Source organism: Janthinobacterium sp. GW458P (assembly GCF_002127585.1).
In the GTDB taxonomy this organism is placed as follows: domain Bacteria; phylum Pseudomonadota; class Gammaproteobacteria; order Burkholderiales; family Burkholderiaceae_D; genus Janthinobacterium.
In genome coordinates, this window is the sequence record NZ_NEGZ01000015.1 from 1 (window position 1) to 56,436 (window position 56,436).

The 56,436-nt window shown below is 63.5% G+C and carries 53 protein-coding genes; 27 read left to right on the forward strand and 26 right to left on the reverse strand.

Going from position 1 to position 56,436, the window contains the following annotated elements:
* A partial coding sequence (locus tag CBW50_RS11200; RefSeq protein WP_139842477.1) for an MCP four helix bundle domain-containing protein occupies positions 1 to 823 on the reverse strand: 823 nt, incomplete at its 3' end.
* A 302-nt stretch (positions 824 to 1,125) separates the two neighbouring features.
* Positions 1,126 to 1,617 carry a chemotaxis protein CheW gene (locus CBW50_RS11205; RefSeq protein WP_086145623.1) on the reverse strand — a complete coding sequence of 164 codons (492 nt, stop codon included), beginning with the start codon at positions 1,615 to 1,617 and terminating at the stop codon, positions 1,126 to 1,128.
* A gap of 353 nt (positions 1,618 to 1,970) precedes the next feature.
* On the opposite strand from CBW50_RS11205, the gene CBW50_RS11210 reads away from it, so the two are divergent.
* From CBW50_RS11210 to CBW50_RS11225, 4 genes are all read left to right on the forward strand, one after another.
* A complete protein-coding gene (locus CBW50_RS11210; RefSeq protein ID WP_086145624.1) occupies positions 1,971 to 2,621 on the forward strand; it encodes an HD domain-containing protein in 651 nt (216 codons plus the stop codon).
* Between the two features lie 156 nt (positions 2,622 to 2,777).
* Positions 2,778 to 4,067, forward strand: a complete 1,290-nt coding sequence (locus tag CBW50_RS11215) for a TCR/Tet family MFS transporter (protein ID WP_086145625.1) — start codon at positions 2,778 to 2,780, stop codon at positions 4,065 to 4,067.
* Between the two features lie 99 nt (positions 4,068 to 4,166).
* The gene (locus CBW50_RS11220; protein ID WP_086145626.1) at positions 4,167 to 4,988 is read left to right on the forward strand and encodes an ABC transporter substrate-binding protein; all 822 of its coding nucleotides are present in this window, start codon (positions 4,167 to 4,169) and stop codon (positions 4,986 to 4,988) included.
* A gap of 7 nt (positions 4,989 to 4,995) precedes the next feature.
* A complete protein-coding gene (locus CBW50_RS11225; protein ID WP_086145627.1) occupies positions 4,996 to 5,853 on the forward strand; it encodes a DMT family transporter in 858 nt (285 codons plus the stop codon).
* Here CBW50_RS11225 and CBW50_RS11230 read toward each other — a convergent pair.
* Positions 5,850 to 7,820, reverse strand: a complete 1,971-nt coding sequence (locus tag CBW50_RS11230) for a CocE/NonD family hydrolase (RefSeq protein ID WP_086145628.1) — start codon at positions 7,818 to 7,820, stop codon at positions 5,850 to 5,852. The two genes, CBW50_RS11225 and CBW50_RS11230, sit on opposite strands and share 4 nt — an antisense overlap.
* A gap of 316 nt (positions 7,821 to 8,136) precedes the next feature.
* On the opposite strand from CBW50_RS11230, the gene trpS reads away from it, so the two are divergent.
* From trpS to CBW50_RS11250, 4 genes are all read left to right on the forward strand, one after another.
* Complete coding sequence (gene trpS / locus CBW50_RS11235; RefSeq protein WP_226935574.1) at positions 8,137 to 9,213, forward strand: tryptophan--tRNA ligase; 1,077 nt, start codon at positions 8,137 to 8,139, stop codon at positions 9,211 to 9,213.
* Positions 9,214 to 9,334: 121 nt separating this feature from the next.
* A complete protein-coding gene (locus CBW50_RS11240; RefSeq protein WP_086145629.1) occupies positions 9,335 to 10,924 on the forward strand; it encodes a pyridoxal-dependent decarboxylase in 1,590 nt (529 codons plus the stop codon).
* 35 nt (positions 10,925 to 10,959) lie between these two features.
* On the forward strand, positions 10,960 to 12,201 hold the full coding sequence (locus CBW50_RS11245) for a voltage-gated chloride channel family protein (protein ID WP_086145630.1): 1,242 nt from the start codon (positions 10,960 to 10,962) through the stop codon (positions 12,199 to 12,201).
* A complete protein-coding gene (locus CBW50_RS11250; RefSeq protein WP_086145631.1) occupies positions 12,198 to 12,929 on the forward strand; it encodes a bifunctional 2-polyprenyl-6-hydroxyphenol methylase/3-demethylubiquinol 3-O-methyltransferase UbiG in 732 nt (243 codons plus the stop codon). The genes CBW50_RS11245 and CBW50_RS11250 overlap by 4 nt, the downstream gene beginning before the upstream one ends.
* On the opposite strand, the gene CBW50_RS11255 is transcribed toward CBW50_RS11250, so the two are convergent.
* From CBW50_RS11255 to CBW50_RS11280, 6 genes are all read right to left on the reverse strand, one after another.
* The gene (locus CBW50_RS11255) at positions 12,926 to 13,876 is read right to left on the reverse strand and encodes a cupin-like domain-containing protein (RefSeq protein ID WP_086145632.1); all 951 of its coding nucleotides are present in this window, start codon (positions 13,874 to 13,876) and stop codon (positions 12,926 to 12,928) included. The genes CBW50_RS11250 and CBW50_RS11255 overlap by 4 nt on opposite strands.
* A gap of 53 nt (positions 13,877 to 13,929) precedes the next feature.
* Positions 13,930 to 14,559, reverse strand: coding sequence for a chemotaxis protein CheB (locus CBW50_RS11260; protein WP_086145633.1), 630 nt, complete (start codon positions 14,557 to 14,559; stop codon positions 13,930 to 13,932).
* A 233-nt stretch (positions 14,560 to 14,792) separates the two neighbouring features.
* Positions 14,793 to 15,536, reverse strand: a complete 744-nt coding sequence (locus tag CBW50_RS11265) for a DNA-binding protein (protein ID WP_086145634.1) — start codon at positions 15,534 to 15,536, stop codon at positions 14,793 to 14,795.
* 140 nt (positions 15,537 to 15,676) lie between these two features.
* Entirely contained in the window at positions 15,677 to 16,294 is a 618-nt protein-coding gene (locus tag CBW50_RS11270) for an LON peptidase substrate-binding domain-containing protein (RefSeq protein WP_086145706.1), read from the reverse strand.
* A 66-nt stretch (positions 16,295 to 16,360) separates the two neighbouring features.
* Positions 16,361 to 17,599 (reverse strand): DEAD/DEAH box helicase, encoded by a 1,239-nt coding sequence (locus CBW50_RS11275; RefSeq protein WP_086145635.1) that lies wholly within the window; start codon positions 17,597 to 17,599, stop codon positions 16,361 to 16,363.
* 117 nt (positions 17,600 to 17,716) lie between these two features.
* The gene (locus tag CBW50_RS11280) at positions 17,717 to 19,936 is read right to left on the reverse strand and encodes a TonB-dependent siderophore receptor (protein WP_226935572.1); all 2,220 of its coding nucleotides are present in this window, start codon (positions 19,934 to 19,936) and stop codon (positions 17,717 to 17,719) included.
* 240 nt (positions 19,937 to 20,176) lie between these two features.
* On the opposite strand from CBW50_RS11280, the gene asd reads away from it, so the two are divergent.
* Entirely contained in the window at positions 20,177 to 21,025 is an 849-nt protein-coding gene (asd, locus tag CBW50_RS11285; RefSeq protein ID WP_086145636.1) for an archaetidylserine decarboxylase, read from the forward strand.
* A gap of 17 nt (positions 21,026 to 21,042) precedes the next feature.
* Here the strand turns inward: asd and CBW50_RS11290 are convergent, their stop codons facing one another.
* Positions 21,043 to 21,948 (reverse strand): LysR family transcriptional regulator, encoded by a 906-nt coding sequence (locus CBW50_RS11290; RefSeq protein ID WP_086145637.1) that lies wholly within the window; start codon positions 21,946 to 21,948, stop codon positions 21,043 to 21,045.
* A 125-nt stretch (positions 21,949 to 22,073) separates the two neighbouring features.
* On the opposite strand from CBW50_RS11290, the gene CBW50_RS11295 reads away from it, so the two are divergent.
* From CBW50_RS11295 to CBW50_RS11305, 3 genes are all read left to right on the forward strand, one after another.
* The gene (locus CBW50_RS11295; protein ID WP_086145638.1) at positions 22,074 to 22,673 is read left to right on the forward strand and encodes an FMN-dependent NADH-azoreductase; all 600 of its coding nucleotides are present in this window, start codon (positions 22,074 to 22,076) and stop codon (positions 22,671 to 22,673) included.
* Positions 22,674 to 22,741: 68 nt separating this feature from the next.
* Entirely contained in the window at positions 22,742 to 23,617 is an 876-nt protein-coding gene (locus tag CBW50_RS11300; protein ID WP_086145639.1) for a pirin family protein, read from the forward strand.
* 119 nt (positions 23,618 to 23,736) lie between these two features.
* Positions 23,737 to 24,687 carry a cation diffusion facilitator family transporter gene (locus CBW50_RS11305; RefSeq protein WP_086145640.1) on the forward strand — a complete coding sequence of 317 codons (951 nt, stop codon included), beginning with the start codon at positions 23,737 to 23,739 and terminating at the stop codon, positions 24,685 to 24,687.
* A 143-nt stretch (positions 24,688 to 24,830) separates the two neighbouring features.
* Here CBW50_RS11305 and CBW50_RS11310 read toward each other — a convergent pair whose 3' ends face one another.
* From CBW50_RS11310 to CBW50_RS11320, 3 genes are read right to left on the reverse strand one after another with little or no spacing between them, the layout of a single operon-like run.
* Complete coding sequence (locus CBW50_RS11310; RefSeq protein ID WP_086145641.1) at positions 24,831 to 27,080, reverse strand: bifunctional (p)ppGpp synthetase/guanosine-3',5'-bis(diphosphate) 3'-pyrophosphohydrolase; 2,250 nt, start codon at positions 27,078 to 27,080, stop codon at positions 24,831 to 24,833.
* Positions 27,081 to 27,120: 40 nt separating this feature from the next.
* Entirely contained in the window at positions 27,121 to 27,471 is a 351-nt protein-coding gene (locus CBW50_RS11315) for a RidA family protein (protein WP_086145642.1), read from the reverse strand.
* A 54-nt stretch (positions 27,472 to 27,525) separates the two neighbouring features.
* The gene (locus CBW50_RS11320) at positions 27,526 to 28,407 is read right to left on the reverse strand and encodes an alpha/beta hydrolase (protein WP_086145643.1); all 882 of its coding nucleotides are present in this window, start codon (positions 28,405 to 28,407) and stop codon (positions 27,526 to 27,528) included.
* A gap of 376 nt (positions 28,408 to 28,783) precedes the next feature.
* Between CBW50_RS11320 and CBW50_RS11325 the strand changes: the two genes are divergently transcribed.
* Positions 28,784 to 30,085 (forward strand): dicarboxylate/amino acid:cation symporter, encoded by a 1,302-nt coding sequence (locus CBW50_RS11325; protein ID WP_086145644.1) that lies wholly within the window; start codon positions 28,784 to 28,786, stop codon positions 30,083 to 30,085.
* 248 nt (positions 30,086 to 30,333) lie between these two features.
* The gene (locus tag CBW50_RS11330; RefSeq protein ID WP_086145645.1) at positions 30,334 to 30,744 is read left to right on the forward strand and encodes a DoxX family protein; all 411 of its coding nucleotides are present in this window, start codon (positions 30,334 to 30,336) and stop codon (positions 30,742 to 30,744) included.
* A gap of 51 nt (positions 30,745 to 30,795) precedes the next feature.
* Here CBW50_RS11330 and CBW50_RS11335 read toward each other — a convergent pair whose 3' ends face one another.
* Positions 30,796 to 31,446 carry a CoA transferase subunit B gene (locus tag CBW50_RS11335; protein WP_086145708.1) on the reverse strand — a complete coding sequence of 217 codons (651 nt, stop codon included), beginning with the start codon at positions 31,444 to 31,446 and terminating at the stop codon, positions 30,796 to 30,798.
* Between the two features lie 157 nt (positions 31,447 to 31,603).
* Positions 31,604 to 32,302, reverse strand: a complete 699-nt coding sequence (locus tag CBW50_RS11340; protein WP_086145646.1) for a CoA transferase subunit A — start codon at positions 32,300 to 32,302, stop codon at positions 31,604 to 31,606.
* 147 nt (positions 32,303 to 32,449) lie between these two features.
* Between CBW50_RS11340 and CBW50_RS11345 the strand changes: the two genes are divergently transcribed.
* Entirely contained in the window at positions 32,450 to 33,016 is a 567-nt protein-coding gene (locus CBW50_RS11345) for a LuxR C-terminal-related transcriptional regulator (protein WP_086145647.1), read from the forward strand.
* Positions 33,017 to 33,025: 9 nt separating this feature from the next.
* Here CBW50_RS11345 and CBW50_RS11350 read toward each other — a convergent pair whose 3' ends face one another.
* The 3 genes from CBW50_RS11350 to CBW50_RS11360 form a co-directional block, all read right to left on the reverse strand.
* Complete coding sequence (locus CBW50_RS11350; protein WP_226935568.1) at positions 33,026 to 33,802, reverse strand: phytanoyl-CoA dioxygenase family protein; 777 nt, start codon at positions 33,800 to 33,802, stop codon at positions 33,026 to 33,028.
* 47 nt (positions 33,803 to 33,849) lie between these two features.
* Entirely contained in the window at positions 33,850 to 34,362 is a 513-nt protein-coding gene (locus CBW50_RS11355) for a methyltransferase domain-containing protein (RefSeq protein WP_253251928.1), read from the reverse strand.
* Positions 34,363 to 34,531: 169 nt separating this feature from the next.
* Complete coding sequence (locus CBW50_RS11360) at positions 34,532 to 35,308, reverse strand: SDR family oxidoreductase (protein ID WP_070221564.1); 777 nt, start codon at positions 35,306 to 35,308, stop codon at positions 34,532 to 34,534.
* A 251-nt stretch (positions 35,309 to 35,559) separates the two neighbouring features.
* Between CBW50_RS11360 and CBW50_RS11365 the strand changes: the two genes are divergently transcribed.
* The 10 genes from CBW50_RS11365 to CBW50_RS11410 all read left to right on the forward strand — a co-directional run bounded on the left by CBW50_RS11365 (position 35,560) and on the right by CBW50_RS11410 (position 47,586).
* Positions 35,560 to 37,236 carry an electron transfer flavoprotein-ubiquinone oxidoreductase gene (locus CBW50_RS11365; RefSeq protein ID WP_172404736.1) on the forward strand — a complete coding sequence of 559 codons (1,677 nt, stop codon included), beginning with the start codon at positions 35,560 to 35,562 and terminating at the stop codon, positions 37,234 to 37,236.
* A gap of 209 nt (positions 37,237 to 37,445) precedes the next feature.
* Positions 37,446 to 40,658: a tetratricopeptide repeat protein gene (locus CBW50_RS11370; RefSeq protein WP_086145650.1), complete on the forward strand. Its 3,213-nt coding sequence runs from the start codon at positions 37,446 to 37,448 to the stop codon at positions 40,656 to 40,658.
* Entirely contained in the window at positions 40,655 to 41,770 is a 1,116-nt protein-coding gene (locus CBW50_RS11375; protein ID WP_086145651.1) for a DegT/DnrJ/EryC1/StrS aminotransferase family protein, read from the forward strand. Before CBW50_RS11370 ends, CBW50_RS11375 begins: the two co-directional genes overlap by 4 nt.
* 43 nt (positions 41,771 to 41,813) lie before the next feature.
* Positions 41,814 to 42,830 (forward strand): 3-oxoacyl-ACP synthase III family protein, encoded by a 1,017-nt coding sequence (locus CBW50_RS11380; protein WP_086145652.1) that lies wholly within the window; start codon positions 41,814 to 41,816, stop codon positions 42,828 to 42,830.
* 44 nt (positions 42,831 to 42,874) lie between these two features.
* Complete coding sequence (locus CBW50_RS11385) at positions 42,875 to 43,093, forward strand: acyl carrier protein (protein WP_086145653.1); 219 nt, start codon at positions 42,875 to 42,877, stop codon at positions 43,091 to 43,093.
* A 2-nt stretch (positions 43,094 to 43,095) separates the two neighbouring features.
* Positions 43,096 to 44,151, forward strand: a complete 1,056-nt coding sequence (locus CBW50_RS11390; RefSeq protein WP_086145654.1) for a ketoacyl-ACP synthase III — start codon at positions 43,096 to 43,098, stop codon at positions 44,149 to 44,151.
* Between the two features lie 3 nt (positions 44,152 to 44,154).
* The gene (locus CBW50_RS11395; protein ID WP_086145655.1) at positions 44,155 to 44,913 is read left to right on the forward strand and encodes an SDR family NAD(P)-dependent oxidoreductase; all 759 of its coding nucleotides are present in this window, start codon (positions 44,155 to 44,157) and stop codon (positions 44,911 to 44,913) included.
* A gap of 8 nt (positions 44,914 to 44,921) precedes the next feature.
* Positions 44,922 to 45,554, forward strand: a complete 633-nt coding sequence (locus CBW50_RS11400; protein WP_086145656.1) for a NeuD/PglB/VioB family sugar acetyltransferase — start codon at positions 44,922 to 44,924, stop codon at positions 45,552 to 45,554.
* Positions 45,551 to 46,570: an aromatic ring-hydroxylating dioxygenase subunit alpha gene (locus CBW50_RS11405; RefSeq protein WP_086145657.1), complete on the forward strand. Its 1,020-nt coding sequence runs from the start codon at positions 45,551 to 45,553 to the stop codon at positions 46,568 to 46,570. Before CBW50_RS11400 ends, CBW50_RS11405 begins: the two co-directional genes overlap by 4 nt.
* A 164-nt stretch (positions 46,571 to 46,734) precedes the next feature.
* Positions 46,735 to 47,586, forward strand: a complete 852-nt coding sequence (locus CBW50_RS11410) for a flagellin (protein ID WP_086145658.1) — start codon at positions 46,735 to 46,737, stop codon at positions 47,584 to 47,586.
* Positions 47,587 to 47,589: 3 nt separating this feature from the next.
* Here the strand turns inward: CBW50_RS11410 and CBW50_RS30195 are convergent, their stop codons facing one another.
* Positions 47,590 to 47,715 carry a hypothetical protein gene (locus CBW50_RS30195; protein ID WP_301178808.1) on the reverse strand — a complete coding sequence of 42 codons (126 nt, stop codon included), beginning with the start codon at positions 47,713 to 47,715 and terminating at the stop codon, positions 47,590 to 47,592.
* Positions 47,716 to 47,773: 58 nt separating this feature from the next.
* Between CBW50_RS30195 and CBW50_RS11415 the strand changes: the two genes are divergently transcribed.
* On the forward strand, positions 47,774 to 48,628 hold the full coding sequence (locus tag CBW50_RS11415) for a flagellin (protein WP_086145659.1): 855 nt from the start codon (positions 47,774 to 47,776) through the stop codon (positions 48,626 to 48,628).
* A gap of 56 nt (positions 48,629 to 48,684) precedes the next feature.
* Positions 48,685 to 49,794, forward strand: a complete 1,110-nt coding sequence (locus CBW50_RS11420) for a hypothetical protein (RefSeq protein ID WP_139842478.1) — start codon at positions 48,685 to 48,687, stop codon at positions 49,792 to 49,794.
* A 55-nt stretch (positions 49,795 to 49,849) separates the two neighbouring features.
* Here the strand turns inward: CBW50_RS11420 and CBW50_RS11425 are convergent, their stop codons facing one another.
* The 7 genes from CBW50_RS11425 to CBW50_RS11455 are packed head-to-tail and all read right to left on the reverse strand — an operon-like array spanning position 49,850 to position 56,190.
* Positions 49,850 to 51,937, reverse strand: coding sequence for a flagellar biosynthesis protein FlhA (locus CBW50_RS11425; protein WP_086145661.1), 2,088 nt, complete (start codon positions 51,935 to 51,937; stop codon positions 49,850 to 49,852).
* Complete coding sequence (flhB, locus tag CBW50_RS11430; protein WP_086145662.1) at positions 51,934 to 53,073, reverse strand: flagellar type III secretion system protein FlhB; 1,140 nt, start codon at positions 53,071 to 53,073, stop codon at positions 51,934 to 51,936. The genes CBW50_RS11425 and flhB overlap by 4 nt, the downstream gene beginning before the upstream one ends.
* Positions 53,074 to 53,093: 20 nt before the next feature.
* Positions 53,094 to 53,891 carry a flagellar biosynthetic protein FliR gene (locus tag CBW50_RS11435; RefSeq protein WP_086145663.1) on the reverse strand — a complete coding sequence of 266 codons (798 nt, stop codon included), beginning with the start codon at positions 53,889 to 53,891 and terminating at the stop codon, positions 53,094 to 53,096.
* Positions 53,892 to 53,904: 13 nt separating this feature from the next.
* Complete coding sequence (locus tag CBW50_RS11440) at positions 53,905 to 54,177, reverse strand: flagellar biosynthetic protein FliQ (protein WP_034757874.1); 273 nt, start codon at positions 54,175 to 54,177, stop codon at positions 53,905 to 53,907.
* 3 nt (positions 54,178 to 54,180) lie between these two features.
* Complete coding sequence (gene fliP, locus CBW50_RS11445; RefSeq protein WP_086145664.1) at positions 54,181 to 54,951, reverse strand: flagellar type III secretion system pore protein FliP; 771 nt, start codon at positions 54,949 to 54,951, stop codon at positions 54,181 to 54,183.
* Positions 54,948 to 55,313 (reverse strand): FliM/FliN family flagellar motor switch protein, encoded by a 366-nt coding sequence (locus CBW50_RS11450; RefSeq protein WP_086145665.1) that lies wholly within the window; start codon positions 55,311 to 55,313, stop codon positions 54,948 to 54,950. The genes fliP and CBW50_RS11450 overlap by 4 nt, the downstream gene beginning before the upstream one ends.
* Before the next feature lies 1 nt (position 55,314).
* Positions 55,315 to 56,190, reverse strand: a complete 876-nt coding sequence (locus CBW50_RS11455; RefSeq protein ID WP_172404737.1) for a FliM/FliN family flagellar motor switch protein — start codon at positions 56,188 to 56,190, stop codon at positions 55,315 to 55,317.
* Between the last annotated feature and the right edge of the window lie 246 nt (positions 56,191 to 56,436).

Sequence of the window (56,436 nt, forward strand, 5' to 3'; positions counted from 1 at the left end):
CGATGCTGTCCGTGCCGCTGCGCACTTCGCCCACGATGTTGAGCAGGCTCGCGTTCATGTCCTTCAGGGCCAGCAGAAGTTGCCCGGTTTCATCCTTGGCGCTGGCGTCGATCTGCGCCGTCAGGTCGCCGTCGGCCACCTTGCGGGCGATCTCCACGGCCGTGCGCAGGGGGCGCACGATGCCCATGGTCAAGACCCAGGCGCAGACGACGCCAAAAGCCAGCGCCAGCGCGGCCAGCACCAGCATCAGGTTGCGGCTGGTATTGGCGACGGCGTCGATCTCGCGCGCGGTGGCGTCGATGCTGGCGCGCTGGTGTTCCAGCAAGTCCAGCACCATCTTCTGGTATTTGGCGGCGGCCGGCACGAAAGTCTTTTCAAACACCTCGTTGGCGGCATCGACCTGCGCTTCCCCCTTCAGCTTGTAGACCTGGTCGCGCGAACCGATGTACAGCTTGCGCTGTTCCAGCAGGCCGGCGAACATGGCTTTTTCCTCGGGCGTATCGATCAGCGCCTCGATCTTCTTTTGCAGCTCGGCCGAGCTGGCCGACGACACTTTCGATTCTTCAGCGAAGTAGCCGCTGAGCGAGGTATCGCTGCTGCGGGCGATGGCGATGGTGCGGCGCACGGCGCTGTCGATGCGGCCGTACCAGTCGGAAATATAACGTTCCTTGGCCAAGGGCTGCTCCATCATGGTGCGCGTGGCCGTGGCCACGTCGTGCAGGCGCCAGACACTGATGCCCGTGATAACCATGGAAAACAACAAGATCACGGCAAAACCGAGTCCAAGGCGGACCCCGATGCTGACGTTTCGTAATAAATTCATGTGACTATCCTAAAAAGCCCCGATGCCAGCTTGATAACAGGCTGGCGATCTCGCTCATGGGCGCGTGCTGGCTGGCCGCTGTAGCGAATTGGCGTGACAAGTGAAACTGGCGCACGGTTCGCGTGAACCGTGCGCCAGGAAATGCGCTAGCGTGCGCCTTGCTGAAAAAGCAAGCAATGCTTGGGGTCAATTGTTTCCAAAAAAAACCTATCTGCACCAGGGCGGCATGAAAGGTTCAGGGCAAGGCGCGTTGCCGAAGACAGTACGGCAATGCAACACCGCCCTGGACTTTTCCTGGCGGCCTAGGCTGCCAGTTTTTCGATCAGGCCCATGTCGGCGCTGGACATCAGCTGGTCGATATCGACCAGGATCAGCATGCGCTCGTCGATGGTGCCCAGGCCGATCACGTATTCCGTATCGATCGAGCGGCCCATGTCCGGCGCCGGCTTGATCTGTTCGGGCATCAAGGTGGTGACGTCGGAGACGCGGTCGACGACCATGCCGACGACGCGGTTGCCGATATTGAGGATGATGACGACGGTGAACTGGTCATAGCTGGGCGTGCCCAGGTTGAACTTGATGCGCATGTCAACGATCGGCACGATGATGCCGCGCAAGTTGACCACGCCCTTGACGAACTCGGGGGCGTTGGCGATGCGCGTCGGCGTTTCATAGCTGCGGATTTCGCTGACCTTCTGGATATCAATGCCGTACTCTTCCTGGCCCAGGGTAAAAGCCAGGTATTCGGCGGCCTTGGCGACGGCCGTGCCAGTTTCGCTGGAAATGGTGCTCATGATCTTCCTTTATCTAATTGAATCGCCCGGGGGCGCAGGCCACGGCACGCCGTACGCATGCCACTGACGTGAGAAGAGCCATCCAAACGAATGGCTCCTGCTAGTGTGTTTTTGCAAATACTTTCTTGTAATTAGCTTACGCTTCTAATTTCCGTGCGGCAATGTTACCCCATGTAAATTTTACGTGCACTAAAAAAGAGCATTCGAGGCCAGCCGGCGTTACCAGGAAGGAAATTACGTGGCAAAAACGTCACGTCCGCGCGGCATCCGCGGGACCGCCGCCACAGGCGTCCGCGCCACCGGGGCCGGCGTTTTATGCGACACTGCGCGCTTTGCCTTTTAGAAGTCTGAACATGGATTCCTTGCTTTCCCAATGGCAACCACGCCTGCTGGCGCTGGCCAGGGCCGGCCTGGGCGACGACAGCGCCCACGACATCAACCATTTGCAGCGCGTCTGGCGCAACGCCGCCGTCCTGCTGCGGGAGCATGCACAGGCCGATGCGCTCGTCGTGCTGGCCGCCTGCTATCTGCACGACCTGGTCAACTTGCCGAAAAACCATCCCGAACGCCACCTGGCATCGCGCCAGGCGGCCGTGCTGGCCTGCCGCCAGCTGGCCGAGCTGGATTTCCCCGCCGATAAACTCGAAGCCGTCGCCCACGCCATCGAGACGCACAGCTTTTCCGCCAACCTGGCGCCGGCCACCATCGAAGCGCGGATCGTGCAGGATGCCGACCGCATCGACGCGCTGGGCGCCGTGGGACTGGCGCGCCTGTTCTACACGGCGGCGCGCATGGACAGCGCGCTGGCGCATGGCACGGACCCGCTGGCCCGGCATCGCCCGCTCGACGACAAGGCCTACGCGCTCGACCATATCGTCACCAAGCTCGACAAGCTGCCCGGCAAGATGCAGACGGCGGCGGGCCGCGCCCTGGCCGAACAGCGGCTGGCCGTGCTGACGGATTTTCGCGCCGCCTTTGCCGACGAATGGGGAATTGCTCTCTAGCATGGGTGGCGATAGCCAGCGCCGCACATGCTGTCTATAATATAAGACTCAACTATCGCGCCGCGCGTCAGCAGCATCCTGCCACGCAGCGGCGCAACGCCAACAACAGAACCCTGCCGGCCGCATGGCTGCGCGGGGTGCGCGCCGAAAGCATGCATGTCCGATAAAACCAGCCCCGACAGCCATTCCACATCCCCGCCCGCCGCGCCTGAGCGCGCCGGCAATCTCAACTTCATCCTCGTCTGCGTCTTCATCGACATGCTGGGCATCGGCCTGGTGGTGCCCGTGCTGCCCATCCTGATCGGCGACTTTGTCAGCGGCAAGGATGCGCAGGCATTCTGGTACGGCATCATGGCAGCCGTCTTCGGCTTGCTGCAATTCATCTTCATGCCCATGCTGGGCGCCATCAGCGACCGCGTGGGACGCCGCCCGGTGCTGCTGTACTCGATGGCCGGCATGGGCATCAATTTCCTCGCCACGGGATGGGCGCCCAACCTGGCCTGCCTGTTCATCGGCCGCATCATCGGCGGCGTCTCGTCGGCCAGCATGTCCGTGGCCTCGGCCTACGCCTCCGACATTTCCACGCCGGACAACCGCGCCAAGAGCTTCGGCAAGATCGGCGCCGCCTTCGGCCTGGGCTTCATCTGCGGCCCCATGCTGGGCGGCCTGCTGGGCGAGATCAATCTGCACCTGCCGTTCTACGTGGCGGCAGGCCTGTCGGCGGCCAATTTCATCTACGGCTATTTTATGGTGCCCGAATCGCTGCTGCGGGGACCCGGTCCCCGCCCGCCATTTACTTTCGCCCGCATCAACCCGTTCGCGGCCCTGCTGAAACTGGCGCGCCGCGTGGAAATCCGCGGCCTGGTGGTGGCCTTCGGCCTGATGACGTTTGCGCAAATGATGCTCAACACCACCTGGGTGCTGTACACGCACTTCCGCTTCGACTGGACGCCGCGCCAGAACGGCATCGCCCTGTTCTGCGTGGGCCTGTGCGCGGCCGTCGTGCAGGCGGGCCTGCTGGGCATACTCATCAAGCGATTTGGCGAAGTGCGCTTGTCCTTGCTGGGCATGGCCTCGGGCGCCCTCACCTATCTGCTGTACGGCCTGGCCACGCAGGGCTGGATGATGTATGCCCTGATTCTGTGCAACCTGCTGGCCTTTGCCGCCGGCCCCGCCCTGCAAGGCATCATCTCGAAGGCGTCCGGCGCCGGCGAACAGGGTGAACTGATGGGTTCCCTGCAATCGATCAGCAGCCTGGGCATCATCATCATGCCTTTGCTGGGCAGCATGATCCTGGGCGAAGTGAGCCACTTGCCGGCGCAGGACTGGCGCATCGGCAGCACCTTCTATCTGTGCGCCATCATGCAGACTCTGGGCATCGTCGTGGCCTGGCGCTACTTCCAGGCGCAGCGCCTGGCCAGACTTGCGGTTTCCACCACAAAGTAGTCGGCAGGATAATATTGCATTCGAGAAATAAATAGGCGAGAATGGGAAATCAGCCGCGCGTCACCGACGTCCGGCATTCGATGGCAAGCAAGGATGGGTATGACTGACTTTTATTCCAGCGCCTGGCGCCGAACCGTGGCCCTGCTGGCGCTGACGCTGCCGTCGCTGGCGGGCGCACAATGCTCGCGCGACATCCAGGTGCCCGTCTCGGCCATCGGCGCCAGCGTGGTCGTCAATGGCGCCACGGTCAGCGGCATCTACCCCGACTTGCTGCGCAGCATGGGTGCCAAGCTCGGCTGCAACTTCATTTTCACGCCCGTGCCCCGCGCGCGCCTGGAAGCCATGTTCGAGGCGGGCAAGGCCGATATGCTGATCCCCGCCAACAGCACGCCGCGGCGCGACCAGCATGGCCTGTTCATTCCGCTGGTAGGCAACCGTCCCCTGCTGATCTCGCTGCAGGGCGCGCGCGCGCCCGTCAACACCATGCAGGATCTGATCGAGCGGCGCGAATTGCGCGTGGCGCTCGTGCGCGGCTACGACTATGGCACGCCGTACCAGGCGCTGGCCAAGGAGCTGAGCAGCCAGGGCCGCCTGTTCTACGAGGTCGACGCCCTTTCCGTGGCGCGCCTGATGCAAAGCGGCTTCATCGACGCCACCATCATGAGCCCCACCATCCTGTCGGGCGTGGCGCAGAACGATGCGCGCGTGTACGGCCTGGCCGACCGGCTGCGCCTGGAAGCCTTGCCGGAATTGCCATGGGGCATGAGCGGCGTCTACCTGTCGCGCAAGTCGCTGACGGCGGAAGACCAGGCGGCCCTGCGCGAACTGCTGGAAAAAGCGGCCCGCTCAGGCGCCCTGATGGATGGCTTCCAGCGCCATCACCGGCAGGAACTGCTGTCGCTGAGCATACGTCCCCGCTAAGGCCGGCATGTCCGGTCTCGTCGTCGCCGTCGTCCTGTTTGCCGCCCTGCTGCACGCCAGCTGGAACGTCATCGTCAAGTCGGGCAAGGATACCTTCCTCACGACGGTGCTCGTCTCCGTGGGCGCGGCGCTGATCTCGCTGGCAATCTTGCCTTTCGTCAATACTCCCGCTCCTGCCAGCTGGCCCTGGCTGGCCGCCTCGGCCGTGGCTCAGCTCGCCTATTATTCGCTGCTGGCGGCCGCCTACAAGGCCGGCGACATGAGCCATGCCTACCCGCTGATGCGCGGCAGCGCGCCCCTGCTGGTGGCGCTGGCCAGCTGGCCGCTGATCGGCGAGCGGCTCGCGCCCTTGCAGATGGGCGCGATCGCCTGCATCAGCGCGGGCATCCTTGGCCTGTATGTTGCCGCGCGCGCGCCCGCCACCCCTGGCATCGCGAAAAACACGGGGCGCGCCACCGCCTTTGCGCTGGGCAACGCCGGCGTCATCGCCAGCTATACCCTGATCGACGGCATCGGCGTGCGCCTGTCGGGCGCGCCGGCCGCCTACACGATGTGGATTTTTGTGCTGAACGGCGCCGGACTGCTGCTGTGGACAATGCTGCGCCGCCGCGCCGGCCTGCTGGCGTATGCGCACACGCAATGGCGCCTGGCCGCCTTGGGCGGCTTCGGCACCCTGGCCTCGTACGGCCTGGCCCTGTGGGCCATGACGCAGGCGCCCGTGGCCGCCATCGCGGCCCTGCGCGAAACATCGATTCTGTTCGCCATCGCCATTGCGGCCCTGTTCCTGCGCGAAAAAATCAGCCCCCGCCGCTATGTGGCCATCGCCCTGATCGCGGCGGGCGCCATTCTCATGCGCATGGGCTAGCGGGCGTCCAGCGGCGCGATCGGCAATTCGATGGCGCTGGCCGCCCCTGCCGCGTGGTACACGCGCTGCGTCGCCTTTCTATAATGGCCCGGGTCGGCCAGGAAGATGTTCGGCACGTAGTTTTGCGGGTTGCGGTCGTACAGGGGGAACCAGCTCGACTGCACTTGCACGGCAATGCGGTGGCCGGGCAGGAAGACGTGATTCGCGTTCGGCAAGGCGAAGCGGTAGCGCTCCACTTTGCCCGCCGGTATCGGCGTCGGGTGCTCGAAGCTGTCGCGGTAGCGCCCGCGGAAGATATCCATCGCCACGCCCAGCTGGTAGCCGCCCATGGCCGGCTGCGACGGCACTTCGTCCGGATACACGTCGATCAGTTTCACCACCCAGTCCGCATCCGTGCCGCTGGTGGCGGCGAACAGGTTGACCATCGGTGCGCCGGCAATGCGCACAGCTTCCTTCAACGGCGCGGACATGTAGCTGAGCACGTCCGTGCGGTCCGCATAGCCGCGCTGGTCGCTGACCAGCCATGGCTTCCACACGTCGGCGTCAATGAGGCGCACGGGACGGGGCACGAACGGCACGGGCTTGGCCGGATCGGCCACGTATTCGTCGAAAGCGCCTTCCGCCGCATCCGCAGGGCCCGATGGCGCCGCAAAGCCCAGCTGGTTGCCCTCCTGCAGGTAGATCGGCGTCAGTTTCGTGTCGCAGGTCTCGCAGGCCAGCGGCCACTGCTGCAGGCGCTGCCACTGGTTGGTGCCGCTCTGGTAGGACACGACGGGCGCCGTGTTCGCTTCCGGCGCGCCATCCTTCAGGTATTGATTGAGGAATGGCTGCATGACTTTTTCGCGGAACTGGCGCGCCGTGTCGCCGTCAAACTTCAGGGCGCCCAGGCTGGAACCGTCATAGTTGACGCCGCTGTGACGCCATGGCCCCACGGCCAGGTAATTGAGGTTGTTGCGCTTGTCGCGCCCTTCCATCGCCGTATAGGTGGCGTAGGCGCCATAGATGTCTTCCTGGTCCCATTGCCCCACCACGTGCATGGTGGGCACGATCAGCGGGCGCTTCGCCAGGATTTTATCGAGCGCCTGTTCCTGCCAGTAACTGTCGTAGGCCGGGTGCTCGAACAGCTTTTTCGTGTACGTCAGCTTGTCGATGCCGAATTTCTTCGCATAGGCGCCTGCCGAGCCGATGCGCAGATACGCGTCGTACTCGTCGTAGACGCCCAGCACGGGAGACTCGCCGCTGCCGCGCGCGCTCGTCTGCCACGCCAGGTAGGACAAGCTGGGCATGCGGAAGGCGCCGTTGTGGAACCAGTCATCGCCGCGCCAGCCATCGACCATGGCGCTCATGGGGATGGCCACCTTCAGCGCCGGATGCGGGTCGACCAGGGCCATCAGCACCGTGTGGCCTTCGTACGACGAACCGAGCATGCCCACCTTGCCATTGCTTTCTGGAATATTTTTCGACAGCCAGTCGATGGTGTCCCACGCATCGGTCACATTATCGACCTTGGTATGGTTCAGCGGACCGCGCACGGGGCGCGTCATCACGTAGTCGCCTTCGGAACCATGCTTGCCGCGCACGTCCTGGAAGACACGGATGTAGCCGTTTTCCACCAGGGTATCGTCGCCCTGCGGCAAGGTGGCCAGCATGCTGGCGCTGGTGGCGCGCTGGGCGCGGCGGGCCGCGTTGTACGGCGTGCGCGTGAGCATGATCGGCGCTCCTTTCGCGCCCTTCGGCACGACGATCACCGTGTACAGCTTGACGCCGTCGCGCATGGGGATCATCACCACGCGCTTGACGTAATCGTTCAGGTCCGGCATCACCAGCTTGGCGCCGATATCGGGCGTCATCGGCGGCGTTTGCGGCTTTTGCGACGTTTTCAGGGTTTGCGCCAGCAAGGGGGCGCTGAACAAGGTACTGACAAGCAGGGCCAGGCCGGTGAGCCGGACGGGGGACGACACGCGCATACTGTTCTCCAATGATACATGCCACGCAAAAGTGGCCGAACGGCAATAGTACCCGGAAAGCAAGTTTTGCATAAGGCAAGCCTCTGACGCGGCGCAGCAGATAAATCCGGCCGCAACTTGACAGAACGCGCCTGAACTGCAACCATAACGCCATGAAATTTATCCCGTCACAACACGCCTGCTTGAATTGGTGGTCCCGCTCACTTTCGCGCGGCCACTCTATAGTGATGTGAATTTGATCCACGCCGCCTCGATCGGTGGCGTAACAGGCTCAGCCTGGATCATCCCCGATGCAGGCGGCTCAAAAGGAAACTTGATGAGCTTGCCTAACACCCCCGATACCCCCGACACCGACAACGCCCCGGCAGCACCGCTGTCCGCCGCCGCCATCGCTTCGCAATCCGTGATCCTGACGGGTGACCGCCCGACCGGCCCCCTGCACCTGGGCCACTATGTGGGCAGCCTGCGCGACCGCGTCCGCTACCAGAACAGCTACAAGCAATTCATCATGCTGGCCGACGCGCAGGCGCTGACGGACAATATGGACGACATCGACAAGGTGCACCGCAACGTCGTCGAGGTGGCGCTCGACTACCTGGCCGTCGGCATCGACCCAACGAAAACCACGGTGTTCATCCAGTCGCAGATTCCGGAACTGGCCGAGCTGACCTTTTACTACCTGAACATCGTCACCGTGGCGCGCCTCGAGCGCAATCCCACCGTCAAGGAAGAAATCCGCCTGCGCGGCTTCGAGCGCGACATTCCGGCCGGCTTTTTGACCTACCCCGCAAGCCAGGCGGCCGACATCACCGCCTTCAAGGCGGGCGTGGTGCCCGTGGGCGAAGACCAGATCCCGATGATCGAGCAGACGAATGAAATCGTGCGCCGCTTCAACCGCATGTACAACCGCGAAGTATTGATGGAATGCAAGGCGCTGGTGCCCGATATCGGCCGCCTGCCCGGCATCGACGGCAAGGCGAAGATGAGCAAGTCGCTGGGCAACACCATCAACCTGGGCGCTACCCCGGCCGAAATCACGGCCGCCGTGAAAAAAGTCTATACGGACCCGCTGCACCTGCGCGTGGAAGACCCGGGCCACCTGGAAGGCAATATCGCGTTTACCTACCTGGACGCGTTCGATCCGGAAAAAGCGGCGCTGGCCGAAATGAAAGCCCATTACGTGCGCGGCGGCCTGGGCGACAGCATCGTCAAGAAGCGCCTGGACGTGGTCTTGCAGGAAATGCTGGCGCCGATCCGCGCCCGCCGCGAAGAGTTCGCCAAGGACAAGGGGCAAGTCATCCAGATGCTCAAGGAAGGCACCTTCAAGGCGCGCGAAGTGGCGGCCCGCACGGCCGACGAAGTCAAGTCCGCACTGGGCCTGAATTACTTCTAATCACCATTTACAAATAGCAAACTGATGCGCCTTGGCGGAGTCGGGTAAAATCCCGTCTTCGCCAGGGCGCAATGCATTTGGCACCGTGGCATCAGCAATCAGTAGAGAAGACAAACGCGCAATGACCGATACCGCAATCGAACGGCTGCTGCAGCAGCATTTTTCCATCGATGCGCTGCAACAGGCGCCCGCGCCCCTGCAGCAGGCGCTGCGCATGCTGGGCGGCTGGCTGGCCGCCGGACGCGACACGGCCTATCCGCACACGCCCTACGCTGAGCTGCTGACGCAGCTGTCCGACATCAGCCCGCCCGCGCACGGCATGCCCGTGGCGGACTTTCTGCAGGAGCTGGACGCCACCGTGCTGGCCAATACGGCCCAGCTGAACCACCCGCTCTACATCGGCCACATGACGCAGGCCCTGCCCTGGATCAGCGTGCTGGCCGAAGCGTTCACGGCCACCCTGAACCAGAACCAGGTGAAGATCGAGACGGCGTATGTGTCGACCCTGATCGAAAAGCAGATCCTCGGCTGGCTGCACCGCCAGGTGTACCGGCAGGCCGACAGCGTCTACGCGCAGGCCATGGCCGCCACCAGCGGCGCGCTGGGCAATGTCGTCAATGGCGGCACCATGGGCAACCTGACGGCGCTGGCCGTGGCGCTGGAAAAACAATTGCCCGGCACGCGCAAGCGCGGTTTGTTTGCCGCCGTGCAAGAATCCGGCTACGCGGGACTGGCCGTGATCGGTTCGGCCCGCAGCCATTATTCCGTGAAAAAGGCGCTGGCGACCCTGGGCCTGGGCGAAAACGCGCTGCAGCTGGTGGCCGTCGACCGCGACAACCGCATCGACATCGCCGCGCTGGAAGCGACCATTGCCGACTTGAAATTGCGCAATATCAAGGTCGTCGCCATGATCGGCATCGCCGGCACGACGGAAACGGGCGCCATCGACCCGCTGGCCGCCATGGCGGCCATTGCGGCACGGGAAAATATCTGGTTCCACGTGGACGCGGCCTGGGGCGGCGCCCTGCTGATCGCCGAACAGTACCGCGCGCTGTATGACGGCATTGCCCTGGCCGACTCCGTCGTCATCGACGGCCACAAGCTGCTGTGGGTGCCGATGGCGCAAAGCATGGTGCTGTTCAAGGACAACGCCAGCCTGAACCTGTTGAAGCACAACGCCAACTACATCTTGCGCGACAATTCCGGCGACCTGGGCCAGACATCGCTGGAAGGCTCGCGCCGCTTCGACGCCCTGAAACTGTGGACCTCGTTCAAGGTGCTGGGCGTGTCCGGCTACACGACCCTGCTGCGGCAGGCGGCCACCCTGTCCGGCCAGCTGCAGGATCTATTGGCCGACCAGCAGGATTTCGAGCTGATCACGCGCTCCGACACCTTCATCCTCACCTACCGCTACGTGCCCGCGCACTTGCGCCAGCGCATGGACAGCCTGCTGGCCGGCGGACAGCCGGAAGCGGCGGCCGAACTGAACAAGCAACTGAACACCTTGAACGCCAAGCTGCAAAACCGCCAGAAAGCGCAAGGCCACAGCTTCGTGTCGCGCACGGTGCTCGAATCGACGCGCTACCCTGGCCCGACCAACGTGCTGCGCGTGGTCATGACGAATGTCAGGACGCGCCCCCACCACCTGCGCGCCATCCTGGCCGAGCAGCGCGCCATCGGCCAGGCGCTGGTGGCGGAACTGGGGATGTAACACCTTTCCACCCATCAACCTTGACTGGATGCCCGATGCACAGGCTGACCGCCCTTTCTGACCTGTTACGGCATCTGCTGAAATGGCTGCTGCTGGCCGGTATGGTCGCGGTCCTGGCCGGCACAGCCTCGGCCGCCTTCCTGTACGCCCTGGACTGGGCCACGCGCACGCGCCTGGCGCACGCCTGGCTGATCTGGCTGCTGCCCGTGGCGGGCTTTGCCGTCGGCTGGCTGTATTTGCGCTACGGCAGCAGTGTCGAGGGCGGCGCGAACCTGCTCATCGATGAAATCCACGATCCGAAGAAAATCATCCCGCTGCGCATGGCGCCGCTGGTACTGGGCGGCACCGTCATCTCGCATGTGTTCGGCGCCTCCGTCGGGCGCGAAGGGACGGCCGTGCAGATGGGCGGCGCGCTGGCCGACCAGCTCACGCGCATGTTTCGCCTGAACAATGAAGACCGACGCATCATCCTGATGGCCGGCATCAGCGCCGGTTTTGCCTCCGTCTTCGGCACGCCGCTGGCGGGCGCCCTCTTCGGCCTGGAAGTGCTGGCCATCGGCCGCCTGCGCTATGAAGCCATGCTGCCCTGCCTGGCTGCCGCCGTCATCGCCGACCAGGTAGGCCTGCTGTGGGGCGTCCAGCATACGCATTACGCCGTACCCCTGATCCCCGCCCTCTCCGCCTGGACTTTATCCGCCATGGTGATCGCCGGCGTGCTGTTCGGCGTGACCGGCAAACTGTTTGCGCACGCCACGCACGGCTTGAGCGGCCTGATGAAGCGCTGCATCGGCTACGCCCCGCTGCGCCCGCTGGCGGGCGGCCTCGTCGTCGCCATCGCCGTGTGGCTGATGGGCACCGATAAATATATCGGCCTGGGCATTCCCACCATCGTCGACGCCCTCAAGGAGCCGCTGCCCGCATATGATTTCCTCGGCAAGATGGCGTTCACCATCGTCTCGCTGGGCACGGGATTCAAGGGCGGCGAAGTGACGCCCCTGTTCTTCATCGGCGCGACCCTGGGCAATGCGCTGGGGCCTGTGCTGCACCAGCCCGTCGCCCTGCTGGCCGCCGTCGGCTTCGTCGCCGTGTTTGCGGGAGCGGCCAACACGCCGATTGCCTCGACCCTGATGGCGATGGAACTGTTCGGCGCCGAGATCGGCGTGTACGCGGCCATCGCCTGCGTCGTGGCCTACCTGTTTTCCGGCCACGCGGGCATTTATAGGGCGCAGCGCAGCGGGCATGCCAAGCGCACCGCCCGCAAGGAACTTGAACCATGACCCAGAACATCTACGACAACGACGCCTTCTTCGCGGCCTACAGCCAGCTGCCCCGCTCGATTGGCGGCCTCGACAGCGCTCCCGAATGGCCGGCCCTGCGCGCCATGCTGCCCGACCTGCGGGGAAAAAGCGTGCTCGACCTGGGCTGCGGCTATGGCTGGTTCTGCCGCTGGGCGGCAGAACAGGGCGCGGCGCGGATATTGGGCGTGGACGTGTCGGAAAAGATGCTGGCGCAGGCAGGCGGCATGGGAGAACATGCAGCTGTCAGCTATGCCCGGCTTGATCTGGAACAACTGGCCTTGCCGCCCGCCAGCTATGATCTGATTTACAGCTCGCTCGCCTTCCACTACATCGAAGGTTTCGACGCCTTGCTGGCCGCCATCCGCCACGGCTTGAAGCCGGGCGGCAAGCTGGTGTTTTCCATCGAGCACCCGATCTTCATGGCGCCGCGCCAGCCAGGCTGGCTGACGGATGCGCAAGGCCGCAAGCGCTGGCCCGTCGACAGCTACCAGCAGCAAGGCCCGCGCGTGTCGGACTGGCTGGCACCCGGCGTCATCAAGCGGCACCGCACCCTGGGCACGACCATCAATGCGCTGCTGCAAGCGGGTTTGCAGCTGGACCATGTGGAAGAATGGGGCCCCACTGACGAGCAGATCGCGCAGCAGCCGGCCCTGGCGGAAGAGCGCGAACGGCCGATGCTGCTGCTGGTGGGGTGCGGCCTGCGCTAATCCCCTTGGGGCCGCAGCGCCGCCCAGCCCTGCAAGGCCAGCGGCACGGCCCTGGCCCAGCGGTTCGACGACAGCGAAAACGTCAGCGCGCGCACCTGGTGATACCAGCCGGCGGGCACGTACAGCATGTCGCCCGGCTCGACGATGCATTCAATCATGGTCGCCTGGCGCGCCAGGGGGAAGCGCTCGAAATCGGGCGCTTCCGGGTCGAAGGGCGAACCGAACAGGATGGCGTTCGCCTCGCTCGGATACAGGAAGGCGTCATGGTGCGGCGGCGACAAAAAGATGCGCTTGCGGCCCCACACCTGGGCGAAGATATTGTCGTCGTAATCGCAATGCAAAGGCGTCACCGTGCCGGCCGGCCCCACCCAGAAGCGCGGCGGGCCCATCTTGTCGAAATACGTGGGCCAGTGGCACAAACGGTTCAGCTCGCGCAATTCCAGGTTGCCCAGGTACGGCGGCAGCGCGTACTCGCCCTCGGCCACCAGATCCAGGTATTGCCCCATCGACATGTCCTGCATGGCGCGGTCGGCCGCGAACGCCGTGTTGATGTAGTCGCCCACCCGCGCCCGCACGGGCACGTGGCTGAACTGCTCGCGCAAGACCTCCGGCCCCAGGGCCGACAAGGGCCAGCGCTGCACCAGGCCGCGCATCAGGAATGGCAAGCCCAGCGCGGCGCGCGCGCGAAAGGCGGCCGCATCCAGCATGGCCAGGCGCGGCACTTCGGCGATGGCGGGCAGGCCGCGTGCCGCCTGCCTGATGGCCTTGCGCATGGCGTCGATGGACGTGACGCCGCGCACCAGCGCATCCTTGTGCTCGCGCGCCTGCTTGCGGGCCAGGGCCGCTTCAGGCGAACTGAATTCGGCTGGCGGGCGCGGCGGCAGCGCACGCGGCGCCGCCGATGGCGGCGTTTGCCCGGAGGCAAGTGAATTTTTCTTTACTGACATAAACCTTCTTTGCTATCGATGCCTTGCGCGACAGGAAGCACGCGTGCGCTATTTTAAGCGAGCACGGCCCGGCTGGGCGCAACGACGATCTTCTGCGGCACGTCCGGCACGGGAGCGCCGGCGGCCAGCGCCAGCAGGACTGGCGCCATGCCGGCCACGGACAAACGCCAGTCCACGGCTACATGGGCTAGCGCGCTTTGCGGCATCGATGGCGCTTGCGCCTCCTGCGGCTCCTGCACCAGCACCCTGCCGCCATGGGCCTTGATGGCCCGCAAGCCGGCCGTGCCGTCGTCCAGGTAGCCGCTGAGGATCACGCCCACCGTTTTCGGCCCGAAAGCGGCGGCAGCACTGCGAAACAGCGGGTCGATGGCGGGACGCGTGTGATGTTCCCTGGGCCCCCGGGTCAACTCGACCGTCGCCCGGCCAGCCAGCCTGACGACCAGCATATGCCGGTCCGGCGGCGCCAGCAGGATGCAGCCGGCGCGCAAGGGTTCGCCCGTTTCGGCAAAGCGCACGGGCAAGGCGGAGTGCTTGCCGAGGATCTCGGGCAGCACGCTCTTGCGCCTGCCCACATGCATGACGACCAGGATGGCCGCAGGAAAACCCGCCGGCAAGGCGGCGAAGGTGGTGGACAGCGCATTCACGCCACCCGCGGAAGCCCCCATGACGATCAGCGTTTCCATGCCAGGCCCTTTTCGCACCAGGTTCAGGAATGCATTCTGCTGTGCCTTGCATCATGATTCCGTGCGCCGACTAACCCAGTATGTCACATCAGACACGCCCCCACGACGCATCGACGCCTGGCAAAAGCGTCGCGAACGGAAGGGAGAGGTGGCCGAGAAGCGCAACCGCACTGAGGTGCGGTGAGCATCGCAGGCTACCTATACCGACGCGCAGCAGCTTAGGCCAGGCGTCCTCAGACAGGGGTTTTGAAGATGGGATCGACAATAAACTGCTGCGCCTTGATGCGCAAGGTGCGCTCCTCGTCCAGCTCGGCGCGCGTTTCGCCCAGCTCTTCGCGCTCCGCTTCCAGCTCCAGGCGCACGGCGGCCAGTTCCGTTTCCACGCGCGTCAGGCTCTCCAGCTTCAGCTGGGCCTGGATCAGTTCCGCGCGCGCCGCTTCGGCCGCGTCTTCCAGGCGCGGGATGCCTTCGAGCTTGAATTGCGCCTTGGCCAGGTCCATGCGCGCCTGCTCGGCCGCCTCTTCCAGGCGCGGCAAGCCTTCCAGGCGCAGCTGCGCCTTGGCCAGGTCCGTGCGGGCCTGGTTGGCCACCTGCCGTTCGCGCTCGAGTTCTTCGCGCAAGGTTTCCAGTTCGCCCGCCTGCAAATCGAGCAATTCCTGCTGGCGCTCGTTTTCGCTGGCCAGGTCCATCAATTCCTGTTGATTGTCGTTCATCTCGGCTTCATGCGCGCTGTGGCTGGCGCTTAATTCCTGCCCTACATAATCGAGGATGGCTTGCTGCAGCACGGGCGACAGTTCGGCGGCGGCGGCGATCTGGCGCTGCGCACCGGCCTTGCGGCGCTGCAAGAGTTTGCTGATGGTGCCCAGGCAGGCGCCGTTGCCCAGCCGCTCGCGCAGCGCGCGCACCGTGATGGCCTGGCCTTCGCCCGCCATCGCTTCCATTGCCGCATTGATCTGTTCCGCGCTTACTTTTGCCATGTCGTCTACTCTTGAATGTTGCCCAGGGCAATCTTGCCCAGGGGCATTATCTTATGCCAGCGGCGGCAAAGCGTAAAGTATTTCTCAATAGAAATTGCAATTGCACAACGGAATGGCGTGCAAACATGCGGCTTGGGAGCTTATTCTTCGAGCAGACCGTTTTCGGTCAGCATATCCTGCACCAGTTCCAGGCGCAGCACGGGATTGTCCTGGCTCAGCAGCAATTGCTTTTGCATGGCGCTCAGCGACAGCAGCTCGCACCAGCGGTTCGCCACCCAGCCGCACTCGTCGAGCCGGTACGGCGGCTGCAGGGGCATTTGTTCGGGCGGAATCTTTTGCTCCTGCAAGGTGCGTATCAGCGCGCCCAGGGCGTCCGCCACGTTCTGCTGCTCTTGCGGGATGGGGATGGTTTTGTCGGGTGGCAGGGTTTCAATCCGCGCCGTCCACAAGCCGTTTTTCAGCTGTTCGCTGGCCACGATGTGGAAGCGCTGCATGCCCATGCACTTGATTTGCAGCAAACCCGACAGGGGCGCGGCCCAGTCGATGACGCGCGCCAGGGTGCCCACGGGCGCCAGGGTTTCCAGCTGGCCCGGCTTGCGCACTTCCGCGCCGTCCAGCAACTGCACCACGCCGAACGGCTGCTCGCCCATGATGCACTGACGTATCATGTCCAGGTAGCGCACCTCGAAGATCTGCAGGGGCAGATAGCCATCGGGATACAGCACCGTATTGAGCGGGAACAAAGGTATCGAGGTCATGGCGCATGATGGCACGAATGCGATATCCGTGCTGCGCGCCTTGTCCTGCCTGGCCAACTGCGCCGATTATTTGTAGAAGCGCCTTTTCTTGGCCCGCTCCGCCGCCTTCGGCGCCAGCACCTTGACGGGCTTTTTCTGGATCGTGCCGCCGGCCGACGTGCCCGGCACGCGGTGCTCCGCCTCGTAACCAGGTTCCTCGCCGCGTTTCAGGGTTTGCCGCGTCAGCGCTTCGACGGCCGACAGCAATTCGACTTCATCGGCGCAGACGAGGGAAATGGCTTCACCCGAAGCGCCCGCGCGGCCCGTGCGGCCGATGCGGTGGATATAGTCTTCCGCCACGGTGGGCAAATCAAAATTGACGACGACGGGCAACTGGTCGATGTCCAGGCCGCGGGCGGCCACGTCGGTAGCCACCAGCACCTGCACCTCGGCCGCCTTGAAACGGGCCAGCGCACGCAGGCGATTCGGCTGCGTCTTGTCGCCATGAATCGAATCGGCGCGCACGCCCTGCTCCAGCAAGGTATTGACCAGCTGCTCGACGCCCTTGCGCGTCTTGACGAAGACGAGGACCTGGCCCCAGCGCCTTTTCTTCAGCAGGTGCAAAAACAGGTCCGGCTTGCGTTTCTTGTCACACACGATGACCGACTGTTTCACGGCCTTCACCGTACTGTTGCGCGCGCTCACCTCCACCGAGATGGGATCCTTCAGCATGGTTTTCGCCATGGCGCGGATGGCGTCCGAGAAGGTGGCCGAGAACAGCAGGGTCTGGCGCTGCTTGGGCATCGTCATCAGCAAAATATCGAGTTCGCGCTCGAAGCCCAGGTCCAGCATGCGGTCCGCCTCATCCAGCACCAGCGTCTGCACCTGCTCGAACTTGACGGCGCCCTGCGTCTGCAAGTCCAGCAAGCGGCCCGGCGTGGCCACCAGCACGTCGAGGCCCTTGCGCAGCTTGCTGATCTGCGGCTCGATGGGCACGCCGCCATAGGCGACAAAGCTGCGCAGCGGCAAGTTGCCGCCATAGCTGCGGAAGCTGGCATAGACTTGCTCGGCCAGTTCGCGCGTGGGCACGAGCACCAGCACGCGCACGCACTGGGGCGCCACCACGCCCTCCAGCGTCAGGCGCTGCAGCAGCGGCACGGCAAAGCCGGCCGTCTTGCCCGTGCCCGTCTGGGCGGCGGCCATCAGGTCGCGCCCGGCCAGGACAAAGGGAATCGCTTGCGCCTGCACGGGCGTGGGCTTGGCATAGCCGAGCTCATCGAGTTTGCGGACCAGGGGATCGATCAGGCCGAGGGAAGAAAACGTCATGGGAAAGCAATCTTGGCAAATGAAATGGCAGCGCGCACGGGCTGGCCGTGCGCGCGATTGCCGAGATTATAGGCCAGCGGGGATGCCGGCCGGGGTTTCACCGTTAAAACAAAGGCGTCAGAACTTCATTTCCAGCGTTGCGCGCGCCTGCGGCGAGCTCGGCGAAATGCTGTTGCGCACGATGGTGCCGCTGGCGTCCGTATAGGTGGTGTCGCTTTCGAAGTCTTGCGCCAGCAGGTTGGACACGGCCAGGCGCAGCTGGTTCTTCGCATCGAATTTCCACAGTGCATAAATGTCGAGGTCGCGCCGCGGCGACGTGTAGGCGCTCTGGCGCTCGGTGATGCGCACGGGGCCGCCATTGCGGAAATTGAAGCTGCCGCCCGTGGTCAAGACGCCGTCCGGCGTCTTGTAGTCGAGACCGACATTGCCGCTGACGGGCGTTTGCTGGTCGAGCCGGTTGTTTGGCCCCGGCACCTGCTCCACTTGCGACCAGTTGCGGCTGACGCTGGCGCGCAGGTCGATGGCCGGCACGGGCGCGGCCAGCACGGCGCGCAACGGGAACTTCGCTTCCAGTTCCAGTGTCTGCGTATTTGCGCGGCCGTCGTTGACGGGCGTGGAGACCCAGCGGTCATTGATAAACAGCAAGCCCTGGCGCGTATAGCCATCGATGCGGCGGGCCGAGGCGCGCGCGCTGAGCAGGGCCCCTTCGGCCCAGTAATGCTCGTACGAAGCGTCGATGCCCAGTGCCAGTTCCGGTTTCAGGTAGGGATTGCCTTCACGGTCGGGATCCGTCTGGCTGTTGTTGGTCGAGGTATTGCGGCGCGGAATCAGGCTCGCCGTGGGCTGCGCCTTGTACGTGCGCGTCAGGGCCAGGCGCACCTGGTCGCCCTTGGTATCGGGCAACTTCCACAGGGTTTGCAGCAGCGGACTCCACACGCTGGTGCGCTGGTTCACTTCGTCGTAGGTGTCGCCCGCGCTGCGCGTATCGATGCCTTCCCAGCGCACGCCCGCATACATCGACCAGCGCGGCGTGATCTCCCATTCATCCTGCACGTACAGGGCCAGGCGCTTGATGGTGGCGTCGAAACCCTCGTCGCTGTTGACGGGCGGACGCGCGCCCAGCGCCGCCTCGCGCTGGCGGCGCGTTTCGTCGCGCTCCGTGTAGGCGCCGTCCCAGCCCATCGACAGGGCATGGCCGGGCAGCAAGGGCGAGGAATACTTGCCGGTGGAACTGACGCCGTTTTCCGTCGACTTCACCGCCACCTGGCGCTCCAGCGCCAGGCCGCTGCCGTCGATAAAGCCCTGCTGCAGGCTGTCGGACGTATTGCGGGCGGCCGAGGCGCCGATCTTCAGTTCCAGTCTGGCGCCGCCGGCCAGTTTGTGCATCCACGTCAGGTCGCTGCGGCCGAAGGCATTGTGGTTGCTGGAACTGCCCGTGTTGGTGTCGTAATCGGGGCGCAAGCCCTGCAGCGTCTCGGCGCGGCTGAAATTGCGGTGGTTCGAGCGCCCGCCATTGAAGAAAAATTGCGCCGTCACATTGTCGCCGCCGGCCAGCACCCAGTTCAGGCGCGGCGACAGGTTGATGCCTTCGGGACGGCCATCGCCCGTGCCGCTGGTGCGGCGCAGCAGGTTTTGCCGGCCGTCGGGCGCGTAGCCCAGTTCCAGCCCGGGGTTATCGTAATGATAATCGTAGCGGTACAGCGAGCCGGCCATCGAGTACGAGAAATTGCCGTCGCGGTCAGACAGTTGCAGGTTGACGCTGGGCGAAAAGCTCACGTCGCTGCCCTGCACGCCCAGCTTGAGTTCGCGCTGCGCCGTTTTGACGGCCTTTTTCAGCACCACGTTGATGGTGCCGGCGATCGACTGCGTGCTGTATTCGGCGCTGGCGGCGTGCAAAATCTCGATGCGCTCGATGACGTCGGGCGACAGCGTGTCGAGCGAAAAACCGGCCGGCGCCCGTTCGCCGTTGAGCAGGATCTGCGTGTAGCCGCTGCCCAGGCCGCGCATGCGGATTTCGCCGCCCGAGCGCCCGGCCGCGCCGGACACGGTAATGCCGGGCAAGCGCTTGAGCACGTCGGTGACATTGCTGTCGCCATACTTGAGGATTTCCTCGCTGCTGACAATCATCTTGCTGGCCGTATCGTCGCGGCGCGGGTCATAGCCGCTGCCCTTGACTTCGACGGTCTGCATGGCGGGCGCGGCGGCCTTGGCGGCCTTCAGCGGCGCGCCGGCAGGGTCGGTGGCGGCGGGCGTTTCGGATTGCTGGGCCTGGACATTCCAGGCAAACAGGACAGCTGAACAAACAACGGTGAGGCGGAGGCAAGGGCGTGGCATCATGACCTGGCTGAAAAAAGTTGGCTGAATAAAAATGGCTAAATGCTAAAAAACAGGCCGCCGTATTGTGCTGCAATTTTTTCCCACTGACACAGTTTCCTGAAAATATTTCCTAGAGCAAATTAAATTCGGTGGCAGACTGCGATACGCACCCTTGCATACGGCGCATATCATTGCGCGCCACATCGCCGCTATAATGCGTTTTCGCCATTATTCCGCTCACCCCGTCAAAGGCTTCCCATCGTGTCTGACCGTCTTGCCGTTTTGCCTCAATATCTGCTGCCCAAGGGCGCGCTGACCAACTTTGCCGGACGCATCGCCGGCGCCAAGGGCGGCGCCATGACCACGCGTTTGATCCGCTGGTTCGTCGGCCGCTACAACGTCAACATGGATGAGGCGCTGGACCCGGACATCACGCACTACACGAGCTTCAACGATTTCTTTACGCGCGCGCTGCGCCCCGATGCCCGTCCGCTGGCCCGGGCCGACTACGTCTGCCCCGTCGACGGCCGCATCAGCCAGTTCGGCACGATCGACAAGGACCAGATCTTCCAGGCCAAGGGCCACCATTTCAGCACCACGGCCCTGGTGGGCGGCGATGCGGCCCTGGCGGCGCAGTTCGAGCACGGCAGCTTCGCCAATCTGTACCTGAGCCCGCGCGACTACCACCGCATCCACATGCCCTGCGACGGCCGTTTGACGCGCATGATTTATGTGCCCGGCGAATTGTTCTCCGTCAACCCGACGACGGCGCGCGGCATTCCCGGCCTGTTCGCCCGCAACGAGCGCGTCGTCTGCGTGTTCGACACGGCCAACGGCCCCTTCGTCATGACCCTGGTGGGCGCCACCATCGTCGGCAGCATGGCCACCGTCTGGCACGGCGTCGTCAACCCGCCCCGCACGGGCGAGATCCGCGACTGGAGCTATGCCAACGACAATGTGGTGCTGAAACAGGGCGAAGAACTGGGCCGCTTCCTGCTCGGTTCCACCGTCGTGATGCTGTTCCCGCAAGACACCGTGCAATTTAATGCCAGCTGGCAACCGGCCGGCCCCGTGCAACTGGGCGAAGTCATGGGCAACGTGCCCAGCTAAGCCTGCGGGATGCGCGCCTACACGGGCGCATCCGTGCGATACATTTCCTCCATCAAGTCCAGAAATGCCCGCGTCTTGGCCGGCATCAAGCGCCGGCCGGGAAACACGGCCCAGCCCGTGACCAGCGGGAAACTCCACTCCGGCAGTACGCGCACCAGTTCCCCCGTCGCCACATACGCCTTGGCGAAGCGGTCCGTGCTGGCCGCGATGCCCACGCCCGTGCAGGCCATGCGTACCAGCAATTCCGGCGAATTCGCCAGCAGGCGCACGGGCAAGTCGCGCTCCCACGTCGTCTTGCCGCGCATCAAAGTCCAGTGCACGAGGCCGTGCACGGCGCGGGGCAGGCTCAGCAAATCATGGCCATACAGGTCGTCGGGATGCTCGGGCAAGCCGTGCACGCTCGTGTATTGCGGCGAGGCATATAGCGCCAGCGTGCTGAAGGCCACGCGGCGCGCCGCCAGGCTGGCGTCGTCGGGCAAGTTGCCCATGCGGATGGCCAGGTCGAAATTTTCTTCCAGCAAGTCCACGCGGCGCGCCGACAAGTCCAGTTCCAGCGAAATGGCCGGATAGCGGCGCACGAATTCGGCCAGCACCTGGCGCATCAGCGCGTCGCCGAAGTCGGCCGGCATGGAAATGCGCAGCAAGCCGCTGGGGCCCGCCTGCCGGTGCTGCGCCAGCGCGCCGGCCGCCTCCGTCTCTTCCACCACCTTGCGCGCATGTTCGAGCAGGCTGGCGCCAAACTCCGTCAGCGCCAGCTTGCGCGTGGTGCGCAGCAGCAGCCGTTCGCCCAGCTTCGCTTCCAGCTGCGAGATGCGGCGCGACAGGGTCGACTTGGGCAAGTCCACGCGCACGGCGGCACGACTGAAACTGCCGCACTCGACGACGCGGGCAAACAGCAGCAAATCTCCGGGATCGATATCCATCGCTTACCTTTACGCTCAATTGTTCCATGAGTGGATTAATGTTATCCATTTTAACGGCTTCCGCATCAATTTTGGAATTGCTATAGTTCATCCATCGCAAGACACCTCACAACGGAGAAAACAAGATGAACATCCTGCAAATCAATTCCAGCGCCCGCAGCACCGGCTCCGCCTCGACCCGCCTGGCTGACGCCATCGTTGCCCGCGTGCAAGCAGCCAACCCCGGCGCCGCCCTGGCGCGCCGCGACCTGGCTGCCCAGCCGCATCCCGTGCTCGACGAACCTACCCTGCAAGCGCTGTTCACCCCGGCAGACAAGCGTACGCCGGAACAGGCGGCCCGCATCGCCCTGGACGACGCGCTGATTGCGCAAGTGCAAGCGGCGGACGTCATCGTCATCGGCGCGCCCATGTACAACTTCGGCATCACCGTGCAACTGAAAAGCTGGTTCGACGCAATTGCCCGCGCCAACGTCACCTTCAAGTACACGGAAAACGGCCCCGTCGGCCTCTTGACCGGCAAGAAAGTCTACGTGGGCCTGTCCCGCGGCGGCTTGCACCGCGACAGCGCCAACGACAGCCAGGTGCCTTACCTGAACACCATGTTCGGCTTCCTGGGCATGACGGACGTGCAGTACGTATATTCGGAAGGCATGGGCATGGGTCCGGAAGCCGTGGCCAAGGCACAGGCGCTAGCCGATGCCGAGATCAACGCGATCCTGGTATAAATACAAAGATTGATGGGCATCAAACCGGGACGGCGCGCGAGCGCCGTTCCTCCCGACTGGAGAACACAATGAGCGACATCACCACCGTCAACAAGCCACGCGCCGTCGAGCGCGTGATCGCCGGCCAGGCCGTCATGGATGGCGCCGGCGTGAAGATCAACCGCGTGCTGACGCAGCAGCTGCAGCGCCGCCTCGACCCGTTCTTGATGCTCGACAACTTTGCCAGCGACCAGCCGAACGACTACATCGCCGGCTTCCCCGAGCATCCGCACCGGGGGTTCGAGACAGTCTCGTACATGATCACGGGGCGCATGCGCCACAAGGACAGCGCGGGCCACGAAGGCTTGCTGACTTCGGGCGGCGTGCAATGGATGACGGCCGGCAGCGGCGTGATCCACTCGGAAATGCCGGAGCAGGAAGCGGGCGTGATGGAAGGGTTCCAGCTGTGGCTGAACCTGCCCGCGCGCGACAAGATGCGCACGCCGTGGTACCGCGATTTCACGAGCAGCGAAATCCCCCGCTACACGACGGACGCGGGCGTGACCGTGCAAGTGATCGCCGGCGAGAGCCATGGCGTGGCGGGCGCCGTGCAGCGCGAACTGACGCAGCCGCTGTACCTCGACATCGACTTGCCGGCCGGCGCCAGCTTCGAGCAACCCTTGCCGCCAGGCCATAACGCCTTCCTGTACGCCTTCCGCGGCGAAGTGCGGGTGGACGGCAAGGCCGTGCCCGCCCTGCGCATGGCCATCTTCGCCAATACGCCAGGCAGCGACGGCGTGCGCATCGAAGCGCCCGCAGGCGGCCGCGTGATCCTCGTCGCCGGCCAGCCCCTGAACGAGCCCATCGCACAATATGGCCCGTTTGTCATGAATACCCAGGCGGAAGTGTTCCAGGCCGTGCAGGATTTCCGCGAAGGCAAGTTTGGCGAGACTGCCTCGCAGTAATATTGTTTCGTATCAAGAAAAGACCTGCTGCGCCTCCGGGCCTGCAGGTCTTTTTTCGTGCCGACTATTTTGTTACTTTTCATTTACACTAACGGCAACCTCATTCAACAAAGCATTCCATGCAGCCGACGCACACCGAACACGACGCCACCCATTTGCACGCCCACCTGAAGGGCGACGCCAAGCACACGCACTCGTTCGAGGGGCGCAGCCAGAGCATCCTCGCGTGGGCGCTGGGCCTGACCCTGTCGTTTGCCGGCATCGAGGTGGCGGCCGGCTTCCTGTCCAATTCGCTGGCGCTGATTTCCGACGCGGGCCACATGGTCACGGACGCGGCCGCGCTGGGCCTGGCCCTGCTGGCGCAACTGATCGCGCGCCGCCCGCCCTCGCCGCGCCACTCGTTCGGCTTTGGCCGCGCCGAGGCGCTGGCCGCCTTCGTCAACGGCCTGGCCATGCTGTGCGTGGTGGGCTGGATCTGCTATGAAGCCGTGCTGCGCTTTTCCGCCCCGCAACCCGTCAAGGGCGGCATGGTCTTCATCGTCGCCTTCATCGGCCTGGCGATCAACGTGGTGGTGGCGTGGGTATTGTCGAAGGACAAGCAAAGCGTGAACACGCGCGCCGCCCTCGTGCACGTGATGGGCGATTTGCTCGGTTCCGTCGCCGCCATCATCGCCGGCGCCGTGATTTACTTCACGGGCTGGATGCAGATCGACCCGCTGCTGTCCGTGCTGGTATCGCTGCTGATCCTGAAATCGACGTTCGGCGTGCTGCGCGAGTCCTACCATTTCCTGATGGAAGGCGTGCCGCACCACATCGACTACATCGAAGTGGGCACGGACGTGGAGCAGGTGGACGGCGTGATTGCCGTACACGATCTGCATGTGTGGGACATGTCGCCGGGCCAGCCGGCCCTGATCGGCCACGTGGAAATCGAGCACCTCGACCATTGGCCAAAGGTATTGCGCGCGATCAAGAAGATGTTGCTGGCCAAGCATGGCATCGACCATATTACTTTGCAGCCAGAGACGGCGGCAATGGCGGGGTTGCATCAGGGTGACAAGACCCACTAACAGGCATTTCAACAAACATCACAACGCCTGACAAAACCGTAGCGAGCGGAAGGGAGGGGTGGCTAAGAAGCGCAACCGTACGAAGGTACGGTGAGCATCGCAGGCCGCCTATACCGACGCGCAGTAGGTTTGGTCAGACGTCCTCAACTGCGCCGCGCTTCTAACACCCCACTCACATCCTTGATCACATTCAGCGCCTTCAACAACTGCGCCGTCGAGCTGATCTCGGCCGTAAACGTCATGCGGGCCTGGCCCTTGGCGCTTTGGGTGTTGACGCCGATCACGTTGATCTTTTCACGCGAAAAGATTTCGGAGATGTCGCGCAGCAAGCCCTGGCGGTCGCCAGCAAGAATAAAAATGTCGACCGGATACACGGTGTCGTGGCCCGTGCTGCCCCACTCGGTAAAAATCACGCGCTCGGGCGCCTTGGCGCGCATTTCCTCGAAATTCTTGCAGGTGGCGCGGTGGATGGAGACGCCCTTGCCGCGCGTGACGAAACCGACGATGCTGTCCGGCGGCGCCGGCTTGCAGCACTTGGCCAGCACCGTCATCAAGCCCTCGGTACCGACCACCAGCACGCCGGACTTGGCGCCCTGCTCCACGCTGGAGGCGCGGCTCTTGCCGACCAGCACGGCGTCTTCCGGCACCACCACTTCGCCATTGTCGTGCAGCGCCTGCTCCACGTGGCGCAGGCTGAATTCATCCTTGCCCACCGACAGGAACAGCTCGTCGACCTTCGCAAAACCGAGCTTTTGCGCCAGCGCCTCGAGGTTGACGGCCGTCTTGCCTTCGCGCTGCAGCGACTTTTCCACCAGCGAGCGGCCGTGGGCCAGGGTTTCCTGCATGTCGATGGCATGGAACCAGGCGCGGATCTTCGAGCGCGTGCGCGTGCTGACGGCGTAGCCGGCGCTGAGCCAGTCGCGCGACGGCCCGGCCGTGCCCGGCGCGCCCTTGGCCGTGATGATTTCGCAGGTCTGGCCGTTCTTCAGCTGCGTATTCAGGGGCACCATGATGCCGTCGACCTTGGCGCCGCGGCAGCGGTGGCCCACGTCCGTATGCAGGTGATACGCAAAGTCGACGGGCGTGGCGCCCACGGGCAATTCCAGCACGCGCGCCTGCGGCGTCATGACGAAGATGCGGTCATCCAGGGTGGCGGACTTGAGCTTTTCCACCCATTCGCGCTGGATTTCTTCCTGGCCCACGACGGCGTCGGCCACCTCCGTTTTCCAGGCCAGCAACTGGCGCAGCCAGGCGATCTTTTCGTCGTATTTCTGGCCGGCAAAGTTCGAGCCGCCCTCTTCCTTGTAGCGCCAGTGCGCGGCCACGCCGTATTCGGCAAAGCTGTGCATTTCATTCGTGCGTATCTGCACTTCCAGCGGGCGGCCATCCTCGGCCGTCACCACCGTGTGCAGCGACTGGTAACCGTTGGGTTTCGGGCGCGAAATGTAATCGTCGAACTCCTTCGGGATGGGGGTCCAGATATTGTGGACCACGCCCAGCACCGTGTAGCAGGTTTTCACGTCGGCAACGATGACGCGGAAGGCGCGCACGTCGTACAGGGCCGTAAAGTCCAGTTCCTTGCCGCGCATCTTGTTCCAGATGCTGTAAATGTGTTTCGGGCGGCCAAATACTTCCGCCTGGATGCCGGCCGAAGCCAGTTCCGTCTGCAGGCGCAGAATCGCCGAGGACACGAAGCCCTCGCGCATCATGCGCTTTTCTTCCAGCATCTTGGCGATGCGTTTATACGCTTCCGGCTCGATGAAGCGGAACGATAAATCTTCCAGTTCCCACTTCAGCTGCCAGATGCCGAGGCGGTTGGCCAGCGGCGCATACAAATCCAGTGTTTCCTTGCCGTACTCGCGCGTCATTTCATTGAACAGCTTCAAGTCGGCAAAGTAGCGCAAGGTCGTCACGCAGGCGGCCAGGCGCACCAGCACGACGCGCATGTCGGAGGCCATGGCCAGCAACATCTTGCGCAAGGTTTCCACCTGGGCCACGGCTTGCTGCGCCGCATTCTTGCCACGCCCGCCGGCGCCGCCGTGCTGCGCCTGGGTCAGCGCGCGCAGCCGGATCAGCTGGCGCACGCCTGTCGCCAGGTCGCACACCTGCTTGCCGAAGCGCGGCTCGATGTCCGCCGCCGTGTCCGGCTCAAGCAGGGTCAGCTCGAACATCAGGCCGGCAATGCGCGTTTCCGCATCGCTGCGCAGGAAAGCCAGCGTAGTAGCCACGCCGATGGCGAACTCCAGCGCGGAGCGGCCGGCAAAGGTCTGCTTGTCGCCATACGCTGCGGTGGCATACGCGAGCGCATCCAGCACGCGCGCGCTGTCCGGCGCACTCAAGCCCTCTACCAGTTGTTCCGATGTGGCGCTATTCGGGGCCGAGATGGAAACCATGTGATACCTTATAAACTTAACAACTCAATAACTGAATAACTTAGCGTTCTGCAGCGATGATGACGATTTCTACCAGGCAAGCCGGATTGGCCAGCTTCGCTTCCACCGTGGCGCGCGGCGGCGTGTGGCTTGATGCGACCCAGTCGTCCCACACTGCATTCATGCCGTCGAAATCCTTCATGTCGGCGATGTAGATCTGGCATGACAGGATGCAAGTCTTGTCGCTGCCCGCTTCCATCAGCAAACGGTCGACGTGACCGAGCACTTCGCGCGTCTGGCCGACGATGTCCTGCGTCGTGTCTTCGGCGATCTGACCCGCCAGGTAGATGGTGCTGTTGTGTATCGCTACTTCAGACAGGCGTTTGCCTACGTGCAGTCGTGTAATTTCCATGCTTCTTCTTTCGGTTGTTTCAAAATCGGTACAGCGGTACTGCTTGATATCTGATTACTTTCCCAGCAAAAACTGGCGCGCGATGGCGATCTGGTCGTCGTGGATGAAGGTGGGCGCATGGCCCACGCCCTCGATCTCGACCAGTTGCGCCTTCGGGCCGCGGCCCAGCATGATCTGCGCCGTCGCGTGCGACAGCAGATCCGATTCCGCGCCGCGCACCAGCAAGGTGGGGCAGCGCACGGCATCATACGCGGCCCACAGCATGGCTTCGTCGCTGGCCGCCGATTCCGGCGTGGCCGAGCGGAACGGCATGGCCAGGCCCATATCATAGTGGCGGCGCCAGTGACCATCCTTGTCCTGGCGCAAGACGTCCACTGCCAGTTTATGCCATTCCGCATCCGTGTGCGGGCCGAAGCTGGCGGACACGTCGCGCACGAATCTGGCGCCCTGCTCGAAGGTATCGAAACGCAAGTCCTGGCCGATGTAGTCGCCGATGCGCTGCAAGGCTTCGGGCGCCAGCGTGGGGCCGATATCGTTCAAGACCAGCTTGCTGATCGGGCTGTCCGGCAGCGAAGCCAGGCCCAGGCCGATCAAGCCGCCCATCGAGGTGCCGAACCAGTCCACTGTCTGGCGTTCGCCGTTGGCCAGCACGCGCGCCAGCAAGGTCACCATGTCGCTCACGTACTGCGGTATGCGGTAGAACTGCGGATTGGCCAGCCAGCCCGAGCGCCCGCGTCCCACCACGTCGGGGCAGATCACGCGGTAATCGCTGGCCATGGCGCGCGCCAGGCTGTCGAAGTCGTCCGCCACGCGCGTCACGCCATGGGCGCAGACGAGCACGTTCGGATTGTCGGGCGCACCCCATTCCTTGTAGGACATGGTGTGCAGGCCTGCGGGGGAGATGCATTGCACTGACTTGATGCTCGCTTCGATCATGCCATTCCTTATAACACCGGAGAAAACCTACTGCGCGTCGGTGTTTACGGCCTGCGATGCTCACCGTACTTCAGTACGGTTGCGCTTCTCGGCCACAACTCCCTTCCGCTCGCTACGGTTTTGTCCGGCGTCGTTTTATTTGGTAGTAAAAAATAAAGAAACCGGCGATTTGCCAGTTGCCTCGCGCGCGATGCTACGGCAGTGTAGCGCAGCGCGGGCAATGCTCCAAGCGCACGCCTGAAATGCTGCGCCGCAGCATGCGCTGTATGGCGCAATACCCGATATAGCGAAAATGCATATCTGCGGTTATCCACAATTGAGCACGCCTGCCAATGGGCGGATGATCGCAGCATCAACCCGCAAGAGGAGACCACTCGTGAAAAAACCATTCTATAAAATCCTGTACGTGCAGGTGCTGTTCGCCATCGTCGCCGGCGTGCTGCTGGGGGTGTTCTACCCTTCGAACGCCGTCGACATGAAACCGCTGGGCGACGGCTTCATCAAGCTGATCAAGATGATCATCGCCCCCGTGATCTTCTGCACCGTGGTCTCCGGCATCGCGGGCATGCAGGACGTCAAGAAAATCGGCCGCGTGGGCGGCAAGGCGCTGCTGTACTTCGAGGTGGTGTCCACCTTCGCGCTGGCCATCGGCTTGCTGGTTGCCAATATCCTGAAACCGGGCGCCGGCTTCAATGCCGATCCGGCCCACCTGGACGCCAAGTCGATCGCGCAATACACGCACGCCGAAGGCATGTCGACGGTCGACTTCCTGATGAATATCATCCCGAAGACCTTCGTCGACGCCTTCGCCAAGGGCGACATCCTGCAAGTGCTGCTCATCGCCATCCTGTTCGGCTTCTCGCTGTCCCTGCTGGGCGAGCGCGGCCGTCCCGTCACGAAGCTGATCGACGAGCTGTCGCATGCCATCTTCGGCATGGTCAACATCATCATGAAAGTCGCTCCGATCGGCGCCTTCGGTGCAATGGCTTTTACCATCGGTAAATACGGCCTGGCTTCGCTGATCCCGCTGGCCAAGCTGATGGGTTCGTTCTACCTGACCTGCTTCCTGTTCGTCTTCGTCGTGCTGGGCGCCATCGCCAAGTACACGGGCTTCTCCATCGGCCGCTTCCTGTTGTACATCAAGGAAGAGCTGCTGATCGTGCTCGGCACCAGCTCGTCGGAATCGGCCCTGCCGGCCCTGATGAAAAAACTCGAGCGCCTGGGCTGCTCGAAACCGGTGGTCGGCCTGGTCGTGCCTACCGGCTACTCGTTCAACCTGGACGGCACCAACATCTACATGACCATGGCGGCCCTGTTCGTGGCACAGGCCACCAACACGGACCTGACGATCTGGCAGGAACTGACCATTCTGGGCGTGGCGATGCTGACCTCGAAAGGCGCGTCCGGCATCACGGGCGCCGGCTTCATCACCCTGGCCGCCACCCTGGCCGTGGTGCCGACGATTCCCGTGGCCGGCATGGCGCTGATCCTGGGCATCGACCGCTTCATGAGCGAATGCCGCGCGCTGACCAATTTTGTGGGCAACGGCGTGGCCACCATCGTCGTGTCGAAATGGGAAAAAGAACTGGACATGGACAAGCTGCACAGCGAGCTGGCCCATCCCACCCACCCGGCCGACGACGCCTACGTTGCACCGACCGTGAATATCGTCAAGTAAGCCTTACCTGCCATTGATACTCAGCATTGAAAAGCCCCGCGGAGCGATCCGCGGGGCTTTTTTCATGCGCGCGCAGCATATGCCATCATCAACAAACAGTAAATCATCCATCAATATTTATCACGATGATCAATGAATGCAAAACCATTACAGTACTGACTGACTGTTCGCCACCAGGCTCGCGCATAATGACACGGCGTTAATGCCAGTCTGACAGCGAACCATCCACCTTTTGAATGGAGTACCTCATGACCCTCACGCCCGCCTTCTACGCCACCTGGTCCCCACGTTTGCTGGGCCTGCTTCGCATCATCCTCGGCTTCCTCTTCCTGCAGCACGGCACGGCAAAACTGTTCGGCGCGCCGCACGTGGCCATGTTCGACGGCCTGCAACTGTTTTCCCTGATGGGCGCGGCCGGCGTCATCGAACTGGCGGGCGGCACCCTGCTGCTGCTGGGCCTGTTCACGCGGCCCGTCGCTTTCATCCTGTCGGGCCAGATGGCGGCCGCCTATTTCATCGCGCATGCGCCGGCCGGCTTTTTGCCCATCCTGAACGGCGGTGAAATGGCCGTGATGTACTGCTTCACCTTCCTGTACTTCGCGGCGGCGGGCGGCGGCGCCTACAGCCTCGACGGCTTGCGCGGCAAGGCGGGCGCATAAAAAAGGGCGGACATCGCTGTCCGCCCTTCTTCGATACGAGCATCCGCCTGCTTACACGGCGGAAACGTCCAGTTCCGCGCCCGTGGCCGCCTGCACCTGCTCCTTGGTCACGCCCGGCGCCAGTTCCACCAGCTTCAAACCGTTTTCCGTCACGTCGATCACGCCCAGGTCGCTGATGATGACGTCGACCACGCCCACGCCCGTCAGCGGCAAATCACACTGCTTGAGCAGCTTGTGCGACGTCGTGCCATCCTTGGCCGTGGCCACGTGCTCCATCAGCACGACGACGCGCTTGACGCCGGCAACGAGGTCCATCGCGCCGCCCATGCCCTTGACCATCTTGCCTGGAATCATCCAGTTCGCCAGGTCGCCCTTTTCCGACACCTGCATGGCGCCCAGGATGGCCAGGTTGATCTTGCCGCCGCGAATCATGCCAAATGAATCGGCCGAGCTGAAGTAGGCGGCGCCGGGCAAGGCCGTCACCGTCTGCTTGCCCGCGTTGATCAGGTCGGCGTCGACCTCATCCTCGGTGGGAAACGGGCCGATGCCCAGCAAGCCGTTTTCCGACTGCAGGAATACTTCCATGTTGTCCGGCACATAGTTGGCCACCAGGGTCGGCAAGCCGATGCCCAGGTTCACATAAAAGCCGTCCTGCAGCTCTTGCGCCGCGCGCGCGGCCATTTCATCTCTCGTCCAAGCCATGATCATCTCCCTCAATTTTCGTGAAACGCCTGTCCAAACCTACTGTGCGGCGCGCTTTGCGGCCTGCGATGCTCACCGTACTCAAGTACGGTTGCGCTTCTTAACCACAAATCACTGCCACTCGCTACGGTTTTGCCATGCGTAAATCTTCTATTTATTAGTCAGTGCGCACTGTGCGCTGCTCGATGCGTTTTTCCGGGTTCGCGTTGACCACGATGCGGTGCACGAAGATGCTCGGCGTATGCACCTGGTCCGGGTCGATCTCGCCCACTTCGACCAGTTTTTCCACTTCGACGATGGTGATCTTGCCCGCCATGGCCACGTTCGGGTTGAAATTGCGCGCCGTCTTGCGATAGATCAGGTTGCCGGCGCGGTCGGCCATGTAGGCTTTGACCAGCGCCACGTCGGCCACGAGGCTGCGTTCCATCACGTATTGTTCGCCGTCGAATTCGCGCAGTTCCTTGCCGTCGGCAACGATGGTGCCCACGCCCGTCTTGGTGAAGAAGGCGGGGATGCCGGCGCCGCCGGCGCGCAGTTTCTCGGCCAGGGTGCCTTGCGGCGTGAATTCCAGTTCCAATTCGCCCGCCAGGTACTGGCGCGCGAACTCCTTGTTTTCGCCCACGTAGGAGGCGATCATTTTCTTGATCTGGCGCGTGGTGAGCAGCTGGCCCAGGCCGAAGCCGTCCACGCCGGCGTTGTTGGAAATGGCCGTCAGGCCCGTCACGCCCGAATCGCGCAAGGCGCCGATCAGGGCTTCGGGAATGCCGCACAGGCCGAAGCCGCCGACGGCGATGGTCTGGCCATCTTGGACGATACCGGCCAGCGCCGAGGCGGCGTCAGGATAAACTTTATTCATGGGTGTCCCTCTATCTTTTGTTAAGCTTTGGTCTTGAGTCCATGACTCAGGCAGCGACTCAGCATAAAATACGCGAGTGGAAAGTACAATACCGTAGAACTACCGGCGCCGTGCCGGCCATCCCCCTGTGAGAGTGATACGTATCAGATGAACGCCGCGTCAGCCATCGATTATGAAAGCATCTTCCTGCACGCGCCCGTGGGCATGTGCATGTCGGAAAACCGCATCATGCGCAGCTGCAACGAGGCGCTGGCGGCCATGTTCGGCTACGCGCGCGCCCAGCTCGACGACCAGTCCTTCGAGGTACTCTACCCCACGCACGACGAATTCCTGCGCACGGGTGACCGCATCATCCCCATCATGAACGCCAGGGGCCGCTATTCGGACGAGCGCATCATGCGCCGCAGCAATGGAGAATTGTTCTGGTGCCACGTCACGGGCCACGCCATGCTGCCGAACCAACCGCTGGGAGCGGGCATCTGGACGTTCGAGGATGTCAGCGAGAAACGTCCCGTGACGGCGGAGCTGACCCCGCGCGAGCGCGAAATCGCCGCCCTGCTGGTGGAAGGCAAGACCAGCAAGGTGATCGCCCGCCAGATCGACCTCAGCCCCCGCACGGTGGAAATGCACCGCGCCAAGCTGATGCGCAAGTTCGCCGCCGCCACATCTTCGGAACTGGTGCACAAGCTGGTGGGACTGCAGCTGCAGCGCTGAGGCCGACGTTTACGGCGTGCCGGCCTGCTCCCGCATCGCTTTTTCGTACTTGATGATTTTCAGCACCCTGGAGTTGGCAAAATACTGGATGCAATTGAGCGGCGAATAGAAAATATCGGTCTTCCACTCGCCCGACACCAGTTCCTTGCCCGTCGGGTCGTCCGCCGGCTGGAAAATCGTATCGGCCAGAATGCGGTGAACGCCAGACACGTTCGGTCCCGACTCATGCCACGTCGAGCTGTTCATGACCACGAAATCACCGGGGTTCAGGACCGGCGTGACCCTGGCGAACTTGATGCTGAAACTGTCGGGATTGATTTCGCCGGCATCGCCGAGATAACCGAGTTTATGCGAACCGACATAAAAACTCATCGCACCGTTATCCTCGTCGACGCGGCTCAAGGCGGTAAAAATGCTGCATTTATTCAGATTGCCAAGGTGATAACAGCTATCCTGATGCAGGAATACCTTGTTCGGACTGAATGCATCCTTGATGACGAAGCGGTGATTGTACAGCGCCACGTCGGGACCAAATATCCGCGTCAGCGTAGCGGCATATACCGGCGCGCGGTACATTTCCAGCAGTTTTGCAGGCAGTTCTTCGGTCAGGGAAACGGGATTGGCCTGGCTGACATTGCGGCCGGCACGTAGCTTGGCGTCATAAAAGCTATCCCACTCATGCTGCCATTGCGCCAGCAGATCCGGCGCAATGGCATTGCGCACGACAAAAACGCCCGTCTCCCGGAATACCTCCGGCAGGAACTGGTCCCCGCTGATGCGCTGCAAGACGTCCGCGGCCTGCTCATTCGATACAGCCAATGCCATCGCCACTCCTAGATAAAACGGAACGTCAGTTCATTATCTTGCGTGTTTTTGAACTTATTGCATTTCGCCAGCACGTTATATTTGATAGGAAACAACTCGCGGTCAGGCGTTTCGAGAATATCAATTTCAATGATGTCGAAATCACGCAGCAAGGCGCTCCAGCCATGCTCGGTAATGCGCCAGCAGTCCGGAATCGGGCCATGTATGCGCCAGTTCAAGGGGGCGGAAATGAGCAGATAGCCTTCATGCTTGAGGATGCGGCGGATTTCCTTGACGGTGTCGAACGGATTGAGCGTATGTTCAATCACTTCCAGGCAGACGACGCAGTCATAGGCGCTGTCGGCGATCGCCGAGTTGACCTTGGTGATGTCGCCCACCAGGGTGGGGCTGTAAGTGTCGACGATGTCAAAGGTATCGACGCTGAAATTGCTGAAGTTTTCGCGCACGGTGGAGCGGTCCTGCGGCCCCACTTCCAGCAGCTTGCCCGTCTCACCGGCAAGCTTGGCGGCGGTTCTTGCCACAAAAGCGTTCAAGTGATCGCGGGCCAGCTGAAACGTGTCATTGTCAAACTTCGAAGGAGTTGCCATCGTAAAAATTCTCGTATAGTGGTTATGCCCGGACGCTATGCCGCAAGCAAAAACATCATAGCCGCTAATTTTCCCTGTGGCAACAATACCTTCCCTATGCCGCTTACATGCTGGCCATGCCGCCATCGGCAGAGATAATCGCGCCGTTGATGAAGTGCGAATCCTCGCCCGCCAGCAACAGCAGCAGGCCGTCGAGGTCTTCCGGCTTGCCCGGACGTTTATTGGGCAGCATCTCGATCAGTTTCTTGCCCTGCTCGGTGGCGAAATAATCTTCGTTAATTTCCGTGGAAATGTAGCCGGGGCAGATGGCGTTCGTGTTGATGCCATATTTGCCCCACTCCACGGCCATGGCGCGCGTCATGTGCACCATGCCCGCCTTGCTCATGCAGTACACGCCGATCTGCGGCAGCACCTGCAAGCCCGCCATCGAGGCGATATTGATGATGCGGTGCTGTTTCTTCGGGTCGCCCTTGGCGCGCGCAATCATGCGCTTGGCCGTCTGCTGGGCCACGAAGAACGATCCGCGCAGATTGGTGTCCATCACGAACGAGTAATCTTCGGGCGTGACGTCGACCAGGCGTTGCGTGGTGGACACACCTGAGTTATTGACGAGGATATCGATGGGACCGGCCTCCGTTTCCGCGTGCGCGATGGCCGACTTGATGCTGGCAAAGTCGGTCACGTCAAGCGAGACCACGTGCGCGGCGCCGCCGTCCGCTTCGATTTCGGCGCGCAACTCCTTCAGGCGCTCGGTACGGCGCGAGGCCAGCACGACCTGGGCGCCGGCCTGGGCCAGCACTTTCGCAAAGCGCGCGCCGAGGCCGCTCGATGCGCCGGTAATCAGGGCAATCTTGCCCTCGAAATTGACTTCTATGCCCACGAGCTACTCCTGTTTTGTTTTAAACAACACTTTACGCCATGCCCATGGCAATCGGGCAAATTCCCCCGCAGCGCACTTGAGCAAAAGTAAACGCCATCATTACACAAAATGGCCGGATTTAGATTGCGGCGAGGGGCAATGTCACGCAAAATGGCGCCAAAGTTGCAATCCTCGCCAAAAACAAGCACACTCGTGCTTAAATTTATTCGAAGATTCCTCACCCACCCATTTAGTGAATAACAATCGAGACCATGACACAGCCTAATAACTTAGTTGAACAGTACGGACCGCGCGAGACCATGGAGTATGACGTGGTCATCGTGGGCGGCGGCCCCGCAGGCCTGGCGGCCGCGATCCGCCTGAAGCAGCTGGCGGCGGAAAAAAGCCAGGAAGTGTCCGTCTGCGTGCTGGAAAAAGGCGGCGAGCTGGGCGCGCACATCCTGTCGGGCGCCATCATGGACCCGAAAGCCTTGACCGAACTGATCCCGAACTGGAAGGAACTGGGCGCGCCCCTGAACACGGCCGTGACGGAAGACCGCATCCTGTTCCTGACCGAAACGAAGGCCTACAAGACGCCGAACTTCGCCGTGCCGGCCTGTTTTGAAAACCACGGCAACTACATCGTCTCGCTGGGCAATGTGGTGCGCTGGATGGGCCAGCAGGCGGAAAACCTGGGCGTGGAAATCTTCCCGGGCTTCCCTGCCGCGGAAATCCTCTACAACGACGACGGCTCCGTGAAAGGCGTAGCAACCGGCAACATGGGCGTCAAGCGCGATGGCCAGCCCGGCCCCGACTTCCAGCTGGGCATGGAACTGCACGCCAAGTACACCCTGTTCGCCGAGGGCGCGCGCGGCCACCTGGGCAAGCAATTGATGGCCAAATATGACTTGAACGCCGGCAAGGACCCGCAATCGTACGGCATCGGCATCAAGGAACTGTGGGAAATCGACCCCGCCCTGCACCAGCCGGGCCTGGTGATCCACTCGACGGGCTGGCCGCTGGACGCGAAAACCTACGGCGGCTCCTTCCTGTATCACCTGGAAAACAACCAGGTGATGGTCGGCTACGTCGTCGGCCTGGCCTACGAAAACCCGTACCTGTCGCCGTACGAGGAATTCCAGCGCTACAAGACGCATCCGGAAATCCGCAAGTTCTTCGAAGGCGGCAAGCGCATCTCCTACGGCGCGCGCGCGATCACGGCCGGCGGCCTGCAATCGTTGCCGAAACTGGTATTCGCGGGCGGCGCGCTGATCGGCTGCGACGCGGGCTTTTTGAACATGAGCCGCATCAAGGGCAGCCATGCGGCGATCAAGAGCGGCATGCTGGCGGCCGAGGCGGCCTTCGGCGCGCTGGGCGAACAGCGCCAGCACGACGAGCTGGCCAGCTACCCGCTTGCGTTTGAGCAATCCTGGCTGCACGACGAGCTGCACGTGGCGCGCAACGTCAAGCCATGGCTGTCGAAGGGCCTGTACCTGGGCAGCCTGATGACGGGCATCGACCAGATCATCTTCCGCGGCAAGGCGCCATGGACCCTGCACCACACGCACGGCGACCACGAATGCCTGAAGCCGGCCGCCCAGTCGAAAAAGATCGTGTATCCGAAACCGGATGGCAAGTTGACCTTCGACAAGATGTCCTCCGTCTTCATCTCGAACACCAACCATGCGGAAGACCAGCCGATCCACCTGACCCTGAAAAACGCCAGCGTGCCCGTCGACGTCAACCTGGCCACGTATGCCGGTCCGGAAGCCCGTTACTGTCCGGCCGGCGTGTACGAGTTCGTGAAGAACGACGACGGCGCCGAACGCCTGCAGATCAATGCGCAAAACTGCGTGCACTGCAAGACCTGCGACATCAAGGACCCGACGCAGAATATCGTGTGGGTGACGCCGGAAGGCGGCGGCGGACCGAATTATCCGAACATGTAGTCGTTCTCGCGCGTAACAGGCGACAACAGCGCGGCACCCTCGGGTCGCCGCGCTTTTTTTATTTTTATCGCAATCTTTCCGTCCCCTGTGGCGTGCCAGGAACAGGGAAATTTGCTCAATGATGCTCTGGAGCAAAATTCCATGGGGAAATTTTCTATTCGCCACTCCCAGCAGTTACAATTGCCGCTGGTACATTTTCCTTCCCTCTCATGAACGCTGACGCCACCCCGGAAACGCAACTCGACACCCAACTGGCGCTGGCACTTGAAGCGCACCAGGCTGGCCGCCTGGAAGAGGCGGAAGACCTGTATGTCGGCATCCTGCAAGAACAGCCCTACCATGCCATCGCCAACCACAATATGGGTTTGCTGGCCGGCCAGGTCGGCCAGTTCCGGGCAGGACTGCCGTATCTGCGCAAGGCGCTGTCGGTCAATCCCGACGAAGGCCAGTTCTGGCTGTCGCTTGCCGAGGGCCTGCTCAAGGCCGGCGAACGGGACGAAGCGCTCGACATCATCGACACGGCCATCGGCCGCGGCCTCGATAACGACCAGGCGCACGCCTTGCGCGCGCGCATAGCCGCGGCGATTGCCGCCGCGCCGACGGCCGACGAATGCCAGCACGTGGTGGCGCTGTACCAGGCGGCACGGTACGCGGAAATGGAAACGGCCACCCGGGCGCTGATCGCCCGCTACCCCACCTCCGATTTTGCCTGGAGCGTGCTCGGCACCGTCCTGCAGGCGCAGGGCAAGGACGCCCTCGACGCGCTGCAAACCACGGTGCAGCTCACCCCGTATGACGCCGAAGCCCATTGCAACCTGGCCAATGCGTGGCAGGCGCGCGGGGAACACGCGCAGGCGGTCCAGTCCTACCAGCAGGCGCTGCAGTTCAATCCGGCGTTCGCCGAGGCGCACAGCAACCTGGGCGGCGCCCTGCAGGCGCTCGGCGCCCTGGCGGAAGCGGAAGCATCCTACCTGCGGGCCATTGCCCTGCGGCCCGACTATGGCATGGCGCACTTTAACCTGGGCAACACACGCAAGGCGCGTGGCGATCTCGACGGCGCCGTCAGCGCCTACCACGCCGCCCTGGCAAGCATGCCCGGCGACGCCGAAGTGCTCTGCAATCTGGGCAACGCCCTGCAGGGGCTGGAGCGCAATGAAGAAGCGGCCGACAGCTATCGCCGCGCGCTGGCGCTCGATCCCCGGCTGGTGATGGCGCACAGCAACCTCGGCGCCGCGCTACAGAATCTGGAACAGTACCCGCAGGCGGAAGCGAGCTACCGCAGCGCCTTGTCGCTGGCGCCGCGCCATGCGGACCTGTGGAATGGCCTGGGCAACAGCCTGCAGTCGCAGCAGCGCCTCGACGAGGCCGCCGATGCCTATCGCCAGGCGCTGGCCGTGCAGCCCGACTATTCCCAGGCCCAGTCCAACCTGGGCGGCGTGCTGGTGAGCCTGGGCGAATTCGATGCGGCGATCGCCAGCTATCGCCGGGCCCTGCAGCTGCAGCCGGACAGCGCCGACGCGCACACCCAGCTGGGCCTGGGCCTGCAATCGGTCGGCGAACTCGACGAAGCACTGGCCCTGCACCAGCGCGCGGTACAGCTGGCGCCCGACAAGCTGCAGGCGCACACCTGCCTCGGACATTGCCTCAAGCAAATGCGCCGCTTTGAGGAAGCGCAAGTCGCTTACCGGCAAGCGCTCGCGCTGGCGCCCGATGTCGCCAACCTGCACAATGACCTGGCCATCGCCGTGCAGGACGCCGGCGATTATCCCGAGGCGATCCGCATCTACCAGCACGCGCTGGAACTGGACCCGCGCTCATCGCTGATCCATTGCAACCTGAGCGTGGCGTTCGAGGATAGCGGCCAGTCGGAGCGGGCGCTCGAGTATCTGCAGCGCGCGCGCGAAATCGCGCCCGACTCCAGCCGCGTGCACTTTACGATGGGCAATTGCCTGCGCTCGCTGAAGCGCTACGACGAAGCGCTGGCCAGCTATGCGCGCTCGCTGGAAATCCAGGACGACTTCATCGGCTCCCATTTGAACACGTGCGCGACCTACAGCGAGATGGGCCGCACCGACGACGCCGTCCAGGCCTGCCGCACGGCCCTGGCCAGGTATCCGCAGTACGATGAGGTCTACAGCAACATGCTGTTCGGCCTGTCACACATGCATGCCGACGACCCCGCCGCCATGGTGGCCGACCATTTCGGCTTCGGTGAACGCTACGAAACGCCGCTGCGCGCCGCATGGCAGCCGCATGCGAACGAGCGCGACCCGCAGCGCCAGTTGAAGATCGGCCTGGTCTCGGGCGACTTCTGCAACCACGCCGTGGCGCATTTCATTACGCCCCTGCTTGAAGAACTGGTGACGATGCCGCAGTTTGCGCTGTATGCGTACTACAACAATAGCCGCGTCGACAACGTCACCATGCGCATCGCGCAACTGCTGCCCAACTGGCTGCCAGTGACCCACCTGAGCCAGGAAAAGCTGGCCGAGCGCATCCGCGCCGACGGCATCGACATCCTGATCGACCTGTCCGGGCACACGGCCAAGAATTGCCTGCTGGCCTTTGCCCGCAAGCCGGCGCCCATACAGATGAGCTGGATCGGCTATCCGCTGACCACGGGCCTGCAGGCCATGGATTATTATCTGGGCGACCGCCATTTCTCGCCGCCGGAGACATTCGCCAGCCATTTCACGGAAAAACTGATACTGCTGCCGACCATCGCCCCGTTCCTGCCATCGGAGCATGCGGACGGCATCCTGCCGGCGCCGGTGCTGAAGAACAAATACCTGACGTTCGGCAGCTTCAACCGCCCTAACAAGCTCAACCGCCAAACCATCGCGCGCTGGGCCAAGGTCTTGCGCGCCATCCCGGACGCCAGGATGCTGCTGGCGGCCATGCCGGCGCCCGGTCCCCACCCCGGCCTGACGGCGTGGTTCGCCGAAGAAGGCATCAGCGCCGACCGCCTGATCTTCGAGCCGCGCGCCAACATGGCCAACTTCCTGGCCATGCATCACCGCGTCGACATCTGCCTCGATACGGCGCCGTACGGCGGCGGCACCACCACCTTCCACGGCTTGTGGATGGGCGTGCCCACCCTTACCGTTGCCGGACCGACAGTACCAAGCCGCGCCGGCACCTCGATACTGCGCCATGTGCAGCTGGAGGAATTCATCGCCCGCGACGACGAGGAATTTGTCAGCAAGGCCCTGTACATGGCGGCCAACCCCATGCTGCTGGGCGCCTACCGCTTCAGCACCCGGCACCGCCTGGCGCAAACGGCGCTGGGCCAGCCGAAGTTGATTGCGGAAGGCGTGGCCAACAGCCTGCGCCTGGCCTGGCAGCGCTGGTGCGCGGGCCTGCCGCCAGCGAGCTTCGATGCGCCGCTCGACAGCCAGTTGCCCGGGGAGCTGGCAGCATGAGCGACTCCAAACCCATCTACGTCACCCAGCCGCTGCTGCCGGACCTGCAGGATTTCCTGCCATACCTGGAAAGCATCTGGCAAAACAAGATCCTCACCAATGGCGGCCCCTTCCACCAGCAGCTGGAAAAAGCGCTGTGCGACTACCTGGGCGTGCGGCATATCTGCCTGTTTACCAATGGAACGCTGGCATTGATGACGGCCTTGCAAGCCTTGCGCGTGAAGGGCGAAGTCATCACGACGCCGTATTCCTTCGTTGCCACGGCCCATTCGCTGCTGTGGAACGACATCAAGCCCGTCTTCGCCGACATCGATGCGCGCACGCTGAACCTCGATCCGGCGCGCATCGAGGCGGCCATCACGGCGCAGACCACGGCCATCATGCCCGTGCACTGCTATGGCCAGCCCTGCGATGTCGACGCCATCCAGAAGATTGCCGACAATTATGATCTGAAGGTCATCTATGACGCCGCGCATGCGTTCGGCGTGCGCCATCAGGGCACAAGCGTGCTCAATTACGGCGACCTGTCCGTGATCAGCTTTCACGCGACAAAGATCTTCAACACCTTCGAAGGCGGCGCCATCGTCTGCCCGGACGCCAAGACCAAGCAGCGCATCGACCATCTGAAAAATTTCGGCTTTGTCGACGAAGTCACGGTCGTCGCCGCCGGCATCAATGGCAAGATGAGCGAAATCAATGCCGCCTTCGGCCTGCTGCAGCTGAAGGGCATCGACCAGGCGCGCCAGCAGCGGCGCGGCATCGACGCCCACTACCGCCAGCGCCTGGCCGGCATCGCCGGCATCACCTGCCTGGAAGCGGCCGATGCGGAAGCGGCCAATCACGCCTACTTCCCCATCCTCGTCGGCCCCGAGTATCCGCTGGCGCGCGACGCCCTGTTCCAGCGGCTGCGCGATCACCAGATCTATGCGCGCCGCTATTTCTACCCGCTCATCAGCGATTTCCCCATGTACCGCGGCATGCCGTCCGCCGTGCACGCCAATCTGCCGGTGGCGCGCCTGGCCGCGTCCCAGGTGATCTGCCTGCCGATCTACCCTGCCCTCGAGCTGTCGAGCGTGGATGCGATCACCGCCCTGATCGCCGGGCCTGCCTGAGCGCCGCGCCCATCCCTATTGACCCAGAACAAACGGCCACCGCATGTCCCACTACGCCCACCTTACCGCGATCGCCTGCCACCTGCCGCAGGCGATCCTGACGAATGCCGCGCTGGAACAGGAATTCATCGACTGGCCGGCGCAAAAAATCCTCGACAAGACAGGCATTGCACAGCGTCATATCGCCGCGGCACATGAAACGGCCAGCGACCTGGCGTTCCATGCCGCGGAAAAACTGTTCGCCACGCATGACATCGCGCGCGGCGACATCGATTTCCTGATCCTGTGCACGCAGGCGCCCGACTACCTGCTGCCCAGCAGCGCCTGCGTGCTGCAGCAGCGGCTCGGCTTGCCGACCTCGTGCGGCGCGCTCGACATCAACCTCGGCTGTTCCGGCTACGTCTACGCGCTGGCCATGGCCAAGGGCCTGATCGAGAGCGGCATCCGCAAGAAGGTGCTGCTGCTGACGGCCGACACCTATTCCAAGTACATCAACGCGCGCGACCGCAGCGTACGCACGCTGTTCGGCGACGGCGCCGCCGCCAGCGTGATCGCCGGCGGCGCGCCCGAACTGGCGCTGGGACCGTTCGTCCTGGGCACGGACGGCAGCGGCGCGAACAACCTGATCGTGCCGGCCGGCGGCATGCGCACGGCCCGCAGCGCGGCCACGGCCGTCCCCGTCGAGGACGCGTCCGGCAACTGGCGCAGCCAGGACGACCTGTTCATGGATGGCGCGCAGATCGTCCAGTTCACCTTGGGCGCCGTGCCGCGTACAATGCAGGAGCTGCTGGAGACGGCCGGCAAGACCCTCGATGACATCGATCACGTGATTTTCCATCAGGCAAACAAATTCATGCTGGACGCCTTGCGCCGCAAAATCCGTATTCCGGAAGACAAATTTGTGATTGAAATCGATACTGTCGGCAATACCGTCTCCTCGACCATTCCCATCGCCATCGCCCGCGCGCGCGCCTCGGGGCGCATCCGGCCGGGCGACACGGCCCTGCTGCTGGGCTTTGGCGTCGGCTATTCCTGGGCCGGCACGCTGGCGCGACTGTAGGCGTCCGCGCGCCTGCGCACTGAACTTCTCTGAAAGGAAACACAATGCAAGAATTTTTCAACGGCATGGCCGACATTCTGGAAATCGACGCCGACAAGGTCGTGCCGGGCCTGAAACTGGGCGATTACGCCTGGGATTCGCTGGCCATCATTTCCACCATCGCCCTGGCCGACGAACTGTTCGATCAGATGCTCGAAGGCCAGGCCCTGGCCAATTGCGAAACCCTGGCCGACGTGCTGGCATTGATCGCCGTCAAGGTCTGACCATGTCCAGCCAGCGCCTGGAATCGGGACTGCCGTTCAGCACCGCCCATCTGGCCATGCGCGGCGTGGTGTGCGCGCTGCCGCGCACGCAGGTCCACAATGCCGACCTGGCCGAGCGCTTCGGCGCCGAGGCCGTGGCCGACGTGAGCAAGATGATCGGCGTGCAGTCGCGCCGCCGCGCCGCCGACGGCCAGACGACGGCCGACCTGTGCCAGGCGGCGGCGCAAACCCTGCTCGACGACCTGGGCTGGGAGCGCGACAGCATCGACGCCCTGATCTTCATTTCGCAAACCCCCGATTACGTGCTGCCGGCCACCGCCTGCGCCCTGCATGGACGGCTGGGCCTGCACAAGGCCTGCGCCGCCTTCGACATCAACCTCGGCTGCTCTGCCTACGCGTATGGCCTGTGGCTGGCGGCGAAGATGCTCGATGGCCAGGCCATGTGCCGCATCCTGCTGCTGGTGGGCGACACCATCAGCAAGACCGTCGACGAGACCGACCGCGCCACCGCGCTGCTGTTCGGCGACGCCGGCACGGCCACGGCGCTGGAATTCGATGCGGCGGCGGCGCCCGCCCATTTCATCGTCGGCAGCGACGGCGGCGGCGAACGCCACCTGATGATGGCCGCCAGCGCCTGCCGCCCCTACGCGGGCGACGATGCGCGGCTGGCGCAGCGCGATCCGGCCAAGCTGTACATGGACGGCGGCGAAATCTTCAATTTCACGCTGAAAAGCATTCCGCCGCTGGTAGCGGACCTGCTGCGCCTGGCTGGCCGCACGAGCGACGAGGTCGATGCCTTCCTGTTTCACCAGGCAAATACCTTCATGCTCAAGCACATTATCAAAAAAGCCAAATTGCCGGCCGGGCGCGCGCCGATCAACATGGACCGCTATGGCAACACGTCCAGCGCCTCCATCCCCCTGTTGATCGCCGACAGCCTGGGGGCGGCGGCACAGGGCCAGACCATCGCCATGTTCGGCTTTGGCGTCGGCTACTCCTGGTCGGCGGCCGTGCTGGGCCTGCAATCGCTGACCGTCAACCGCCTTATCGAAGTCTGAACCATGATCTTTCAACCCGACATGCTGGCCGGCCAGCGCATCCTCGTCACCGGCGCCTCGTCCGGCATCGGCCGCGACACGGCCCTGCTGCTGGCGCGCTGCGGCGCGCAACTGCTGATCAGCGGACGCGACCCGGCTCGCCTGGAGCAAACCCTGCAGGCGCTTGACGGCAGCGGCCACCGCGCCGAAGTGCTCGAACTCGACGGCGGCGACCACATCGTCGACTTCCTCAGGCAGGCCACGCAGGAGGCGCCCCTGAGCGGCATCTTCCATGCGGCCGGCATCGAGTTATTGCGCCCGGTCAAATTGTCCAAGGCCCAGCAGTTTGACGAGGTCTTCGCCTCCAGCGTCAAGACGGCGCTGGCGCTGGCGCGCGGCGCCGCCCTGCGCGGCGTGCTCAGCGATGGCGCGGCCCTGCTCTTCATGTCTTCCGTGGCGGGCCAGAGCGGCCAGTCCGGCATGAGCGTGTATTCGGCCGCCAAGGCCGCCATCGACGGCCTGGTGCGCGCCCTGGCCGTGGAACTGGCGCCGCGCGGCATGCGCGTCAACAGCATTGCCGCCGGCGCCGTCGAAACGGAAATGCACGCGCGCCTGAGCCGCGGCTTGCCGGACGAGGCCATGCGCGCCTACGCGGAACGCCATCCGCTCGGCTTCGGCCGCAGCAGCGACATCGCGCAGACGGCGGCCTTTTTGCTGTCGCCGGCGGCCCGCTGGGTCAGCGGCGCCACCTGGGCCGTCGACGGCGGCTACCTGGCCCGTTAGGAGTGCCCATGCAAACCATCCTCATCGTCGGCGCCGGACGCTTCGCCCGAGAATTGCTGTGCTGGCTGGAAGACAGCCTCGACCCTGCTACCGCCCGCATCGGCGGCCTGCTCGACGACACGCTGCCGCCCTCGGCCGTGCTCGACGCCGACTACCCGTATCCCGTGCTGGGCAGCATCGGCGGCTACCAGCCGGCGCCCGGCGAAGCGCTGCTGCTGGCCATCGGCGCGCCGAAAGCCCGGCTGGAAGTGGCGCAGATGCTGGCCGCGCGCGGCGCCCGCTTCCATACCCTGATCCACCCCAGCGCCATTGTCGCGCGCACGGCCCGCATCGGCCAGGGCGCCGTCGTCTGCCCGTTCGCCCTCGTCTCGGCAGGCAGCGAACTGGGCGACTATGTCACCATCAACAGCTACGCCAGCGTCGGCCATGATGCAGTGCTGGAACCGGGCTGCACGCTCAGTTCGCACGTCGACATCACGGGCGGCGTGCATCTGGGCCAGGCCGTCATGGTCGGCTCGGGCGCATCCATCCTGCCGCGCGTGCGCATCGGCGCCGGCGCCACCGTGGGCGCCGGCGCCGTCGTCATGCGCCGCGTGGCCGCCGGCGCCACCGTTTACGCTCCACCCGCAAAGACATTATGACCATCCACTCCGAAACGCGGCAGCTGCGCGACCAGTTCTGGCACCTGCTGTGCCACCGCAGCGAATTGCCCTCCAGCGGCGACTATCTGAAGCTCGACTGGCTGGGCGAGGAAGTGGTCGTCTACAACGACCAGGGCGAGCTGATCGCCTTCGACAACCTGTGTCCGCACCGCGGCACGCGCTTCTTCACTGCAAAACGCGGCAATGCGCCGCTGGCCTGCCCCTACCATGGCTGGGCCTACCGGGCCGGCGCCATGCACATCCCCTGCCGCGAACGCTACGCCCCGGCCGAGCTGGACAACGCCCGCCTGCAGGTGCTGCAGCTGGACTGGTGCGCCGATTTCCTGTTCGCCTCGCCACGGCCGCGCCTGTCGCTCGGCGCGCAGCTGGGCGAGACGCAGGCCCTGCTGGAAAACATGTCCTTCAACGTCGACGGCCTGGGCGATTTCAACGCCTATGACTTCGAGTGCGACTGGCGCATCGCGCTGGAAAATGCGCTCGAACCGCTGCACGTGCCGTTCGTGCACCCGGAATCGCTGGCGCAACTGCAACTGGGCGACGGCGAGAACCGCTTCACGGAGTGGACTTCCGTGTGGCAAGCCCCGCTGGGCAATGCGGGCATGGCCAGGAAGCTGCGCTCCGTCAAACGCCTGTTCCAGCTCGACAGCCAGTTCGAGGGTTACCAGAGCCTGTACCTGTTCCCGTTTACCATGCTCTCGTCGACATTTTCGTATTCGTATTCGCTGCAGCATTTCTTTCCGTCAACGCAAGCGCAGCGCACGCATTTCTCCAGCCGCCTGCTCAAGGCCGCGACCAAACCCGCCGCCAGCGCCACGCTGCAGGGCTTTTTCGACTCGAGCGCGCAGATGAACCGCCAGGTGTTCGAGGAAGACCATGCCATCTGCAAGCGCATCGCCGTCCAGGCGGCCGACAGTGCGCGCTTCAAGGTCCTTTCCAGCGACGAGGCAAAGATCGCGCATTTCCGGGCCTGCATCGTGGCGGCAAGCCGGTCCTAGGGGGCTGGCGGCGAGTCCGCCGGCCGATGTGAAACTTTTTTAAAAATAATTTTAAAAAATTTCCACAAAGCATTTAATAAGCTTATGCGTACGGTCGTCTTGTACTTGGGAGAGCACAAAGAACCGTTGCTCCGGACTGAACCCAACAAACCAGGAGTTACACCATGCTGAGCCTTCACACTAACAACGCTGCACTGTCCGCACAAAATTCGATCACCCGCACCCAAAACCAACTGTCGACCTCGATGACCCGCCTGAGCACCGGCTTCCGCATCAACTCGGCAATGGATGACGCAGCAGGCTTGCAAATCGCAACCCGCCTGAAAGCACAAACCAGCGGCATGACCGTTGCAATGTCGAACACCCAGAACAGCACCTCGATGCTGCAAACGGCCGAAGGCGCGTTTGACGAAGTCACCAACATGCTGATCCGCATGAAGGATCTGGCAACCCAGGCAGCCGATGCTTCGTCGGGCGCCAAAGACAAGACCGCCATGCAATCGGAATACGATGCACTGGGCCTGGAACTGTCGAACGTGATGAAAAACACCACCTTCGGCGGCAACAAGCTGCTGGTAGGCGGCACCTTGGCTTCGTCGATGACCTTCCAGATCGGTGCAAGCTCGACCGAAACGATGGCATTTGACGTTTCCGCCAAAATGACCAGCCTGACCGCATCGCTGGGTTCGGCTACCGCCAACTACGCTTCGGCCGCCACCGGCACCGAGCTGACCAGCGCCGCCAACGCCACCATCGCCCTGCTGGAAACGGCCATCGGCGACGTCGGCACCGTTCGCTCGGCACTGGGTGCTGCTGCCAACCGTCTGGACCACGTCAACACCAACTTGTCCAACATCGCCACCAACACCAAAGCCGCTACCGGCCGCATCATGGACGTCGACTTCGCTACCGAAAGCTCGAACATGACGTCGTCGCAAATGCTGCTGCAAGCTGGCACCGCAATGTTGAAACAAAGCAACAGCATGTCCTCGATGGTCATGTCCCTGCTGCAATAATTTTTACCTGCATGGCCGCTCGCGGCCTGCCAGCAAAAACCAGGCCGCGGCCTGGTTTTTTTTCGTTCCGCGCAGCGGCAGGCGCGCCCGGAAAACTATTTCCCCGCAATCTTTAACGATGTGCTCCATGCGGTCGCCTGTTTGCTGGGTAGCCCCGTAAACTGCCGTCATCCACAGGAATCGCCGAGTGCTGAGCCTTCACACCAATATCGCCGCACTATCCGCACAGAATGCCGCCGCGCGGGCGCAAACGCGGCTGTCGACGTCGATGACGCGCCTGTCCACCGGCTTTCGCATCAATTCGGCCATGGACGACGCGGCCGGCCTGCAAATCGCCACGCGGCTGCGGGCCCAGGCAAGCGGCATGGCCGTCGCCATGCGCAACACGCAAAACAGCACTTCGATGCTGCAAACGGCCGAAGGCGCGTTTGATGAAGTGACCACCATGCTGATCCGCATGAAGGATCTGGCCACGCAGGCCGCCGATGCATCGTCGGGCGCCAAGGACAAGGTCGCCATGCAGGCCGAATACGACGCCCTGGGCCTGGAACTGGCCAACGTGATGAAAAACACTAGTTTCGGCGGCAACAAACTGCTGGCCGGCGGCACGCTGGCATCGGCCATGACGTTCCAGATCGGCGCCAGCCAAAGCGAGACGATGGCGTTCGACGTCTCGGGCAAGATGGGCAGCGTGCTGGCCTCGCTCGGCGCGGCCAGCGCCAACTTCGGCGCACCCGCCGCCGGCACCGAACTGACGGGCAGCGCCAACGCCACCATCGCCCTGCTGGAAACGGCCATCGATGATGTGGGCGGCGTGCGCTCGGCCCTGGGCGCCGCGGGCAACCGCCTCGACCACGTCAACAATAACCTGGCCAATATGGTCACCAACACCCGGGCCGCCATCGGCCGTATCATGGATGTCGACTACGCGGCGGAAAGCGCGAACATGACGTCGGCGCAAATGCTGCTGCAAGCGAGCACGGCGATGCTCAAGCAAAGCCAGAGCATGCAGAAAATGATACTGTCCCTGTTACAGCCATGATGGCTGACGCAGCCTGATTCTCCGGCTTTTATAGACTTTCATCTGGACATAGTGGCATGGCGATAGACCGCATTTCATCGGGTAACCCTGTTCCCCTGATTACCCAGCGCCTCGACGTCAGTCCCGCCACGCCGATGACGCCTGGCGTGGTGCAGCCGCTGGTGCCCATCGGCCCCTACATGGCGCCCGCGCCCGACGCCGGCACCCTGCCAGCGCAACTGCAGCAGCAAGGCCAGGACAGCCTGGCGTCGCTGATCAAGCCGAACGCCGATGGCGCCGCCGGCGCCATGCCGCGCGACAGCAGCGCCATGCAGGTCAATCAGCTGTTCTTCACGCGCCAGCTGGTCTGGCAGCCGCCCGACGCGGCGCAGCTGGCCGCCTCCTGGCGCGTGATGGTGCGCACCTATGGCGAGCAATATGCGGCCCTGCAGGAGCAGGCGCGCGGCCAGCACGTGCCGGGCAACCTCTTCATGGCCGAGCAGCAGCCCGCCCTGCTGCGCGAAGGCCCGCGCCCGCCCTTGAGCATCGACAGCGAAGCATGGCGCTTTGCCGTCTACGGCTGGGGCGGACAGCGCCTGCTGCTGCGCGTGCTGGCCAGCGATGCCGACGAGGAAGAAGGCCCGCCCCGGCGCCGCGGCAAGGTGGCGCTGCGCGTCGAACTGGTCATCCTCGGCATCGGCCGGGTGGTGATCCAAATGGAGCCGGCCGGCGACGGCGTGCTGCTGGAACTGGCCGCCGATGCAGAGAGCGCCCTGCGCCATTTGCGCCTGGTCCTGCCCGGGATCGCCGGCGCCGTGCACCGCGCCGGCCTGCGCGTCATGCGCTGCCGCCTGAACCGCCAGCTGCACGCGCAGCGCGTGCATGGCAATTTTCCCATGCAGGCGGGCGCCGCCTCGCTGTCGCCGGCCCTGTTCCGCGCCATGGCCGAAGTGGCGCTGCTGCTGACGCAGCCGGAAGCGGAGGCGGCGGCCGATCCCGATGCGCCCGCGACGCCCCCGGCTGAAGCGGAAAAGGAAGTCCTCTTCATCTCGAAGGAAGTGCCGGCCCCGCTCGGCTACGACTATGGCGACGCGACGGCGGACGGACGGGAAGAGGAAGTGCTGCTGCTGGCCGGACCGGCAGAGCCAACGCAGGATTTGCTGCCGCCAATCGACGAACAGGATTGATACAGCGCAATAAAAACGGCGCCCGAAGCGCCGTTTTTGTTGTTTACCCCACCATTTACCCCACCGTGCCGATGATGCTCACTTCGCGGTTTTCCGGGATTTCGTTATACGACAGCACGTGCAGGCCGGGCGCGAACAGGCGCGCGTAGCGGGCCAGCAGCGGACGGATCTGCGGCAGCACCAGCAGCAGCGGCGGCGTGGCCTGCTGCTTCATCTGCTCGCGCGCCACCGGCATGTTCACCTGCAGCTGCGACAGCAGGTGCGGGTCGATCGGATAATTATCCAGAGTCACCTTGCCCGACTGGCGCGCCTGGTTCAGTGAACCGAGCAGCATGTTTTCCAGCTCGCCGCCCAGGTTGAACGCCTGCATTTCCATCTTTTGGCCGAACAGGCCGCTGACGATCTGGCGCCGCAGCGCGCAGCGCACTTCGGCCGCCAGCAGGATCGGGTCCTTGGTCGTCTCCGAGCTGTCGAGCAAGGTGGTGGCGATGGGCACGATGTCCTTCAGGGACACGTTCTCTGCCAGCAAGACGCGGAACACGCGCAGCATCTGCGTGTGCGTCAACGCCTTGTCCAGCGCGCCGGCCAGCTTCGGCGACAGGGCCGTCAGGCGCTCCATCAGGTTCGAGACGTCTTCGTGGCGGAACAGTTCCGGCAGGTATTCGCGCACCATCTTCGACAAGTGCGTGGCGATCACGCTGGGCGCCTCGATGACCTGGTAGCCGAGACCCAGCGCATGCGCCTTTTCGCCCGGTTCGATCCATGTGACAGGCATGCCGTAGGCCGGCTCGATGCCGGGTATGCCGTCCAGCTGGCCATACACGTTCGGCGACGGGATCGCCATCAGGCGGTCGGCCTGCACTTCCGCCTGCGCCACCACGGTGCCCGACAGCACGATCGCGTATTGCGACGGCTTCAGGGCCAGGTCATCGCGCACGCCGATGTTCGGCAGCAGCAAGCCCATGGCTTCGGACAGGCTCTGGCGCACGCCCTTGACGCGCTTGTTCAATGGCTCGCCTTGCGTTTTATCAACCATGCCCACCAGTTTATAGCCCAGCATCACCATCAATGGCTGCACCGCCGGCAGTTGCTGCCACTCCAGCTCGGCCGGGCGTTCCTCGCGCAGGGCCGCCTCGATGGCCGCCATGCCGGCCGCGTCCGGCCCTTTCACGCGCTTGGTGAGGCGCCAGGCGACAAAGGCCAGCACGGCGGCGAAGGTCATGAACATGAACCACGGCATGCCCGGAATCAGGGCCAGCGCCACCATCATGCCGGCCGCGCTGAAGATCACCGTTGGCGACGTCAGCACCTGGCCGGCAACTTGCTGCTCGAAATCGCCCGAATCGCTGATGCGGGTGACCAGGATGGCGGCGGCGGCCGACAGCAGCAGCGCCGGGATCTGCGCCACCAGGCCGTCACCGATGGTCAGCAGCGCATATTGACGGAAGGCGTCGCCGAACGACAGGTCGTGCATCAGCGAGCCGATGGCCACGCCGCCCACCATATTGATGATCAAAATCAGGATACTGGCGACGGCGTCGCCGCGCACGAACTTCGAAGCACCGTCCATGGCGCCGTAGAAATCCGCTTCGGCGGCCACGTCCTTGCGGCGGATCTGGGCTTTTTCCTGGTTGATCAGGCCGGCGTTCAGGTCGGCGTCGATGGCCATCTGCTTGCCCGGCAAGGCGTCCAGCGTAAAGCGCGCGGACACTTCGGAAATACGCTCGGCGCCCTTGGTGACGACGGCGAAGTTGATAATCATCAAGATTACGAAGACAACGATACCGACGACGAAGTTGCCGCCGATCACCACGTTACCGAAGGCCTCGATCACCTTACCGGCCGCATCCGCGCCCGTATGGCCGTGCAGCAATACCACGCGCGTGGACGCCACGTTCAGGGTCAGCCTGAGCATGGTGGTGGCCAGGATCACCGTCGGGAAGACGGAGAAATCGAGCGGCCGCTTGGCCGAGACGCTGACGAGGATGACGATCAGTGCCAGCACGATATTGAATGTGAACAAGATATCGAGCAGCACGGGCGGCAGCGGCAGGATGATCATCGCCAGGATCACCAGCAGGAACAGCGGCGTGGCGAACTTGTGGCGGCGCATTTCAGCAACCACGCGGTTCAGGAAATTCATGAAGGTACTACCTCGCTCAAATGAGATGGCACGACCACCTCGGTGGGAAATGGGGGCTGGGCGGCACGCTGCCCAGTACGGAATGCTTTCAGCTGCAGTATGTAGTTGAGCACCTGCGACACGGCCTGGTACAGCTGCACGGGTATCTGCTGCTGCACCTGGCTGGTGTTGTAGATGGCGCGCGCCAGCGGCGGCAGTTCCAGCGTTTCAATATCGTGCTCCTTCGCCACCTGCCGGATGTACAACGCCATCTCGTCGACGCCCTTGGCGACGACAAACGGCGCCTCGGCGCGGTCCTGGTCATATTTCAGGGCCACGGCGTAATGCTCGGGGTTGACGATCACCACGTCGGCGTCGGGCACGGTCTTGCGCACGCTGCGCCGGCCGATCTGCTGCTGCAGCTGGCGGATGCGCTGGCGCACCTCGGGCCGGCCTTCGCTGCTTTTATGCTCTTCCTTGACGTCCTGCTTGCTCATGCGCTGGTTGCGGGCAAAGAAAAACGCCTGCGCCGGCACGTCGATGATGGCGAACAGGATGAACACGGAAATGAGGGCCATCAGGCCGTCGAGCATCAGCGCCGAGCCATCGAGCATGGCCTGCTGCAGGGGGCGGTGCTGCAAGTCCACGTATTGCACCAGGCTGGAACGGCTGACGTGCACCAGCACCATGCCCAGCACGGCGGCCTTGGCGATGGACAAGCCGAATTCAAAACCATGCTTGGGCGACACCAGGCGGCCCAGATTCTTGGCCGGGCTCAGGCGTTCCATCTTCGGCATCCAGTTCTTCGTGCTGATGACCCAGCCGCCTGGCACCAGCGAGCCCAGCACGACAAACAGGGGCACGCAGAACAGCGGCACGATCATCTTGATCAGCAAGCCCACCGAGGTGGTAAACGCCATCGACATGGCATTGTCGAGCGCGCCCTTGCTGTCGAGCGGCATGAAGGCCATGGCGAACAGCTCGCGGAACGTGTCCAGATAGCCGGGCAGCAGGAACACGAACAGCTTCATGCTGATCAGGATGCCCAGGGCCGTCGACAGGTCGCGCGAGCGCACCACCTGCCCTTCCTGGCGCGACTTCTTCAGCTTTTGCTGTGACGCCTTTTCTGTCTTGTCGCCCGTGCTGCTATCGGCCATGCTTCACACCTTTCCGCGCGCTAGCCATGGGCCACCCGCATCTGTTCGGCGATCATGTCGAGCACCCGGTTGGTCATGGCGATGTAGTGCTCGGGGATAAAGCGCACGATCTGCACCAGCATCAGCAGGCCGAACATGGTGATCATGGAAAAGCCCAGCGAAAACAGGTTCAGCGACGGCGCCACGCGGTTCAGGAAGCCGAAACCCAGCTGCACCACCATGGTGGAAAACACGATCGGCATGGCCAGCAGCATGGCCGCGGCGAAAATCCACGCCACGTTGTAGGCCACCGTCTGCAGCAGCAGCGGGCCGTAGCCCTGCCCCACGGGCCAGGCCTTGAAACTGGCGCCGATGACGCCCGTCAGCACCAGGTGCCCGTCGATGGCAAAGAAGACAATCATGCACATGATCGTCAGCAAGCCGGTGATGACGTCCGATGAGGTGCCGTTCAGCGGGTCATTCATGACGGCCATGGAAAAGCCCACCTGGCTCGACACCAGATAGCCAAGCACCGACATCACCGACATGGCGAAGTGGAAGGCCAGGCCCAGCACGAAGCCGACGACGGCCTGCTCCAGGGTGGCGACGACGGCGTGCAGGGAAAACGGATCAATCTTCAGCAAGTCCTGCGAGATGCCCGACGCCTGCATCACGGGCAGCATGAGGATCGCCAGCACCAGCGACAGCAGCACCCGCACGGGCACGGGCACCATGGCGTCGCCGATCACGGGCGAGGCGCTGAGCATGGCCAGGATGCGGCAGAACGGCCACCATACGGCCAGCAGAAACGGCAGCACCTGATTGAAGATCTGATCCATGGGGCGCGCAGCGCTATCCGACCAGGGTGGCCGCGCGCTGAAAAATGGACACGCAATAATCCATCAGGTAACCGGCCATCCAGCGCCCGGCCAGTATCAGGGCCAGCAAGGTGACCAGCAGGCGCGGCAGGAAACTCATGGTCTGCTCATTGATCGACGTGGCCGCCTGCACCAGCGCAACCAGCAGGCCCATCAGCAAACCTGGCACGACGAGGATGACCACCAGCAGCATCACGACATGCAGCGCTTCGATGATCAGGTCGACGGCGACTTCAGGGGTAAACATGGGTCAATACGCCTGTATGCTGGTAACTAAGGTGTTGACGGTCAGCGTCCAGCCGTCGACCAGCACGAACAGCAGCAGCTTGAACGGCAGCGAGATGACGAGCGGCGACAGCATCATCATGCCCATCGCCATCAGCACGGACGCCACCACCAGATCGATGATCAGGAACGGTATGAACAGCATGCAGCCGATCTGGAACGCCGTCTTGAGTTCGGACAAGACAAACGCGGCCAGCTTGACCGTGAAGCTGTGGTCCTGCGGGCGCATGGTCGACGGCTCGCCGGCCAGGTGCGCGATCTGCGCCAGGGCCGCCTTGCTCGTCTGCGCCAGCATGAAGCGCGAAATCGGCACTTCGGCAATCTTCAACGCTTCCTGCATGCCGATCTGGTCGCGGTCGTACGGCACGAACGCTTCCTTCCACACCTGGTCGCCGATGGGGCGCATGACGAGCAGGGTCAGGATCAGGGCGATGCCGGTGACGATACGGTTGGGCAAGCCCTGCTGCAGGCCCAGGGCCTGGCGCAGCAGGGAAAGCACGATGACGAAGCGGGTAAAGCTGGTCATCATCATGACCATCACGGGCAGCAGCCCGAGCAGGGTCATGACGACGAGGATCTGCATCTTCACCGACAGGTCGGTCTTCGCGCCCGGCACCACGCCGGACAATAGATCCTGGGCGCCGGCGGCGCTGCAGCACAGCATCAGAACGGGAACGGCGAGCGCCGCCGCCAGCGTGCCGCGGCGCCGGCTCAAACCGGGTACCGCCAGCTTCATGCTGTCATCATGTCGAGATTGAGACCGTCGAGGTCGATGACTTTGAGGCCATAGTTTTCGCCGGCCACCACCACTTCGGCGCGGCCGATCGGCGTGCCGTTGACCTTGATCACCAGCGGTTCGCCGGCCAGCATATCGAGTTCGATCACGCTTTCAGGGCCGATGGCCATCAGCTCCTCGAGCGAAATGCGGGCCGAGCCCACTTCCAGGGTCAGGGTGACGGGAATCTTGCGCATCATCTGCGGAATGTCGCGTCGCGCGCGGCCGCTGGGCACGTCGGCAACGTCGCCCTGGTCGATGATCATATCGTCGCCCAGGTCTTCCAGCAGGGTTTCGCTCTGGTTGGTATCGGTCATATTCATATTATTCGACATCTTCAAATGAGGTTAAACAGAGCTTGCCCTTGTGTTCGGAAACGGCGGCCGTAAACAAGCGGGAATCGTCGAGCATGACGTCGGTACGACTCAGGCTGACGGGAATCACGTCCCCCACGCGCAGGTCGAACAAGGCGCCCAGCTGCATTTGCTTGCTGACCAGCCGGCCCTCCAGGGTCACCTGCAGGCGCGACGCCAGCGGGCGCACGCTGCGCAGGGCTTTCTTGGCCTGCGCCCGTTCGGGCAGCAAGCCGCGCAGCACGTCGGCCATCAGGCGCTTGTCCAGCGAGAACCAGAAGTAACCGCTCTGCCCCGCCTCGACATCGCTGAGCGCCACGGTGACGACCCAGGCGCCGCGCGCCGGATGCACACCCGACTGTACGCCGATTTCGGCGGCGGTGTCGATGGCGCTGGCTTTGCCCAGCGCTTGCAGGTTTTTATGGATGCGCGCGAACAGGCTGGTAACCAACTGTTGTCCCAGCACCACAGCCAGACGCTCTTCGGTGGCAGTCACGCGCACCAAGGAGGGATCGGGCAATACGCCCTTCGCGCCGGCACTACCATAGCGATAGTTCAGGACACTGAGCAGTATCTGGCGTTCGAGCGTGAAGCCGGCCTGACCGGCCGGCGTGGAAAAACTCAGCCAGCGGTTCACGCTGTCCTCGTCCTCGGCGCGCGCCAGGGTGACGGCGTCGATCTGGAAATTACCCCAGTAGCGGCGGCTCATGGGCTGGCGCAGCGCCGCCGCCAGGTCGTCGCGCAGCTGGGCGCCGAATACATGCAGCAAATGGACAGGACGTCCAAGCAGACAGGAATCCAGGGCTTGATGGCGTACGGTTTGATCTGTCTTGGTAATGGTTGTCATGTAGTGGTCATGTCGGTATTGCGGTGGCAGAACAAATTATACGGATCGCCCGAAATTAAATACAGCTTCATCTTGGCATTGCTGACTCTGACGCAAGCAAACGGTTGCGCATCGTATCGCATGCTAGATGACTACGGTGCTGAACAATACATGAAAATCATAAATATTGCCATGTATCAATATTCCTTGAGCCAAAGCTCTCTTTACTTTATAGTTGCCGCGAGGTAAGCTTATAGCGACAAAAAG

What these genes read in the sequence shown, in the direction of transcription:
- CBW50_RS11365 (WP_172404736.1), top strand. Translation starts at nt 35,560, where the DNA reads ATGACACAGCCTAATAACTTAGTTGAACAGTACGGACCGCGCGAGACC.
- CBW50_RS11375 (WP_086145651.1), top strand. Translation starts at nt 40,655, where the DNA reads ATGAGCGACTCCAAACCCATCTACGTCACCCAGCCGCTGCTGCCGGAC.
- CBW50_RS11250 (WP_086145631.1), top strand. Translation starts at nt 12,198, where the DNA reads ATGACCCAGAACATCTACGACAACGACGCCTTCTTCGCGGCCTACAGC.
- CBW50_RS11330 (WP_086145645.1), top strand. Translation starts at nt 30,334, where the DNA reads ATGACCCTCACGCCCGCCTTCTACGCCACCTGGTCCCCACGTTTGCTG.
- CBW50_RS11270 (WP_086145706.1), bottom strand. Translation starts at nt 16,294, where the DNA reads ATGACCTCGATACCTTTGTTCCCGCTCAATACGGTGCTGTATCCCGAT.
- CBW50_RS11205 (WP_086145623.1), bottom strand. Translation starts at nt 1,617, where the DNA reads ATGAGCACCATTTCCAGCGAAACTGGCACGGCCGTCGCCAAGGCCGCC.
- CBW50_RS11210 (WP_086145624.1), top strand. Translation starts at nt 1,971, where the DNA reads ATGGATTCCTTGCTTTCCCAATGGCAACCACGCCTGCTGGCGCTGGCC.
- CBW50_RS11305 (WP_086145640.1), top strand. Translation starts at nt 23,737, where the DNA reads ATGCAGCCGACGCACACCGAACACGACGCCACCCATTTGCACGCCCAC.
- CBW50_RS11300 (WP_086145639.1), top strand. Translation starts at nt 22,742, where the DNA reads ATGAGCGACATCACCACCGTCAACAAGCCACGCGCCGTCGAGCGCGTG.
- CBW50_RS11335 (WP_086145708.1), bottom strand. Translation starts at nt 31,446, where the DNA reads ATGGCTTGGACGAGAGATGAAATGGCCGCGCGCGCGGCGCAAGAGCTG.
- CBW50_RS11280 (WP_226935572.1), bottom strand. Translation starts at nt 19,936, where the DNA reads ATGATGCCACGCCCTTGCCTCCGCCTCACCGTTGTTTGTTCAGCTGTC.
- CBW50_RS11260 (WP_086145633.1), bottom strand. Translation starts at nt 14,559, where the DNA reads ATGGAAACGCTGATCGTCATGGGGGCTTCCGCGGGTGGCGTGAATGCG.
- trpS (WP_226935574.1), top strand. Translation starts at nt 8,137, where the DNA reads ATGAGCTTGCCTAACACCCCCGATACCCCCGACACCGACAACGCCCCG.
- CBW50_RS11295 (WP_086145638.1), top strand. Translation starts at nt 22,074, where the DNA reads ATGAACATCCTGCAAATCAATTCCAGCGCCCGCAGCACCGGCTCCGCC.
- CBW50_RS11435 (WP_086145663.1), bottom strand. Translation starts at nt 53,891, where the DNA reads ATGGATCAGATCTTCAATCAGGTGCTGCCGTTTCTGCTGGCCGTATGG.
- CBW50_RS11370 (WP_086145650.1), top strand. Translation starts at nt 37,446, where the DNA reads ATGAACGCTGACGCCACCCCGGAAACGCAACTCGACACCCAACTGGCG.
- CBW50_RS11230 (WP_086145628.1), bottom strand. Translation starts at nt 7,820, where the DNA reads ATGCGCGTGTCGTCCCCCGTCCGGCTCACCGGCCTGGCCCTGCTTGTC.
- CBW50_RS11310 (WP_086145641.1), bottom strand. Translation starts at nt 27,080, where the DNA reads ATGGTTTCCATCTCGGCCCCGAATAGCGCCACATCGGAACAACTGGTA.
- CBW50_RS11395 (WP_086145655.1), top strand. Translation starts at nt 44,155, where the DNA reads ATGATCTTTCAACCCGACATGCTGGCCGGCCAGCGCATCCTCGTCACC.
- flhB (WP_086145662.1), bottom strand. Translation starts at nt 53,073, where the DNA reads ATGGCCGATAGCAGCACGGGCGACAAGACAGAAAAGGCGTCACAGCAA.
- CBW50_RS11455 (WP_172404737.1), bottom strand. Translation starts at nt 56,190, where the DNA reads ATGACAACCATTACCAAGACAGATCAAACCGTACGCCATCAAGCCCTG.
- CBW50_RS11385 (WP_086145653.1), top strand. Translation starts at nt 42,875, where the DNA reads ATGCAAGAATTTTTCAACGGCATGGCCGACATTCTGGAAATCGACGCC.
- CBW50_RS30195 (WP_301178808.1), bottom strand. Translation starts at nt 47,715, where the DNA reads ATGGAGCACATCGTTAAAGATTGCGGGGAAATAGTTTTCCGGGCGCGC.
- CBW50_RS11290 (WP_086145637.1), bottom strand. Translation starts at nt 21,948, where the DNA reads ATGGATATCGATCCCGGAGATTTGCTGCTGTTTGCCCGCGTCGTCGAG.
- CBW50_RS11340 (WP_086145646.1), bottom strand. Translation starts at nt 32,302, where the DNA reads ATGAATAAAGTTTATCCTGACGCCGCCTCGGCGCTGGCCGGTATCGTC.
- CBW50_RS11275 (WP_086145635.1), bottom strand. Translation starts at nt 17,599, where the DNA reads ATGACGTTTTCTTCCCTCGGCCTGATCGATCCCCTGGTCCGCAAACTC.
- CBW50_RS11225 (WP_086145627.1), top strand. Translation starts at nt 4,996, where the DNA reads ATGTCCGGTCTCGTCGTCGCCGTCGTCCTGTTTGCCGCCCTGCTGCAC.
- CBW50_RS11240 (WP_086145629.1), top strand. Translation starts at nt 9,335, where the DNA reads ATGACCGATACCGCAATCGAACGGCTGCTGCAGCAGCATTTTTCCATC.
- CBW50_RS11450 (WP_086145665.1), bottom strand. Translation starts at nt 55,313, where the DNA reads ATGAATATGACCGATACCAACCAGAGCGAAACCCTGCTGGAAGACCTG.
- CBW50_RS11255 (WP_086145632.1), bottom strand. Translation starts at nt 13,876, where the DNA reads ATGTCAGTAAAGAAAAATTCACTTGCCTCCGGGCAAACGCCGCCATCG.
- fliP (WP_086145664.1), bottom strand. Translation starts at nt 54,951, where the DNA reads ATGAAGCTGGCGGTACCCGGTTTGAGCCGGCGCCGCGGCACGCTGGCG.
- CBW50_RS11320 (WP_086145643.1), bottom strand. Translation starts at nt 28,407, where the DNA reads ATGATCGAAGCGAGCATCAAGTCAGTGCAATGCATCTCCCCCGCAGGC.
- CBW50_RS11220 (WP_086145626.1), top strand. Translation starts at nt 4,167, where the DNA reads ATGACTGACTTTTATTCCAGCGCCTGGCGCCGAACCGTGGCCCTGCTG.
- CBW50_RS11315 (WP_086145642.1), bottom strand. Translation starts at nt 27,471, where the DNA reads ATGGAAATTACACGACTGCACGTAGGCAAACGCCTGTCTGAAGTAGCG.
- CBW50_RS11440 (WP_034757874.1), bottom strand. Translation starts at nt 54,177, where the DNA reads ATGTTTACCCCTGAAGTCGCCGTCGACCTGATCATCGAAGCGCTGCAT.
- CBW50_RS11420 (WP_139842478.1), top strand. Translation starts at nt 48,685, where the DNA reads ATGGCGATAGACCGCATTTCATCGGGTAACCCTGTTCCCCTGATTACC.
- CBW50_RS11380 (WP_086145652.1), top strand. Translation starts at nt 41,814, where the DNA reads ATGTCCCACTACGCCCACCTTACCGCGATCGCCTGCCACCTGCCGCAG.
- CBW50_RS11345 (WP_086145647.1), top strand. Translation starts at nt 32,450, where the DNA reads ATGAACGCCGCGTCAGCCATCGATTATGAAAGCATCTTCCTGCACGCG.
- CBW50_RS11390 (WP_086145654.1), top strand. Translation starts at nt 43,096, where the DNA reads ATGTCCAGCCAGCGCCTGGAATCGGGACTGCCGTTCAGCACCGCCCAT.
- CBW50_RS11215 (WP_086145625.1), top strand. Translation starts at nt 2,778, where the DNA reads ATGTCCGATAAAACCAGCCCCGACAGCCATTCCACATCCCCGCCCGCC.
- CBW50_RS11245 (WP_086145630.1), top strand. Translation starts at nt 10,960, where the DNA reads ATGCACAGGCTGACCGCCCTTTCTGACCTGTTACGGCATCTGCTGAAA.
- CBW50_RS11425 (WP_086145661.1), bottom strand. Translation starts at nt 51,937, where the DNA reads ATGAATTTCCTGAACCGCGTGGTTGCTGAAATGCGCCGCCACAAGTTC.
- CBW50_RS11410 (WP_086145658.1), top strand. Translation starts at nt 46,735, where the DNA reads ATGCTGAGCCTTCACACTAACAACGCTGCACTGTCCGCACAAAATTCG.
- CBW50_RS11400 (WP_086145656.1), top strand. Translation starts at nt 44,922, where the DNA reads ATGCAAACCATCCTCATCGTCGGCGCCGGACGCTTCGCCCGAGAATTG.
- CBW50_RS11265 (WP_086145634.1), bottom strand. Translation starts at nt 15,536, where the DNA reads ATGGCAAAAGTAAGCGCGGAACAGATCAATGCGGCAATGGAAGCGATG.
- CBW50_RS11405 (WP_086145657.1), top strand. Translation starts at nt 45,551, where the DNA reads ATGACCATCCACTCCGAAACGCGGCAGCTGCGCGACCAGTTCTGGCAC.